Annotated in this window: 57 protein-coding genes (2 of these 57 cut by a window edge); 25 read left to right on the top strand and 32 right to left on the bottom strand. The window is 61.7% G+C overall.

Annotation, left to right across the window (positions count from 1 at the left end; translation table 11 throughout):
- The 6 genes in view from nuoI to nuoN are tightly spaced (at most 39 nt apart) and all read left to right on the top strand, a layout consistent with a single transcriptional unit that may run on beyond the window.
- Positions 1–408 carry the 3' portion of an NADH-quinone oxidoreductase subunit NuoI gene (nuoI, locus tag MJP36_RS13740; RefSeq protein WP_003174725.1) on the top strand. It extends 141 nt beyond the left edge of the window, so only the last 408 of its 549 coding nucleotides appear in the window; its start codon lies beyond the left edge, outside the window; its stop codon occupies positions 406–408.
- Positions 409–417: 9 nt separating this feature from the next.
- Positions 418–921, top strand: a complete 504-nt coding sequence (nuoJ, locus tag MJP36_RS13735) for an NADH-quinone oxidoreductase subunit J (RefSeq protein ID WP_060755670.1) — start codon at positions 418–420, stop codon at positions 919–921.
- A 2-nt stretch (positions 922–923) separates the two neighbouring features.
- On the top strand, positions 924–1,232 hold the full coding sequence (nuoK, locus tag MJP36_RS13730; protein WP_003174727.1) for an NADH-quinone oxidoreductase subunit NuoK: 309 nt from the start codon (positions 924–926) through the stop codon (positions 1,230–1,232).
- On the top strand, positions 1,229–3,082 hold the full coding sequence (nuoL, locus tag MJP36_RS13725) for an NADH-quinone oxidoreductase subunit L (protein WP_090370255.1): 1,854 nt from the start codon (positions 1,229–1,231) through the stop codon (positions 3,080–3,082). The genes nuoK and nuoL overlap by 4 nt, the downstream gene beginning before the upstream one ends.
- A gap of 39 nt (positions 3,083–3,121) precedes the next feature.
- Complete coding sequence (gene nuoM, locus MJP36_RS13720) at positions 3,122–4,654, top strand: NADH-quinone oxidoreductase subunit M (RefSeq protein WP_016974046.1); 1,533 nt, start codon at positions 3,122–3,124, stop codon at positions 4,652–4,654.
- 7 nt (positions 4,655–4,661) lie between these two features.
- Positions 4,662–6,125: an NADH-quinone oxidoreductase subunit NuoN gene (gene nuoN, locus MJP36_RS13715; protein ID WP_060755672.1), complete on the top strand. Its 1,464-nt coding sequence runs from the start codon at positions 4,662–4,664 to the stop codon at positions 6,123–6,125.
- A gap of 155 nt (positions 6,126–6,280) precedes the next feature.
- Here the strand turns inward: nuoN and MJP36_RS13710 are convergent, their stop codons facing one another.
- The 3 genes from MJP36_RS13710 to MJP36_RS13700 all read right to left on the bottom strand — a co-directional run bounded on the left by MJP36_RS13710 (position 6,281) and on the right by MJP36_RS13700 (position 8,239).
- Complete coding sequence (locus MJP36_RS13710) at positions 6,281–6,484, bottom strand: hypothetical protein (RefSeq protein WP_145977760.1); 204 nt, start codon at positions 6,482–6,484, stop codon at positions 6,281–6,283.
- A 27-nt stretch (positions 6,485–6,511) separates the two neighbouring features.
- Positions 6,512–7,264: an outer membrane beta-barrel protein gene (locus tag MJP36_RS13705; RefSeq protein WP_060755674.1), complete on the bottom strand. Its 753-nt coding sequence runs from the start codon at positions 7,262–7,264 to the stop codon at positions 6,512–6,514.
- Between the two features lie 123 nt (positions 7,265–7,387).
- Positions 7,388–8,239 (bottom strand): arylamine N-acetyltransferase family protein, encoded by an 852-nt coding sequence (locus tag MJP36_RS13700; RefSeq protein WP_244385566.1) that lies wholly within the window; start codon positions 8,237–8,239, stop codon positions 7,388–7,390.
- Between the two features lie 120 nt (positions 8,240–8,359).
- Here MJP36_RS13700 and MJP36_RS13695 point away from each other — a divergent pair, with 120 nt between their 5' ends.
- Positions 8,360–8,596, top strand: coding sequence for a DUF6555 family protein (locus MJP36_RS13695; RefSeq protein WP_060755676.1), 237 nt, complete (start codon positions 8,360–8,362; stop codon positions 8,594–8,596).
- A gap of 60 nt (positions 8,597–8,656) precedes the next feature.
- Here the strand turns inward: MJP36_RS13695 and MJP36_RS13690 are convergent, their stop codons facing one another.
- On the bottom strand, positions 8,657–9,220 hold the full coding sequence (locus tag MJP36_RS13690; protein ID WP_244385565.1) for a carboxymuconolactone decarboxylase family protein: 564 nt from the start codon (positions 9,218–9,220) through the stop codon (positions 8,657–8,659).
- A gap of 10 nt (positions 9,221–9,230) precedes the next feature.
- Positions 9,231–10,559 carry an aspartate aminotransferase family protein gene (locus tag MJP36_RS13685; protein ID WP_060755678.1) on the bottom strand — a complete coding sequence of 443 codons (1,329 nt, stop codon included), beginning with the start codon at positions 10,557–10,559 and terminating at the stop codon, positions 9,231–9,233.
- 356 nt (positions 10,560–10,915) lie between these two features.
- Between MJP36_RS13685 and glnH the strand changes: the two genes are divergently transcribed.
- The 5 genes from glnH to MJP36_RS13660 are packed head-to-tail and all read left to right on the top strand — an operon-like array spanning position 10,916 to position 15,045.
- Positions 10,916–11,659: a glutamine ABC transporter substrate-binding protein GlnH gene (gene glnH / locus MJP36_RS13680; RefSeq protein ID WP_060755679.1), complete on the top strand. Its 744-nt coding sequence runs from the start codon at positions 10,916–10,918 to the stop codon at positions 11,657–11,659.
- A gap of 30 nt (positions 11,660–11,689) precedes the next feature.
- Positions 11,690–12,346, top strand: coding sequence for a glutamine ABC transporter permease GlnP (gene glnP, locus MJP36_RS13675; RefSeq protein WP_060755680.1), 657 nt, complete (start codon positions 11,690–11,692; stop codon positions 12,344–12,346).
- Positions 12,343–13,065, top strand: coding sequence for a glutamine ABC transporter ATP-binding protein GlnQ (glnQ, locus tag MJP36_RS13670; RefSeq protein ID WP_060755681.1), 723 nt, complete (start codon positions 12,343–12,345; stop codon positions 13,063–13,065). The genes glnP and glnQ overlap by 4 nt, the downstream gene beginning before the upstream one ends.
- A 9-nt stretch (positions 13,066–13,074) precedes the next feature.
- Positions 13,075–14,115 carry a C45 family autoproteolytic acyltransferase/hydrolase gene (locus MJP36_RS13665; RefSeq protein WP_244385564.1) on the top strand — a complete coding sequence of 347 codons (1,041 nt, stop codon included), beginning with the start codon at positions 13,075–13,077 and terminating at the stop codon, positions 14,113–14,115.
- A 24-nt stretch (positions 14,116–14,139) separates the two neighbouring features.
- Positions 14,140–15,045 (top strand): MurR/RpiR family transcriptional regulator, encoded by a 906-nt coding sequence (locus MJP36_RS13660; RefSeq protein ID WP_161549665.1) that lies wholly within the window; start codon positions 14,140–14,142, stop codon positions 15,043–15,045.
- A 35-nt stretch (positions 15,046–15,080) separates the two neighbouring features.
- Here MJP36_RS13660 and MJP36_RS13655 read toward each other — a convergent pair whose 3' ends face one another.
- From MJP36_RS13655 to MJP36_RS13600, 12 genes are all read right to left on the bottom strand, one after another.
- A complete protein-coding gene (locus MJP36_RS13655) occupies positions 15,081–15,281 on the bottom strand; it encodes a DUF6021 family protein (protein ID WP_090370237.1) in 201 nt (66 codons plus the stop codon).
- Between the two features lie 14 nt (positions 15,282–15,295).
- Complete coding sequence (locus MJP36_RS13650; protein ID WP_244385563.1) at positions 15,296–15,472, bottom strand: hypothetical protein; 177 nt, start codon at positions 15,470–15,472, stop codon at positions 15,296–15,298.
- A 56-nt stretch (positions 15,473–15,528) separates the two neighbouring features.
- A complete protein-coding gene (locus tag MJP36_RS13645) occupies positions 15,529–16,650 on the bottom strand; it encodes an MFS transporter (RefSeq protein ID WP_244385561.1) in 1,122 nt (373 codons plus the stop codon).
- A 67-nt stretch (positions 16,651–16,717) separates the two neighbouring features.
- Complete coding sequence (locus MJP36_RS13640; protein ID WP_161549667.1) at positions 16,718–18,085, bottom strand: MFS transporter; 1,368 nt, start codon at positions 18,083–18,085, stop codon at positions 16,718–16,720.
- 86 nt (positions 18,086–18,171) lie between these two features.
- Positions 18,172–18,624, bottom strand: coding sequence for an alpha/beta fold hydrolase (locus MJP36_RS13635; RefSeq protein WP_104994149.1), 453 nt, complete (start codon positions 18,622–18,624; stop codon positions 18,172–18,174).
- The gene (locus MJP36_RS13630; protein ID WP_244385559.1) at positions 18,617–19,366 is read right to left on the bottom strand and encodes an HvfC/BufC N-terminal domain-containing protein; all 750 of its coding nucleotides are present in this window, start codon (positions 19,364–19,366) and stop codon (positions 18,617–18,619) included. The genes MJP36_RS13635 and MJP36_RS13630 overlap by 8 nt, the downstream gene beginning before the upstream one ends.
- On the bottom strand, positions 19,363–20,187 hold the full coding sequence (gene bufB, locus MJP36_RS13625) for an MNIO family bufferin maturase (protein WP_244385557.1): 825 nt from the start codon (positions 20,185–20,187) through the stop codon (positions 19,363–19,365). Before bufB ends, MJP36_RS13630 begins: the two co-directional genes overlap by 4 nt.
- A gap of 52 nt (positions 20,188–20,239) precedes the next feature.
- Positions 20,240–20,512 (bottom strand): BufA2 family periplasmic bufferin-type metallophore, encoded by a 273-nt coding sequence (gene bufA2, locus MJP36_RS13620; RefSeq protein ID WP_060755690.1) that lies wholly within the window; start codon positions 20,510–20,512, stop codon positions 20,240–20,242.
- A gap of 25 nt (positions 20,513–20,537) precedes the next feature.
- The gene (locus MJP36_RS13615) at positions 20,538–21,308 is read right to left on the bottom strand and encodes an alpha/beta fold hydrolase (protein ID WP_060755691.1); all 771 of its coding nucleotides are present in this window, start codon (positions 21,306–21,308) and stop codon (positions 20,538–20,540) included.
- Positions 21,309–21,336: 28 nt separating this feature from the next.
- On the bottom strand, positions 21,337–21,768 hold the full coding sequence (locus MJP36_RS13610) for a DoxX family protein (protein WP_060755692.1): 432 nt from the start codon (positions 21,766–21,768) through the stop codon (positions 21,337–21,339).
- Positions 21,765–22,037: a BufA1 family periplasmic bufferin-type metallophore gene (locus MJP36_RS13605; protein ID WP_060755693.1), complete on the bottom strand. Its 273-nt coding sequence runs from the start codon at positions 22,035–22,037 to the stop codon at positions 21,765–21,767. Before MJP36_RS13605 ends, MJP36_RS13610 begins: the two co-directional genes overlap by 4 nt.
- A gap of 239 nt (positions 22,038–22,276) precedes the next feature.
- Positions 22,277–23,140 (bottom strand): Dyp-type peroxidase, encoded by an 864-nt coding sequence (locus tag MJP36_RS13600; RefSeq protein ID WP_104994151.1) that lies wholly within the window; start codon positions 23,138–23,140, stop codon positions 22,277–22,279.
- Positions 23,141–23,289: 149 nt separating this feature from the next.
- On the opposite strand from MJP36_RS13600, the gene MJP36_RS13595 reads away from it, so the two are divergent.
- Together MJP36_RS13595 and MJP36_RS13590 are read left to right on the top strand one after the other, a co-directional pair.
- Entirely contained in the window at positions 23,290–24,906 is a 1,617-nt protein-coding gene (locus tag MJP36_RS13595; RefSeq protein WP_090370222.1) for an NADP-dependent glyceraldehyde-3-phosphate dehydrogenase, read from the top strand.
- Positions 24,907–25,057: 151 nt separating this feature from the next.
- On the top strand, positions 25,058–26,119 hold the full coding sequence (locus tag MJP36_RS13590) for an FUSC family protein (RefSeq protein ID WP_244385555.1): 1,062 nt from the start codon (positions 25,058–25,060) through the stop codon (positions 26,117–26,119).
- Positions 26,120–26,204: 85 nt separating this feature from the next.
- Here the strand turns inward: MJP36_RS13590 and MJP36_RS13585 are convergent, their stop codons facing one another.
- Both MJP36_RS13585 and MJP36_RS13580 read right to left on the bottom strand, forming a co-directional pair.
- Positions 26,205–30,065, bottom strand: a complete 3,861-nt coding sequence (locus MJP36_RS13585) for a hypothetical protein (protein WP_244385553.1) — start codon at positions 30,063–30,065, stop codon at positions 26,205–26,207.
- A gap of 241 nt (positions 30,066–30,306) precedes the next feature.
- Positions 30,307–31,059: a TetR/AcrR family transcriptional regulator gene (locus tag MJP36_RS13580; protein ID WP_104994154.1), complete on the bottom strand. Its 753-nt coding sequence runs from the start codon at positions 31,057–31,059 to the stop codon at positions 30,307–30,309.
- Positions 31,060–31,416: 357 nt separating this feature from the next.
- On the opposite strand from MJP36_RS13580, the gene MJP36_RS13575 reads away from it, so the two are divergent.
- Genes MJP36_RS13575 through MJP36_RS13560 form a run of 4 tightly spaced genes read left to right on the top strand, consistent with a single transcriptional unit; the run spans position 31,417 to position 36,043 of the window.
- Positions 31,417–32,124, top strand: a complete 708-nt coding sequence (locus tag MJP36_RS13575) for an ABC transporter ATP-binding protein (RefSeq protein WP_161549673.1) — start codon at positions 31,417–31,419, stop codon at positions 32,122–32,124.
- A complete protein-coding gene (locus MJP36_RS13570) occupies positions 32,121–33,320 on the top strand; it encodes an ABC transporter permease (RefSeq protein ID WP_244385552.1) in 1,200 nt (399 codons plus the stop codon). Before MJP36_RS13575 ends, MJP36_RS13570 begins: the two co-directional genes overlap by 4 nt.
- Positions 33,313–34,806 (top strand): TolC family protein, encoded by a 1,494-nt coding sequence (locus tag MJP36_RS13565; RefSeq protein WP_161549675.1) that lies wholly within the window; start codon positions 33,313–33,315, stop codon positions 34,804–34,806. Before MJP36_RS13570 ends, MJP36_RS13565 begins: the two co-directional genes overlap by 8 nt.
- Entirely contained in the window at positions 34,796–36,043 is a 1,248-nt protein-coding gene (locus tag MJP36_RS13560; RefSeq protein WP_244385551.1) for an efflux RND transporter periplasmic adaptor subunit, read from the top strand. Before MJP36_RS13565 ends, MJP36_RS13560 begins: the two co-directional genes overlap by 11 nt.
- A gap of 103 nt (positions 36,044–36,146) precedes the next feature.
- On the opposite strand, the gene MJP36_RS13555 is transcribed toward MJP36_RS13560, so the two are convergent.
- The 11 genes from MJP36_RS13555 to MJP36_RS13505 form a co-directional block, all read right to left on the bottom strand.
- A complete protein-coding gene (locus MJP36_RS13555; RefSeq protein WP_244385550.1) occupies positions 36,147–37,541 on the bottom strand; it encodes an FAD/NAD(P)-binding protein in 1,395 nt (464 codons plus the stop codon).
- 12 nt (positions 37,542–37,553) lie between these two features.
- Positions 37,554–38,321: an ABC transporter ATP-binding protein gene (locus MJP36_RS13550; RefSeq protein WP_244385549.1), complete on the bottom strand. Its 768-nt coding sequence runs from the start codon at positions 38,319–38,321 to the stop codon at positions 37,554–37,556.
- 3 nt (positions 38,322–38,324) lie between these two features.
- Entirely contained in the window at positions 38,325–39,665 is a 1,341-nt protein-coding gene (locus MJP36_RS13545; protein WP_244385548.1) for an ABC transporter substrate-binding protein, read from the bottom strand.
- Positions 39,666–39,683: 18 nt separating this feature from the next.
- Positions 39,684–40,733: a branched-chain amino acid ABC transporter permease gene (locus MJP36_RS13540; protein WP_161549678.1), complete on the bottom strand. Its 1,050-nt coding sequence runs from the start codon at positions 40,731–40,733 to the stop codon at positions 39,684–39,686.
- Between the two features lie 4 nt (positions 40,734–40,737).
- On the bottom strand, positions 40,738–41,619 hold the full coding sequence (locus MJP36_RS13535; RefSeq protein ID WP_060756692.1) for a branched-chain amino acid ABC transporter permease: 882 nt from the start codon (positions 41,617–41,619) through the stop codon (positions 40,738–40,740).
- Positions 41,619–42,389 carry an ABC transporter ATP-binding protein gene (locus MJP36_RS13530; RefSeq protein ID WP_198761778.1) on the bottom strand — a complete coding sequence of 257 codons (771 nt, stop codon included), beginning with the start codon at positions 42,387–42,389 and terminating at the stop codon, positions 41,619–41,621. The genes MJP36_RS13535 and MJP36_RS13530 overlap by 1 nt, the downstream gene beginning before the upstream one ends.
- The gene (locus MJP36_RS13525) at positions 42,386–43,288 is read right to left on the bottom strand and encodes an AMP-binding protein (RefSeq protein ID WP_244385547.1); all 903 of its coding nucleotides are present in this window, start codon (positions 43,286–43,288) and stop codon (positions 42,386–42,388) included. The genes MJP36_RS13530 and MJP36_RS13525 overlap by 4 nt, the downstream gene beginning before the upstream one ends.
- Before the next feature lie 66 nt (positions 43,289–43,354).
- The gene (locus MJP36_RS13520) at positions 43,355–44,791 is read right to left on the bottom strand and encodes an LLM class flavin-dependent oxidoreductase (protein ID WP_161549681.1); all 1,437 of its coding nucleotides are present in this window, start codon (positions 44,789–44,791) and stop codon (positions 43,355–43,357) included.
- Positions 44,791–45,129: an acyl-CoA dehydrogenase gene (locus MJP36_RS13515; RefSeq protein ID WP_090370192.1), complete on the bottom strand. Its 339-nt coding sequence runs from the start codon at positions 45,127–45,129 to the stop codon at positions 44,791–44,793. Before MJP36_RS13515 ends, MJP36_RS13520 begins: the two co-directional genes overlap by 1 nt.
- Positions 45,130–45,140: 11 nt before the next feature.
- A complete protein-coding gene (locus MJP36_RS13510; RefSeq protein WP_060756697.1) occupies positions 45,141–46,337 on the bottom strand; it encodes an SfnB family sulfur acquisition oxidoreductase in 1,197 nt (398 codons plus the stop codon).
- Between the two features lie 155 nt (positions 46,338–46,492).
- Positions 46,493–47,056 (bottom strand): helix-turn-helix domain-containing protein, encoded by a 564-nt coding sequence (locus tag MJP36_RS13505; protein ID WP_244385546.1) that lies wholly within the window; start codon positions 47,054–47,056, stop codon positions 46,493–46,495.
- Between the two features lie 92 nt (positions 47,057–47,148).
- Between MJP36_RS13505 and MJP36_RS13500 the strand changes: the two genes are divergently transcribed.
- The 7 genes from MJP36_RS13500 (at position 47,149) to MJP36_RS13470 (ending at position 54,242) form a co-directional block, all read left to right on the top strand.
- Positions 47,149–48,078: a DMT family transporter gene (locus MJP36_RS13500; RefSeq protein ID WP_104994165.1), complete on the top strand. Its 930-nt coding sequence runs from the start codon at positions 47,149–47,151 to the stop codon at positions 48,076–48,078.
- Positions 48,079–48,202: 124 nt separating this feature from the next.
- Positions 48,203–51,124 (top strand): monovalent cation/H+ antiporter subunit A, encoded by a 2,922-nt coding sequence (locus MJP36_RS13495; RefSeq protein ID WP_244385545.1) that lies wholly within the window; start codon positions 48,203–48,205, stop codon positions 51,122–51,124.
- Complete coding sequence (locus MJP36_RS13490) at positions 51,124–51,468, top strand: Na+/H+ antiporter subunit C (protein ID WP_060756701.1); 345 nt, start codon at positions 51,124–51,126, stop codon at positions 51,466–51,468. Before MJP36_RS13495 ends, MJP36_RS13490 begins: the two co-directional genes overlap by 1 nt.
- Positions 51,465–53,147: a monovalent cation/H+ antiporter subunit D gene (locus tag MJP36_RS13485; RefSeq protein ID WP_244385543.1), complete on the top strand. Its 1,683-nt coding sequence runs from the start codon at positions 51,465–51,467 to the stop codon at positions 53,145–53,147. The genes MJP36_RS13490 and MJP36_RS13485 overlap by 4 nt, the downstream gene beginning before the upstream one ends.
- Positions 53,144–53,632: a Na+/H+ antiporter subunit E gene (locus MJP36_RS13480; RefSeq protein ID WP_060756703.1), complete on the top strand. Its 489-nt coding sequence runs from the start codon at positions 53,144–53,146 to the stop codon at positions 53,630–53,632. Before MJP36_RS13485 ends, MJP36_RS13480 begins: the two co-directional genes overlap by 4 nt.
- On the top strand, positions 53,629–53,907 hold the full coding sequence (locus MJP36_RS13475) for a K+/H+ antiporter subunit F (protein WP_005789171.1): 279 nt from the start codon (positions 53,629–53,631) through the stop codon (positions 53,905–53,907). Before MJP36_RS13480 ends, MJP36_RS13475 begins: the two co-directional genes overlap by 4 nt.
- The gene (locus MJP36_RS13470) at positions 53,904–54,242 is read left to right on the top strand and encodes a Na+/H+ antiporter subunit G (RefSeq protein WP_060756704.1); all 339 of its coding nucleotides are present in this window, start codon (positions 53,904–53,906) and stop codon (positions 54,240–54,242) included. The genes MJP36_RS13475 and MJP36_RS13470 overlap by 4 nt, the downstream gene beginning before the upstream one ends.
- A gap of 125 nt (positions 54,243–54,367) precedes the next feature.
- Here MJP36_RS13470 and MJP36_RS13465 read toward each other — a convergent pair whose 3' ends face one another.
- Positions 54,368–54,826: an HIT family protein gene (locus MJP36_RS13465; protein ID WP_244385624.1), complete on the bottom strand. Its 459-nt coding sequence runs from the start codon at positions 54,824–54,826 to the stop codon at positions 54,368–54,370.
- Positions 54,827–54,876: 50 nt separating this feature from the next.
- Positions 54,877–55,176, bottom strand: the 3' end of a protein-coding gene (gene lepB, locus MJP36_RS13460) for a signal peptidase I (RefSeq protein ID WP_060756705.1). It continues 369 nt past the right edge of the window; only the last 300 of its 669 coding nucleotides appear in the window; its start codon lies beyond the right edge, outside the window — the gene reads right to left on this strand; the stop codon is at positions 54,877–54,879.

Here is a 55,176-nt window from a genome sequence, read left to right as displayed (position 1 = left end):
GGCCGCATCGTGCTGACCCGCGACCCCGATGGCGAAGAGCGTTGCGTAGCCTGCAACCTGTGCGCCGTGGCGTGCCCGGTGGGTTGCATCTCCCTGCAGAAAGCTGAAACCGAAGACGGTCGCTGGTACCCGGACTTCTTCCGCATCAACTTCTCGCGCTGCATTTTCTGCGGCCTCTGCGAGGAAGCTTGCCCGACCACCGCGATCCAGCTGACACCGGATTTCGAGATGGCCGAGTTCAAACGTCAGGACCTGGTGTACGAGAAAGAAGATCTTTTGATCTCTGGTCCCGGTAAAAACCCTGATTACAACTTCTATCGTGTTGCAGGTATGGCCGTTGCCGGTAAGCCAAAAGGCGCCGCACAAAACGAAGCCGAGCCGATCAACGTGAAGAGCTTGCTGCCTTAAGGAAGAAAGATGGAATTCGCTTTCTATTTCGCATCGGGTATCGCGGTTGTGTCCACGCTTCGCGTGATCACCAACACCAACCCCGTGCACGCCCTGCTCTACCTGATCATTTCGCTGATCGCCGTGGCCATGACCTTCTTCAGCCTCGGCGCACCGTTCGCCGGTGTCCTGGAAGTGATCGCCTACGCCGGCGCCATCATGGTGCTGTTCGTGTTTGTGGTGATGATGCTCAACCTGGGGCCGGCTTCGGTCGCCCAGGAGCGCGTCTGGCTCAAACCCGGCATCTGGCTCGGCCCTGTTGTCCTCGCCGCCCTGCTGCTAGGTGAACTGCTGTATGTGCTGTTCGCTCACCAGAGCGGCCAGGCCATCGGCCACACCACCGTGGATGCGAAAGCCGTGGGCGTCAGCCTGTTCGGCCCGTACCTGCTGGTGGTCGAACTGGCGTCGATGCTGCTGCTCGCCGCAGCCGTCACCGCCTTCCACTTGGGCCGCAACGAAGCCAAGGAGCAATGACGATGCCTGCTATCCCTTTGGAGCATGGTCTGGCGGTTGCCGGCATCCTGTTCTGCCTTGGCCTGGTCGGCCTGATGGTCCGCCGTAACATTCTGTTCGTGTTGATGAGCCTGGAAATCATGATGAACGCCGCAGCACTGGCCTTCATCGTCGCGGGTGCACGTTGGGGCCAGCCGGATGGACAAGTCATGTTCATCCTGGTGATCAGCCTGGCAGCCGCCGAGGCCAGTATCGGCCTGGCGATCCTGCTGCAACTGTATCGTCGCTTCCACACGCTTGATATCGACGCTGCCAGTGAGATGCGCGGATGAACATGATCTTTCTGACTTTCGTATTTCCCCTGATCGGTTTCCTGCTGCTGTCGTTCTCCCGTGGACGCTGGTCGGAAAACCTCTCGGCCCTGGTGGGCGTGGGCTCGATTGGCCTGTCGGCCATCGTTGCCGCCTACGTCATCTGGCAATTCAACGTGGCCCCGCCGGAAGGCGGCCACTACACCCTGGTGCTGTGGCAGTGGATGTCGGTGGAGGGTTTCAAGCCCAACTTCGCCCTCTACATCGACGGCCTGTCGATCACCATGCTCGGCGTGGTGGTGGGCGTGGGTTTCCTGATCCACCTGTTCGCGTCCTGGTACATGCGCGGTGAAGCCGGTTACTCGCGCTTCTTCTCGTACACCAACCTGTTTATCGCCAGCATGCTGTTCCTGGTACTGGGCGATAACCTGTTGTTCCTGTACTTCGGCTGGGAAGGCGTGGGCCTGTGCTCGTACCTGCTGATCGGTTTCTACTACAGCAACCGCAACAACGGTAACGCGGCACTCAAGGCCTTTATCGTCACCCGTATCGGCGACGTGTTCATGGCGATCGGCCTGTTCATCCTGTTCCAACAGGTGGGCACGCTGAACATCCAGGAACTGCTGGTACTGGCACCGCAGAAATTCCAGGTCGGCGACTTCTGGATCACCCTGGCGACCCTGATGCTGCTGGGCGGGGCCGTGGGTAAATCCGCGCAACTGCCGCTGCAAACCTGGCTGGCGGATGCGATGGCCGGTCCTACCCCGGTTTCGGCACTGATCCACGCCGCAACCATGGTAACCGCCGGTGTCTACCTGATTGCGCGTACCCATGGCCTGTTCACCCTGGCGCCGGAAATCCTGCACCTGGTCGGCCTGGTCGGCGGCGTGACCCTGGTACTGGCCGGCTTCGCCGCGCTGGTACAGACCGACATCAAGCGCATCCTCGCCTACTCGACCATGAGCCAGATCGGCTACATGTTCCTGGCCCTGGGCGTCGGTGCCTGGGACGCGGCGATCTTCCACCTGATGACCCACGCCTTCTTCAAGGCCCTGCTGTTCCTCGCTTCCGGTGCGGTGATCGTTGCCTGCCACCACGAGCAGAACATCTTCAAGATGGGTGGCCTGTGGAAAAAACTGCCGTTGGCCTACGCCAGCTTCATCGTCGGTGGTGCCGCCCTGGCTGCCCTGCCGTTGGTGACCGCCGGTTTCTACTCGAAAGACGAGATCCTCTGGGAAGCCTTTGCCAGCGGTAACCAGAACCTGCTGTACGCAGGCCTGGTGGGTGCGTTCATGACCTCGCTGTACACCTTCCGCCTGATCTTCATCACCTTCCACGGTGAAGCCAAGACCGAAGCACACGCAGGCCACGGCATCTCGCACTGGCTGCCATTGTCGGTACTGATCGTGCTGTCGACTTTCGTCGGTGCAATGATCACGCCGCCACTGCACGGCGTATTGCCACAAAGCGTCGGCCATGCCGGCGGCGAAGCCCAGCACAGCCTGGAAATCGTCTCGGGCGCCATCGCCATTGCCGGTATCCTGCTGGCGGCCCTGCTGTTCCTCGGCAAGCGTCGCTTCGTGACCGCCGTTGCCAACAGTGGCATTGGCCGCTTCCTTTCGGCCTGGTGGTTCGCTGCCTGGGGCTTCGATTGGATCTACGACAAACTGTTCGTCAAGCCATACCTGGCCATCAGTCATGTACTGCGTAAAGACCCGCTCGACCAGACCATCGGTTTGATCCCGCGTGCCGCCAAGGCCGGTCACACCGCCCTGAGCCGCAGCGAGACTGGCCAACTGCGCTGGTATGCAGCTTCCATGGCGGCCGGTGCCGTGCTAGTGATCGGCGCCATCGTAGTGGTAGCGGTCTGATATGAACTTTGCGAACTTGCGAAAGGAAACGAGCCCGTCATGATTCTGCCCTGGCTAATCCTGATCCCCTTTATCGGCGGCCTGCTCTGCTGGATGGGTGAACGCTTCGGCGCCACCCTCCCCCGCTGGATTGCGTTGCTGACCATGTCCCTGGAACTCGCACTCGGCCTCTGGCTGTGGGCCCATGGTGACTATTCATTCGCTCCGGCACCGGGTGTCGATCCAACCTTCGCGCTTGAATTCAAGCACGTGTGGATCCAGCGCTTCGGCATCAACGTGCACCTGGCCCTCGACGGCCTGTCGCTGTTGATGATCCTGCTGACCGGCCTGCTGGGTATCCTCTCGGTACTCTGCTCCTGGAAAGAAATCCAGCGTCACGTGGGCTTCTTCCACCTGAACCTGATGTGGATCCTGGGCGGCGTCGTCGGCGTGTTCCTCGCCCTCGACCTGTTCATGTTCTTCTTCTTCTGGGAAATGATGCTGGTGCCGATGTACTTCCTCATCGCGCTCTGGGGTCACAGTTCTTCGGACGGCAAGAAAACCCGGATCTACGCGGCGACCAAGTTCTTCATCTTCACCCAGGCTTCCGGCCTGATCATGTTGGTGGCGATCCTGGGCCTGGTACTGGTCAACTTCAACAACACCGGCGTGATTACCTTCAACTACGCCGACCTGTTGAAAACCAAGATGTCCCTGACCACCGAGTACATCCTGATGCTGGGCTTCTTCATCGCATTCGCGGTGAAGCTGCCGGTGGTGCCGTTCCACTCCTGGCTGCCTGACGCTCACGCCCAGGCGCCAACAGCAGGTTCGGTCGACCTGGCCGGTATCCTGTTGAAGACCGCGGCGTATGGTCTGCTGCGTTTCGCCCTGCCGCTGTTCCCGAATGCCTCGGCCGAGTTCGCGCCGATCGCCATGACCCTGGGTCTGATCGGGATCTTCTACGGCGCGTTCCTGGCCTTCGCGCAAACCGACATCAAGCGTCTGATCGCGTTCTCGTCCGTTTCGCATATGGGTTTCGTACTGATCGGCATCTACTCCGGCAGCCAGCTGGCGTTGCAAGGCGCAGTGATCCAGATGCTGGCCCACGGTGTCTCGGCCGCTGCCCTCTTTATCCTGAGTGGCCAGTTGTACGAACGCCTGCACACCCGTGACATGCGTGAGATGGGTGGCGTGTGGTCGCGCATCGCCTACCTGCCGGCGATCAGCCTGTTCTTTGCCGCAGCGTCCCTGGGCCTGCCGGGCACCGGTAACTTCATCGGCGAATTCCTGATCCTGATGGGCTCGTTCGTACAGACACCGTGGATCAGCGCCATCGCTACATCCGGCCTGGTATTCGGCTCGGTCTACTCGCTGATCATGATCCACCGCGCCTACTTCGGCCCGGCCAAGTCCGACACCGTCCTGCAAGGGATGGATGCTCGCGAACTGATCATGGTGCTCGGCCTTGCGGTACTGCTGATCTACATCGGCGTGTACCCGCAACCGTTCCTGGACACTTCTGCCGCAACGATGCATGGCGTGCAGCAGTGGTTCGGCACCGCCTTCTCTCAACTCGCTTCGGCCCGGTAAGAGCGCTATGGAATTCACGATCCAACACTTTATCGCGCTTGCGCCGCTGCTGATCACCAGCCTCACCATCGTGGTGGTGATGCTGGCGATCGCCTGGCGCCGCAATCACTCGCAAACGTTCCTGCTGTCCTGTGCCGGCCTGAACCTGGCCTTGCTGTCGATCATTCCGGCCCTCAAGGTCGCGCCACTGGCGGTGACCCCGCTGATGATGGTCGATGACTTCGCGCTGCTGTACATCGCGTTGATCCTCGTAGCCACCCTGGCGTGCGTCACCCTCGCCCATGCCTACATGGGCGAAGGCGGCACCGGCTACCCGGGCAACAAGGAAGAGCTGTACCTGCTGATCCTGCTGGCTGCTGCCGGTGGTATCGTGCTGGTCAGCGCACAGCACCTGGCCGGCTTGTTCATCGGCCTGGAACTGCTGTCGATCCCGACCTACGGCCTGGTGGCCTACGCCTTCTTCAACAAGCGCTCCCTGGAAGCCGGCATCAAGTACATGGTGCTGTCGGCCGCCGGTTCCGCGTTCCTGTTGTTCGGTATGGCCCTGCTCTACGCCGAAGCCGGCAACCTGAGCTTCACCGGCATCGGCCACGCCCTGGCCACCACCAGCATGCCTGCGCCGATTGCCCAACTGGGCCTGGCGATGATGCTGATCGGCCTGGCGTTCAAGCTGTCGCTGGTGCCCTTCCACCTGTGGACCCCGGACGTGTACGAAGGCGCCCCGGCGCCGGTGGCTGCGTTCCTGGCCACGGCGTCGAAGGTGGCCGTATTCGCGGTGATGGTGCGTCTGTTCCAGATCTCGCCTGCCGCCAACACCGGCGTGCTGAGCACCGTGCTGACCGTGATCGCCATCGCGTCGATCCTGTTCGGTAACCTGCTGGCCCTGACCCAGAACAACCTCAAGCGTCTGCTGGGTTACTCGTCCATCGCGCACTTCGGCTACCTGCTGATCGCCCTGGTGGCGAGCAAAGGCCTGGCCGTGGAAGCCATGGGTGTGTATCTGGTCACCTACGTGATCACCAGCCTCGGCGCGTTCGGCGTGATCACCCTGATGTCCTCGCCGTTCAAAGGCCGTGACGCTGATGCCCTGTACGAATACCGCGGCCTGTTCTGGCGCCGTCCGTACCTGACCGCCGTACTGACCGTGATGATGCTGTCCCTGGCGGGTATCCCGCTGACGGCCGGTTTCATCGGCAAGTTCTACATCGTGGCGACCGGTGTCGAGGCGCACGAGTGGTGGCTGGTGGCATCCCTGGTGCTGGGTAGCGCGATTGGCGTGTTCTACTACCTGCGCGTGATGGTCACCCTGTACCTGATCGAGCCAAACCTGCGTCGTGTGGATGCCGAGCTGCACTGGGAACAGAAAGCCGGTGGCGTAATGCTGCTGGCCATCGCCCTGCTCGCGTTCTTCCTGGGCGTGTACCCACAACCGTTGCTCACCCTGGTGCAGCACGCGGTGTTGGGCGTTTGATCGCTTAGGCACATGCAGTCAACAGAACGGCGCCTTCGGGCGCCGTTTTGCATTCTTGCCATTGATTACATTTCCTGTGGCGAGGGAGCTTGCTCCCGTTGGGGCGCGAAGCGACCCCAGCACAGACACCGCGTTACCCCAGAGAAATCTCAGTGTCAGGTTTCAGGGCCGCTACGCAGCCCAACGGGAGCAAGCTCCCTCGCCACGACAAACGCGCTCGCCAGAAATGCCAGCTCGCAGCGCTGGGTTGAACCCATACCTTTAACGTCTCCACCCTCCCCCATCACCACAAAACGCTCCACACAGATAAACGGCGCAAAAAAAACGCCCCGAATCACTTCGGGGCGTTTTTCATTCACGTCGACGTGTCTGGCTCAATCGCAGCCTTAAAACGCGATACCCACCTTGAAACCGTACTCATCACGCTTGAGCTTGGTGTTGTCGGCGGTAAAGGAGTCTTCGTCGAGCTTGTATTCGGTGCGGGTGTAGTACAAGCCCGCCATCACCGGCAGATTGCCATTTTGGTTCATCAGCAGGCTGACTTCGGCGTAGGGGTTGGTGCGATCCTTGAGGTCCACAGTGTCACTGCCCACGCCATCCACTTTGAGTTTGGCGCGGCCGTCGATGGTCTGACGGGCACCGGCTTCAACGCGCAGGGTCATATCATCGAACTGGTGGTTGTAGCCCAGTGCCAGCTTGGCGAATGGCGATTTGTTGGTGAGCTTGACGTCATAGCCGTTGGTGTCGGGCTCATAGCGGGTCCAGGTGTAGCCACCGCCCACAATCACGTCGACGAAGTTGCGCGCATCCAGCGCGGCGCGCCAGCCGAGGTCCAGGTCAGCCTGACCTTCCTTGAGCTTGTCGTCGCTTTTTTCGCCGTACTTGGCTTCGATACCGGCTTGATAGATGAAACCGGATTCGGCAGTCAGCTTGTTGCCGAAGTTGTAGAACAGCCCGGCTTCAGGCATGTGGCTCTTGTCGCTTGCGCTGCCGCCTTCGAATTTGAAATCGTTATAGCTACCCAGGATACCGAAGGTGGAAATAGGGCCGGTAGGCGGTGCCGCGAACACCACGGCAGGTGCAGCGACCAGCGCCAGCAGGGAGGAACCCTTGAAGATTTTTCCGAATAGCTTGGACATCGTTTTACATCTCCTTGTTAGTGAGCAAATTATTCAGGAACCGCTTCGAACCTCGGCCGTTGGCAAAGGTTCGAATTAATTTGCATCGTTTTGGAGGTAAAACGGTTCAGCGATGGCTCTAACTCAAGGCTCTGCGGTGCTGGCCATTATTAAGCCACTAAGCGCTTCGCGAAGCTTGGGATCGGTTGGCAGGTGAATACCAAAGGTCTCTTGCAGCAGTGCCAGCAGTTCATCCGCGCTGTCGATCACGCGCTTTTCGCTGGGCCCATCCAGGCTATGCACCGCATAGTGGGCATTGGCCAGGGTATAACGCTTACCCGGCGCCAACCGTGCCGCTTTCAACTGGCCGAGGAACACCGAGTCAGGGTGTGTAGAGACGTACCAGTTGCCGATTTCGTAGTCGATGGCGGCCTGCACTTGCAGGTCGAACACATACAAACCGCGCCACTCCCCGGCGACCAGCACCCACAGGGTGTAACTGCCCTGCCCGTCGAAGGTCAGCCGATAAGGTTCATGGGCCGTGGCCTGCTGCGCTTCGGTGTCCAGTTGCAACGGGCTGCTGGGCACCATGCCGCCAAAGCCGACATCCGTGATATAGCGCGCGCCCTCCAGGGTCACCAGGCTCAAGCGGTGGGTGCGCGCCGTGTGCGCATCCGCCGGACCACCCAGCACTACGCGGCCGGTGATGCCCCGTGCGTCGAAGCCGAGTTCCTGCAACAGCGCCAGGAACATCTGGTTCAGCTCATAGCAATACCCGCCGCGCCCATCCAACAGGATTTTTTGCTCGACACTGGGCAGGTCGATGGGTACCGGCCTGTGCAACAAGGTCGACACGCTCTCGAAGGCAAAGGTGCACACGTGGCGCAATTGCAGCGCTTGCAGGGTTTCAAGGGTCGGCGGTGGGGGCGAAGCATAGCCCAGGCGTTGCAGATAAAGCTGGCTGTGAGTCAGGCGGCTGTCAGTGGGGTGGGACATGGCGCGATCCTTGAGCGCGTGGCGAAGGCGTCACTATGCCGCGCCAGCCAACGGCTTGTCATTTTGAATGAACCTTTCTCGGCGCCAACCTATCCATCTATAACAAGACAGGGAGGCAACATGAGTACCGCGAAGATTTACACCATTCACTATCAACTGCACGGTCAACCGAAGTCGTTTGTAGTGCGTGCCGAAGTGATGAACAACGCCGAGGCCTGGCACTGGGCAGCGGTTGATGCCGACGTTGCGCACGTCAGTCGCGTGGGGCGCGTGGGGCATGAACAGGTGAAGAAAACCACCCGGCCCAAGGCGGAAAAATTCGGGATTACCGAGGTAACGTGGACAGCCCCCAAGTGAAAGAACAAGCCCCACCATAAAGGTGGGGCTTTTTTATAGATCAGACACAGGACAGACTGTTCAGCGCTCGACAAATGGCAGTGGTGCATCCGTATCACGGCGCACCGCGAACACATTCAGCGTCATCGCCACCAGCGCGTAGTAGCCAAAAACACCGACAAGCTCGACCACGGCCGGCTCTCCGAAAGCCGCTATCGCCTGTACATAGAGCGCGTCATCGATACGCCGGGTTTCATAAAGCGTCTTGCCGAGGCGATAGACCAAAGCCTCGTCCTCACGGGTAAAGGGCGGCGCTGCCTGCTGCTGTAACGCTTCGATGACGGCATCAGTGACACCGGCTGAGCGCGCAATGGGCTCATGAATCTGCCACTCGGCCTGGGACTGCCACCAGGCTGCCGTAAACAGGATCGCCAACTCGGTAAGGCGCAGTTCCAGTTGCGTGCCATAACGACAAAAGGCCCCCAGCCGCTGTGCATGGTTCGCCAGTTGCGGGCTGTGGATCCAGGCCAGGAAAGGCCCATCCAGATTGCCACGCGGCCCTGCCAGGATCTCCTTGAGCACAGCGCGCTGGGCATCGCTCATCGACGCTTCGGTCAACTCGCTTAGACGCGATTGAATAGCCATTGCGCTCCCCTCAGCGGTTTTTCAATGTGGTCGTCACCGCAACCAGCAGTTTGTCGGCGATCTCATCAAGGTGATGATCCTCAAGAATGAACGGCGGTGCCAGAAGGATATGATCGCCCCGCTGCCCGTCGATGGTTCCGCCCATGGGGTAGCACATCAAGCCTTCAGCCATGGCCGCCTGCTTGAGTTTGGCGTGCAGCTTGAGAGCCGGGTCGAAAGGCGCCTTGCTGTTGCGGTCGGCGACCAGTTCGATGCCCTGGAACAGCCCACGGCCGCGGATATCACCAATGTGCGGATGCTCGGCGAAACGATCCAGCAAACGCTCACGCAGGCCCTCCCCCAAGCGGTTGACTTGGGCGAGCAACCCACGCGACTCGATGGCTTTCTGTACCGCCAGCGCGGCGGCGCAGGCGGTGGCGTGGCCGATATAGGTATGGCCGTGCTGAAAGAACCCCGAGCCCGAGGCGATCGCATCGCGGATTTTCCGGCTCACCAGCGTTGCGCCGATGGGCTGGTAACCGGCGCCCAGCCCTTTGGCGATGGTGATCAGATCCGCCGTGATGCCTTCCTGCTCTGCAGCAAACAAACTGCCGGTACGGCCCATGCCGCACATGACTTCATCCAGAATCAACAAGACGCCATGGCGGTCGCACACGTCTCGGATACGTTTGAAATAGCCCGGAACCGCAGTCACCGCGCCCAGCGTCGCGCCGACCACAGGCTCGGCGACAAACGCCATGACGTTTTCAGCCCCCAGACGCAGGATTTCCGCTTCCAGTTCGCCAGCCAGGCGCACGCCCAGCGCTTCGGCGGATTCACCGTCCTGTTGCTGGCGATATGCATAGCATGGGCTGACATGACTGACGTCAATCAGCAGCGGTTCAAACTGCCTGCGCCGCCATTCATTACCACCGGTCGCCAGCGCACCCAGGGTATTGCCGTGATAGCTCTGGCGCCGTGCGATCAGGTGCTTGCGCTGGGGCTGGCCGATCTCGATGAAGTATTGGCGAGCGAGTTTCAGCGCCGCTTCTATCGCCTCCGAACCGCCTGAAACGAAGTACACCGAGTCGATGCCCGCCGGGGCCCGTGCCACCAGGAAATCAGCCAGCTCCTCCATCACCTGCGTGGTAAAGAAGGAGGTGTGGGCATAAGCCAACTGCCCCACCTGCCGACGCACCGCCTCGATCACGTCCGGGTCGCTGTGGCCCAGGCACGACACCGCAGCGCCACCACTGGCATCCAGGTAACGACGTTGATTGGCGTCGATCAGGTAAGGCCCTTCGCCCTTGACTGCAATGGGGTAGCTTTGTGTAAGGCTGCGATGAAAGACGTGGCTCATGGATGCCGCTCCGGTTTTTTGCAAATAATAGATGCAGATTTTTTAAATGCAATTATTTTTTGCATAACCATTCAGTGCCTCACCGTTCAAATAAACCCGTCAAACCCAGCCTTTTATGGCTTAAAACCATTTTTCGTGGCGCGCCAGCCATGCAAAATATAGTTGCACGCAAAATAAATGCATGTATATTTTGCTAAAAAGCAAATGTGTCGTGCGCCTCCTCTTTCGGGTGGCTAGCCGGGCCTATAACAAAAAAGTGGAGTGAATTCCTGTGGATCACTCAAAAAATTGACTGCCGCTATCCCCATCGCCCCAGGCTAGCCTCGGGCTTGTTTCCCCCTGAAGAGAAAATACCCATGAAGCACTTTCTGAAGGTCTCACTGGCGGCACTGGCACTGGTCACCACCTCAAGCAGCTTCGCTGCGAGCAAGGAACTGCTGGTCGCGACCGACACCGCGTTCGTACCGTTCGAGTTCAAGCAAGGCAACGAATACGTGGGCTTCGACATCGACCTGTGGGCCGCCATTGCCAAAGAAATGGGCGTCAGCTACCAGCTCAAGCCCATGGACTTCAACGGCATCATCCCTGCCCTGCAAACCCATAATGTCGACGTGGCGCTCGCCGGGATCACGATCAAGGAAGAGCGTAAGCAAGCCATCGACTTCTCCGATGGTTACTACAACAGCGGTTTCCTGTTGATGGTCAAAAGCGACAACAACACCATCAAAGGTGAAGCGGATATCGCCGGCAAGACCCTGGCGGTAAAAAGCGGCACCTCGGCAGCGGACTACGCCAAAGCCAACCTGAAAGCCAGCGAACTGCGCCAGTTCCCCAATATCGATAACGCCTACCTGGAACTGCGCACCGGCCGCGTCGATGCCGCCATGCACGACACGCCTAACGTCCTGTACTACATCAAGACGGCAGGCGAAGGCCAGGTGAAGGCCGTCGGCCAACAGATGCTCGCGCAGCAGTACGGCATCGGTTTCCCCAAAGGCAGCGAATTGCGCGAGCCGGTCAACGCGGCACTGAAGAAGATTCGCGAGAACGGCACCTACGCGCAGATCTATCGCAAGTGGTTCGGCACCGATCCGCAATAACCCCCGTCCTTCCTCAATAGAGAATTCAGCATGCATTTCCAATGGAGCGCCATTTGGGATGCGCTGCCGGTCCTGCTCGACGGCGCCAAGCTGACCTTGTGGATTTCGATCCTGGGTCTGATCGGTGGTGCCGTCATCGGCGTAGGTGCGGGTTTTGCCCGTGCCTACGGTGGTTTTATCAGCAGCCGTGTTGCGCTTGTTTTCATCGAACTGATCCGTGGCACACCGATCATGGTGCAGGTCATGTTCATCTACTTTGCGCTACCGATGATGATTCCGGTGCGCATCGATCCATTCTCGGCTGCCGTCGTGACCATCATGTTCAACTCCGGCGCCTACATCGCCGAGATCACCCGCGGCGCGGTGTTGTCGATCAATCGAGGTTTCCGCGAAGCCGGGTTGGCGCTGGGCCTGTCCAGGCGCGATACGCTGCGCTATGTGATCGCCCCGCTGGCGTTCCGCCGGATGATCCCGGCGCTGGGCAACCAATGGATCGTCAGCATCAAGGACACGTCGCTGTTCATCGTGATCGGTGTCGCCGAATTGACCCGCCAGGGCCAGGAAGTGATCGCCGGCAATTTCCGCGCGATGGAAATCTGGTCTGCGGTCGCCGTTATCTATCTGATCATTACGTTGGTGCTGAGCTATGTACTGCGACGTATGGAATCGAGGCTGAAAATCCTATGATCGAGTTCAAAGGTGTGTCCAAGCACTTCGGCAGCACTCAGGTGCTGCACGACATCAACCTCAAGATCGCCAGCGGTGAAGTGGTCGTCATCATCGGCCCGTCGGGCTCGGGTAAATCCACCCTGCTGCGCTGCATCAACAAACTCGAAGAGATCACCGACGGCCAACTGATCGTCGATGGCCTGGAGGTCAACGACCCCAAGGTCGATGAGCGTCTGATCCGCCAGGAAGCGGGCATGGTGTTCCAGCAGTTTCACCTGTTCCCTCAGATGACGGCGCTGCAGAACGTCGCCTTCGGCCCGGTACGGGTACGCGGCGCCAGCCGCACGGAGGCCGAGCAACTGGCCGCCGAGCTGCTGGCAAAAGTCGGCTTGGCCGAACGCGCCAATCACTTCCCCTCCGAGCTGTCCGGCGGCCAGCAGCAACGCGTCGCCATCGCACGGGCATTGGCGGTCAAGCCCAAGCTCATGCTGTTTGACGAACCGACATCCGCGCTGGACCCGGAATTGCGCCACGAAGTGCTGACCGTGATGAAATCGCTGGCCGATGAAGGCATGACCATGGTGATCGTCACCCACGAAGTGGATTTCGCACGCAAGGTTGCCACGCGCCTGATCTTCATCGACAAGGGCCGCATCGCTGAGGACGGCCCGCCCGCCGAACTCATCGCCAACCCGCCAAGCCCGCGCCTGCGCGAGTTTCTGCAACATGTATCGTGAGGAGATGCAATGACACTGCCCTCTATTCATCTTGATGGAAGTGCCTATTCGATCGGCCGCGGGCTGGGGGTTTTCGGCCGCGACGCGGTGGCTACGCACTTGCGTCCCCTTGCCCTCTGGCAATACCTGGCGGCGCAGGCACACACCCCGGCGGCCTGGCAGATGCGCCAGCGGGTGCAAGACGAGTTCCCGCGTTACTGGCAGGAACTCGAAGGGCTGGCCGACGGCTTGCAGTTGCCGGTGGATGAGGTGTTCATGTGGAATTGCCGAGGCGACTACGTGCACCCCCACAGCGTGGATGGCTGCACGACCGTATTCGGCCCCACCCAAGGCGGTACGCTGATCGCCCATAACGAAGACGGCTTCCCGCAACTCAGAGGCCATTGCGCACTGCTGCATGCCACGCCGGATGCCGGCCTGGCGTTCACCAGCTTTGTTTACCCCGGCTCACTGCCCGGGCACACACTGGCGGTGAATGAGCGCGGGCTGGTGGCGACCGTCAACAATATCCGGCCCTTGCATATCCCCTCCGGCATCCCACGCCAGATCCTGGGGCGCGCGACGCTGGACGCGAGTACCCTTGATGAGGCGATCTCGATCGTGACACGCACCGACCGCGCCGGCGCGTTTCACCACACGTTCGGCCAGGCGGGGAGCCTGCGGGTGGTCAGCGTGGAAGCGTGCGCCGGCGCGAGCCACGTGCGTGAAGTCCAGGCGCCGGTCGGGCATTCCAACCATCTGGTTGCGCCAGCATTGAGCCAGGTGGCACAGCGCATTACCGACAGCTCCGGCGCCAGGCAACGCTGTATCAATATGCAGCTGCTGCAATGGCCTGGCGCATTGCACGCGGAGGTTGCGCTGACGCTGCTGCGTGACACCTCCGGTGGGCATTTGCCGGTATACCGCAGTGCGGCGGATGATCCGGACGATGAGAACACCTTGGCAACCGGCGTTTTTCGGATCAGCGCCAACACTGTAGAGTGGCGCATTTATACGCAGCCTGACACCGACCAAGCCGCTGCCGAAGGCGTGGTTCACCTGGGTGCGTAGCCACTCATTGACATGGATCCTGTGATGAATAATGCCCTGACAGCCCTTCCCGACACGCTGGACGGCCTCAAGCAATTGCTCGCGGCTATCGAACGGCGCGATGTCGATATCGCGCTGGGCAGCAGTTCCAGGCGGGTGTTGATGGCGCTGATCGAGTCCCCGCAACGCACGGCGGTGTCTTCGATCAGTGAGCTGGCGGAGCAACTGGACGTCAATGCCTCGACACTTTCGAGGCTGGCGCAACGCCTGGGCTACGGTGGCTTCAGCAAATTGCAGGATGTGTTTCGGCGGGAAATTACCGAGGGCAAGCACTTCTACAGCGACCAGGCCTCACGGCTGGTGGTCAATCATGAAGACAAGGACATCCTCAACCAACTGACCCGCCTGGGCCGTCAGGAAAGCGCCAACATCGCCAGCATGATCGAACAGGTCGATCCCGAGGTGTTCGTACAGACCGTAGAACTGCTGGCCGAGGCGCGCCGAGTGCGGATTCATGGCATGCGGCAGTTCAATTCACTGGCGCTGTTCATGTCGTATGGCCTGGGTATGCTGCGCCCGGATGTGTCGGCCCTCGACTCCAGCCGCCAAGGCGTGGCGGATGCCCTGGCACAACTGGACATGGGGGACGTGTTGGTGGTCGCCAGTTGCTTCCCCTACACCCCCAGTGTGCTGGCCACCGCCGAGATTGCAGCGCGCCATGGGATCAAAGTCATTGCGCTGACCGACTCCGCCAGTTCGCCACTGGCCAAAGTGGCGCTGCACAGTTTCTATGTGCCCAATCACAGCCTGTTTTTCAGTAACAGCATGTGCGCCTTCATGTTGCTCGCCCAGGGCTTGTTGAGCGCGGTGGCGAGCAAGCTCGGCGATCGGTCTATCTCGGCGTTGAAGTACCGCGAGACACTGATCGATGAACTTAACGCCTCGCTGTGAGGACCGCGCTCAACTACCTGTTCAAGGCTTCCTGTTCAAGGCTTCAGGTCGCCCAACGGGTCATAGGGCGGCTTGTTTTCATCCTGGTCTTTCTTGTCCTTATCCAACGGGGCGATAGCCGGACCGACAGGGTCTACCTGCGGGTCCGCCACGTCCGGCGAATCCGGGTCAAACCCCAACTCATCCTTGCCGCTGGCGTGCTCGCTCGAACGCGGGCCTTTGGGCGTGTCATTCACGGCAACCTCCTTGCTCAGAGCGGGCGGGCTTTGTCGTGGAGGTTGTCGAGGTCGTGCTCGACCCGTTCCACATCGTTGTCCTGACGCTCCGCCGGGTCGTTGGGACGCAACGCATCGTTGTCGCGCTCCTCTTCACCGGGTGTGCGGTCAGGGTTCGGGGTGCCGGGCGGTGGCTGCTTGTATTCAGACATGATGGTTCACCTCAAAGGGTCTACACAGGGTTAGAGAAACCGCCGTGCGCCATCGTTCAACTTTTTGCCCGCCAGCAGAACACCGCGCTCAGCGCAATCGCCGCGCCGGCCAGGCCGAACACCCAGGGCGCCGCAGCCACCGGCAGCAACAGGCCCGCCAGCAACGGCCCCAGGCCCGCGCCGATATCCCGCCACACTGCGTTGGAGGCCAGTGCCGACACGCGCATCGAGCCCGGGTTGCGCTCCGCGACCAGGGTGGTCACCAACGGCAGTTGCAGTGCGCGCAGCACCAGCACCGCCGCCGCGCCGATGACCACCCAGTAGCTACCGAACGCCGCCAGGGCCAAGGCGCTCAGGAACGAAAACAGCAGCAACATCGAAGTGGCCCCGAAGCGTTGCGCCGCACGACCGCCGAGCGGGCTGAGGAGCATCTCCGAGGCATACCGCAGGGCCATCAGGCCACCGGCGATCAGTACTGCATCGCCCCCCAGCAGCTTCTGCGCCTGGATCGACAGGCCAAAGATAAAGAGTCCGTCCAGCGCCACGCCTTCGATAAACGACCAGGTCGCCACGCTGTCGGGCCATTTGAAACGGCGCCCCGCACTGTGCAAGTCATGGCCGACCCTGGGCAGGCCGTGCGCCGCCCACACCCCCAACAAGCAGCTGCCGGCCAGAATCAGAAAGATCGGCCGTGGCCCGGCCCATAAGGTCAGCCAGCCGCCCAGGGGCAAGGCCAGCATTGGCCCGAGCGCAATCATCGCCCGTGAGCGCCCGGCCCGGCGTGCCGCGCCGCCAGGCTCCGAAGTCGCCAGCACCTGGGTGGAGAGGTTCAACGCGGCAAAGCACAGGCCCCAGATCAGCCGCAACCCCAGCAACGCAGCGAAACCCGAGAGCATCGAGTTGCCCACGGCGCAGACGGTCGCCGCCCCCGCCGCGATCATGCAGGTCAACCGGTCACCATGGCGTGCGTAGAAATTCAGCACATGGCGATAGCCGAAAATCCGCACCAGCCGGTTAGCCGCCAGCAGCACGCCGGCCTGGGCCAGGGTGATGCCAAAGGCCTGGGACTCCATGGGCAGCAGCAGGTAGAGCAGCACATCGCTGGGCAGGCATAACGCGAGGGTCAGCGCGGCGCGGCGGGAGGACACATCAGCAGTGCGTTGAGCCTGGACCGACATAATGCTGAAACATTCCGAAATATTCAGGTCGCCACGGTAGCCTTCCCGACCGGCGTTTTACAACGATTTATCCGACCTTTTTGTCATAGGGCAACAGACGCAAGCCACTGGCCACGGCGCCGACCAAGGCAAACGCGCAACCCAGCCATAGCGCGTACTCAGGACCACTGCCCACAGACAGATGGAAACAGAACGCCACCAGCGACGCCCCCAGCGTCTGCCCTAATAAGCGCGAGATCGCCACGATGCCGCTGGCGCCGCCGCTGCGGGCCAAGGGGGCACTGGTCATGATTGCCTTGAGGTTGGGCGACTGGAAAAAGCCGAACCCGGCACCGCACAACGCCATGCGCCAGCCAATCTCAAAGGCCGATGCACCGCTGCCCAGCGTGGCCAACGTCGCCATGCCCACACTGAGCATCAACAGCCCGATGCCGCACAACACCGCCAGCGACACTCGATCCGCGAGGCGCCCCGCCACCAGCGCCATCACCGCGACGACCGCCGGCCACGGCGTCATCAAAAACCCGGTTTCCACCTGGCTATGCCCCAGCACCGCCTGCAACAGGAACGGCAGCGACACAAAGGCCAGCCCCTGGGCACTGAACGCACAGATGGCCGTGAGGGACGACAGCGCAAACACCGGGCGCTTGAACAGGTCCACCGCCAGCATCGGAGCCGGGTGACCGACCTCGCGGCGCAGCAGCCAGGCACCGCAACCCAGCGCCAAGGCCAACAGGCCCAGGGTCAATGCGCCCTGGGCGCCGTGTACGGCGGTGCCCAGTCCCAACACCAGCAAGGCGAACAGACCGGCACACAACAGCGCGGCAAGACGGTCGAAGGCATGCCCGGTCAACGGCAGTACCGGCAGCGCGCGCAACCCCAGGCCCAGTGCCAACAGCCCCAAGGGTACGTTGATCAGGTACAGCCAATGCCAGGTCGCCACCGACAGAATCGCCGACGCAGCGGTCGGCCCAAGGGTAAACGCCAGCCCCACCACCAGCGAGTTGTAGCCCAGCCCGCGCCCAAGCATTTTTGACGGGTAGATATGCCGCAGCAACGCGGTATTCACGCTCATCAGTGCCGCCGCGCCGAGTCCTTGCGCCACGCGTGCGGCGGTCAGGGTCAATAGCGAACCGGCCAGCCCACACAACAGCGACGAGACAATGAACAGCAACAAGCCGCCCAGATAGACCCGCCGGTGCCCGAGCACATCGCTCAATGATGCAAAGGGCAGCACCGTGGCGATGATCGCCAACTGGTAAGCGTTGACCACCCAGATCACCGAGGCCGAATCGGTGCCGATACCCTCGGCCAGCGTCGGCAACGCGGTGTTGACGATGGCCGTGTCGAGGGTTGCCATGCCGATCCCCAGAGACAGGGCAATCACCGCCGGCCAGCGTTTATGGGAGGGCAACCCATCGGCAACAGAAGACATGAACACTCCCCGCAGGTGACAAAGGCCTCTAGGTTACGGGCAGCGGGGATTTTTTTCAGTGGCCGATCGCCTGGCTGTCAATATTTTCATGTTCGCCAGTGTCCGGTCTTCGCCATCAGCCCCACCGCCTCGGCAAAACCGAGCTGGGGCGCGGTGTTCGAGGTGACCAGCCCGACGCAGCGACTCGGCTTCAATAGCGCAGCATGCGAAGCCACCCGCGCGCCCAATTCCACACCCGCCAGTACCGCCTCGGGGATATGCAGTACATTCATCAGTTCCAGCACATCCTGGCCAAGCGCTGCGTCGTGCGCATCGCGCAAGTACGGCACAATCACCCGAAACCCTTGGGCGGCCAGAGCGGGTATCACTGCGGCAAAGGCATTGGCATCGGCTGCCAGCAGGATGATCGCACGGCCCTCCTCCGGCCCGGCCTGTTCATAGCGAATGTCCTGCTCATCGGTGCTGACCTGTTGCACGGCAAACGCCGGCGCGGACAAGGTGACTGCCGCCAGCAGCAGAAAATCACGACGATCAAACATGGCCCACCTCCACAATCAACTCACTGCCCAGCCACCCGGCCAGGTACTCACCGGCCTGCATCACACCGGCCTCTTCCCCCAGGCGCTCGACCAGGCACTCACATAACCCGGCAAAACTGCCGTCGCCCTGCACCTGCAACAATGCGTGCAGTTCCAGCGCATCCACCTGGCGCAGGCGCGAGGTGAACTGCCGCCGCCACACCAGCACACCACCCGGGACATCAAGCATGACCGCTTCGGGGGCCGCGGCCTCTTGCCACAAGGCTGACCAGATCGCCTCGGCATTGGTGGTCAAGGCATGGCAACGCAGCGACGGCGTCAACCGCAGGTGGGCCGTGTCCCAGTCCACCCCGGCCAGCGCCTCCAACGGCACGGGTTGAGCATCGGCAGCCACAAAGGCTTCGCTCAGGGCCGACTCGATCCAGGCCAGTTCGTGCACATCGGGATTGTGTGCAAACGTGCTTTTCAAGCTGTGATAGAAGCCTTCGGGGTAGGCATCCAGGGTCCAGGCGTGGGGTGGCCGCTGGTCGATGTAAGTCATGCTGGCCGCCAGGAATGCCGTCTCACCGAGCCAACGGCGCAGGTTGGGAAACGCCTGCTCCAGGCACCCCACCAACTGGGCACGGTAGTTGTTCTGGTACACCGCAAGCCCGGCGTGGTGATTGCCCAGCCGTTGAGCGGACTCATCCGACGCGCTCACCAGCCAGGTCCGAAAGGTTTGCTGCCACTCGGCCAGGTTCATGGCTGCGCTCCCAGCGTGCGGGCCATCGACAATTCCCGCAGTAACTCGGCCAATGGCGGAATCTCATCGTCACGTTCGATCATGGTCGCCACCGGGCCCAGTTTGGCCATGGCCTTGGCATACAGCGCCCACACCCCGTCACACACCGGGCTGTCATGGCTGTCGATCAACAATTCGCGGCCCTGGCTATGCCCGGCCAAGTGCACCTGGCGTACCCGTTCGGCGGGGATGCCGTCGAGGAACGCGTCGGCATCGAAGCCGTGGTTGCTGGCGCTGACAAACACATTGTTGATGTCCAGCAGCAACTCGCAACCCGTGCGCTTGGTCATGGCGTCGATAAATGCCCACTCGCTCATGACGGCGCCATCAAAGGCCAGGTAACTCGATGGGTTTTCGAACAGCAGCGTGCGACCCAACGCCTCCTGGGCCTGATCGATATTGACGCACACCCGGTCCAGCGCCTCTTCGGTATAGGGCACCGGCAATAAATCGTGGGCATTGAAGTGACCGCTGCGTGACCAGCTCAGATGGTCGGAGACAAACAGCGGCTCGATCTCATCGACCAGCGACTTGAGGCGCCGCAGGTAGTGGGCATCGAGCCCTTCGGCGGTGCCGATCGACATCGACACCCCATGCAGCGCCACCGGGTGCCGCTCGCGGACCTGGCGCAAAATATGCCGGGGCTGGCCGCCCGCGACCATAAAGTTTTCGGAGATCACTTCGACAAAGTCCACGGGGACCGAGGTTTCCAGAAAGTCGCTGTAATGCTCCTTGCGCAGCCCCAGGCCGTAGCCGGAAAAGTGAGGATTAGGTGTCGGCATGGCGGATCCCCGCAAAAAAAGTGGCGAGCCCGCGCAGGGCTCGCCGAGTGGATTACTTCGGTTCAGTCAAGGTGCCGCCGGCCTTGAGGCATTCAGACGGCGTCTTGACGATCACGCCTTCGCCTTTGCAGCTGTTGAGGCCTTTGCAGTCGTTCTTGGCGGTTGCGCACAGGCTGGTGCCCTTGCAGGTGTTGACGCCGTAGCAGCGGCCGGGCTTTTCCTGCGCGTCGGCGGCGCTGGCGGCAGTGGCGAATGAAGCCGAGGCCATGGCGATCAGTGCGGCGGCGGCAGCCAGGCTCAAGCGGGATTTGAGTGCAGTGTTCATGGGTATTTCTCCAGGGTGTCGTGGGTTATTGGATAACGGATGCAGCGTCTTCGATGACCTTCGCCACAGCCTCGGGCTGGGAGATGTACACCGCGTGGCTGGCTTTGATTTCGGTGACCTTGGAACCGGCGCGCTGGTACATCCAACGTTGCAGGTCGGGGCTCAGGGCGCGGTCTTCGGTGGACACCACCGCGTAGGTCGGCTTCTTGTGCCAGGCCGCAGCCCACACGGTGCCGCCAAACAGTGCGGTGGTGGCCGGCACTTGGGAGGCGGCCATGAAGTCAGTGCGGTTGGTGCTCAGGTCGGCGGCAAAGTCCGCATTGAACTTGGCGCGGTCAAAGAACAGATGACCGTCGCGCTTCTGTTGGATGTCATCGCTGGGCGCCGGCATGGAGCCGATCAACTGGGCCATGTTCTCGCCCACCTCCGGCTGCAACGCCGAGACGTAGACCAGTGCCTTGACCTTGTCGCGGTCACCGGCAATCGAGATCACCCCACCCGCGGAACTGTGGCCCACCAGCACCACCGGGCCGACCTGCTGCTCCAGCACTTCGCGGGCTTCGGCCACATCGGCCGCGAGGTTTTCGTGGCCCTGATGCACCACCGTGACCTTGTAGCCCTTGTGAATCAGGATGTCGTGCACCACCCGCCAACCGGAACCGTCGACGAACGATCCGGGCACGATCACCACGTTCTTACCGGTGCCGGGCTGTGGAGGCTGTGGGGCCTGCGCCGCCTGGGCCAGCATGGGAACGGTCAAGGCCATGGCAATGGCCAGAGAAGAAAGCATACGCATGGGAAAGCTCCATTCAGGTTGTAGAAAGTCAGCCACGTCTAGCCGCCAGCAGGCGGTCCAGCGACCAGGCTCCACCGCCATACGCCAGCAGCGGCAGCAACAGGCCCGCCCAGGTCAGGTGCACCGGCCAGGCATCGGGGTACACAAACACCTCGATCACCAGGGTCATGCCCAACAGTGCGGCAGCAGCCGGACGGGTCAGCAGGCCCAGTACCAACAACAGCGGGAACAGGTGTTCGGCGTAGGTCGCCAGGTGCGCGGCCCAGTCCGGCGGGATCAGCGGCAAGGCGTATTCCGAGCGAAACAGCGTGTAGGTCGACGGCTTGAGTTCAAGCACACCGGTGACCTTGGTACGCCCCGACAGGAAGAACACCGCCGCGATGCCCACACGGGCCACCAGCAACAGCAGGGCCTGGGGCAGCAGGCGCTGGATCACCACCGCCGGGGCCGCTCGGCTCATGGTTGCTCCGTGAGGCTGCCGTAGCCTTTGGGGGTCTTGATCTGGGTGCAGGTGCCTTTGTCCACAAGCACCCAGGCGTTGCCCTGGTAGTCGGTGGTGGCGGTGCCGGCACATGAGGTGCCTTTGCCTGCGGCGCAATCGTTGGCACCCGCGAGGGCCACGCCGAAGCATTTCTCTTGGGGCTTGGGCTCATCGGCATGGGCCACGGCCGCGAAGGCACTGAGGGACAGGGCGAGAGTTGCCGCAAGGGCTGCGTAAGAACGCTTCATGGGTGAATCTCCTGGCTTGACTGAGTGTGGCCAGGGCGCCTTGGGGTCGATGACCGCCTGCGCCAGCTGGTGAGCAGAGTTAAAGCCAGGCGTGTATCCGCTCTGTGTCGCGAACGCGATAGAACGTCATGCCGGTGTATCAGGAGGGTGCTCAGATACAGCGTGATACACAGCCACAAAAAAAAGCGCCCTGACCGTTCGGGTCAGGGCGCTTTTCAGGCAGCGGTTCGCGCAGTCGATCAGCGTGCCAGCGCGCTCAGGTCCAGACGCCCCTCCTGGATCGGCGGGCACCAGTAGTAACCGCCGGTCAACGGCGTGCTGATGCGGTACAGCCCATCGACAATTCCATCTTCCAGGCCGCTCATGCGCCGCAGTTGCGCCTCGAACGCGTCGAAGGAGTGGCCAAACGCGAGGAACATCAACCCGGCCTGGCCGTTCTCGGCCCATGGCATCGAGCGGCGTACCACGAAGGCTTCCGGGGTGAAGCTTTCCTGCGCGGTGCGCTTGGTGTGGGCGGACGCGGGGGCATCGTCCAGCTCTTCGTTGTCGCCATGCCGGCGACCGATGATGTGGTCGCGCTCCAGGGCCGGCAAGGCGGCGAAGCCGTCGAGGTCGTGTTGCCATTGCTGGAGGGCGGCGAAGCTGGCGCCGCTGTCGGTCAGTGCGGCTTCGACCGCAGCGTCATCGTGGGGGTTTTCGGTGCCGTCTTCATAATCGGTGAGGTCGAAGCCGGTCTTGTAGCGGAACCCTTCGGTCATCTGCACCAGGCGAAAGGCCGGGGCCAGGGCTTTTTCGAAGGCGCGGCTGCGTAACAGCAACTCCCCCCGATCCACGCCATGCAACCATACCCACAGCGCCTGTTGAGTCGAGGGGTTGTGTGCGCCCGGGCCGCTGACGGCGGGGAATGCACGCAGCCCGTCGATATGCGCGCCCAATGCCGCGACCAGCGGTTCACCCAAGCCGACCACCGCCGCCGAATCGGCCAATTGCACCAGTGCGTCCAGTGCGGCCGGTACGGCGCCCAGGGAGTCCACGGCAAAAAACAGATGGCGTGCCTGCAATGGCACCGGTGCGGCAAGAATGCCCGGCTGGTACTGACTCATGTGAACTCCTTCCAGAAAGTCGCGCAGTTTAACCGCCGCGCACTGCCATGCGTACAAGAAAGCGCGCAAGCCTTGCCATAGAGCCCTGTGTTGGGTGACTCTCTAGTCATGTCCCAGTCATGTTTTGTAACTTTTCCAGGGGTAGCGATATGACCACCAGCAACCTGCTCACCGAGCTGTTTCCCGCCTCCGCCACCGAGATTCCCGAACCCTTCCGCCTGGGCGCGCCCATTGAACAGCGTGACTACCTGGTGGACGGCCAGTTGCACGTGTGGAACGGCCCGCTCGCCAAGGTGCAGAGCCCGGTACAGTTCGGCGAAGAACGCGTGCACATCGGCAGCACCCCGCTGCTCGACGCCGACACCGCCCTCACCGCCCTCGACGCCGCCGTGCGCGCCTACGACCGTGGCCAGGGCGAATGGCCGACGATGCGCGTGGTTGATCGCATCAGGCACGTCGAAGCCTTCTTACGCCGTATGCGCGAACAGCGCGACGCGGTGGTCAAGCTGCTGATGTGGGAGATCGGCAAGAACCTCAAGGACTCGCAGAAAGAGTTCGACCGCACCTGCGACTACATCACCGACACCATCAATGCGCTCAAGGAACTCGACCGCCGCTCCAGCCGCTTCGAACTGGAGCAGGACACGCTCGGCCAGATCCGCCGCGTACCGCTGGGCGTAGCGCTGTGCATGGGGCCGTATAACTACCCGCTGAACGAAACCTTCACCACGCTGATCCCGGCGTTGATCATGGGCAACACCGTGGTGTTCAAGCCGGCCAAGCTCGGCGTGCTGTTGATCCGCCCATTGCTGGAAGCCTTCCGCGACAGCTTCCCGGCCGGGGTGATCAACGTGATCTACGGCAGTGGCCGCGAAACCGTCAGCGCGCTCATGGCCAGCGGCAAGATCGATATCTTTGCATTTATCGGCACCAACAAGGCCGCCAGCGACCTGAAAAAGCTGCACCCCAAGCCCCACCGTCTGCGCGCAGCGCTGGGCCTGGATGCGAAAAACCCCGGTATCGTGCTGCCCGAGGTCGACCTGGACAATGCGGTGAGCGAAGCCGTCACCGGTTCGCTGTCGTTCAACGGCCAGCGCTGCACCGCACTGAAAATCCTGTTTGTGCATGAGGATGTGGTCGAGCGCTTTATCGAGAAATTCAACCAGAAACTCGCCACCCTCAAGCCCGGCATGCCCTGGGAAGACGGGGTTGCGCTGACACCCTTGCCCGAAGTGGGCAAGGTGGATTACCTCAACGGCCTGGTGGCCGATGCCGCAGCGCACGGCGCCCACGTGGTGAACCCCAACGGCGGTGTCAGTCGCGGCTCGTTCTTCTACCCCGCAGTGCTCTACCCGGTGAACCCGCAGATGCGCGTGTACCACGAGGAACAGTTCGGCCCCGTGGTGCCGATCGTGCCTTACCGTGACCTGGAAACCGTGATCGACTATGTGCTGGATTCGGATTTCGGCCAGCAACTGAGCCTCTTCGGCACCAACCCCGAGGCCGTCGGCACGCTGGTGGACACCTTCGCCAACCAGGTTGGGCGCATCAACATCAATGCCCAATGCCAGCGTGGGCCGGACACCTTCCCGTTCAACGGGCGCAAGAACTCGGCCGAGGGCACGCTGTCGGTGCATGACGCGTTACGCGTGTTCTCGATCCGTACCCTGGTGGCGACCAAGTTCCAGGAAAGCAACAAGGCGCTGGTCAGTGACATCTTGCGTAATCGTGACTCAAGCTTCCTGACAACCGACTACATCTTCTAAGAAGCATGCTGATTTAAATGTGGGAGGGGGCTTGCTCCCGATAGCGGTGGGTCAGTCAGCCTATCTGTTACTGAGAGACTGCTATCGGGGGCAAGCCCCCTCCCACACTTGAACCGCGTACGCCCTGACTTTTGAGGCCACTTTAGTACCGATGAACCTGCCCCTGTTCGCCCGGCGCCTGCTGCGCCCGTTGCTCGACCCGTATCGGCGCTATCGCCATGCCAAGCTGATCCACGCCGTGCGCGTGTCCATCGGTTTGCTGGCAACCATCCTCCTCACCACGGGCATCAACCTGCCCCACGGTGAGTGGGCGTCGGTGACCATGCTGATCGTGATCGGCGGGTTGCAGCACCACGGCAATATCGGCAAAAAAGCCGTGGAGCGGGCCTATGGCACCTTGATCGGCGCGAGTGTCGGCCTGGCCTTGGTGGTGCAACAGGCTTGGCTGGGCCAGCCGCTGCTGACCTACCTGCTGATGTCGGTGGTGTGCGGGTTCTTTTCTTATCACGCCATCGGCAAGGGCGGTTATATCGCGCTGCTGTCGGCGATCACGGTATTCATCGTCGCCGGCCACGGCGACAACCCGATCTCCGATGGTTTGTGGCGCACCGTGGATATCCTGATCGGCATCGTACTGGCGCTGGCGTTCTCCTTCGCCCTGCCGCTGTATGCCGTGTATTCCTGGCGCTACAACCTGGCCAGTGCGTTGCGCGACTGCGCGGCTATTTACAGCCGGATCATCAATGGCCAATCGGTCACCGATGATGAACACCTCAAACTGCTCAATCGCTTGAACGCCGCGATGGTGCAACTGCGCTCGCTGATGCCGTCGGTGTCCAAGGAGGTGCGGATCTCCATGACCGAGTTGGACGCGATCCAGCGGCATCTGCGCATGTGCATCAGCACATTGGAGATCTTGGGCAATACGCGGCCGGACCCACGGGATGAACAGGCGATGGCGCGGATGCAAATAATGTTGAAGGCCGAACACCGGCAGATCCGCGTGCAACTGGTGGGGATGGCGCGAGCATTGAAATCCGGGGTGACGGAGCGGTTGGAGCGGGAGGGGAATAGCGCGGTCGCGGAGCCTACTCTGGTTACACCGATTTACACTGAGTTGGATGGGTATCGGTTGTTGACGATGCAGTTGGCAGCGAATGTAGACACGATGCGTTTACGTTTAGGGCAGTGCGCAAAGCGCTGGAAAATCTGACAACTTTGCGCATCTCCAAGCAAAAAAGAGAGGTTCCCGACTTGTCGTGAACCTCTCTCCTCTGTGCCTTTAACGCCCTATCCCGCTACCTGAGCCCGACACCAAGGAAATGATCTCCAATGACATGGTCCTTGCCTGCCAATATTTCTCCCGTATTGATATTCAAGCCGTAGTAGTAGTTGGTGAAGAAAAAACTGTGGGAGAAGGTCGATGTCCAATAGAGCCCATTGCCCATCGGCCACAAATAGCCGAAGACCTGATGCAACTCACGGGCTTCATCAAGGCTCGGCAACCGTGCCCCGGCGTTATTCGCGGAGGATCGGATGTTGCCAAGCGTACTGCGACCCAAACCGACACAACGTACTGCCTGGCTTGCATACACGGTGTAACTACGGACTTGTGCAGGCACCGACGAGTCTCGCACACTGATTACCGCACTGCCGTTGCCGCGCATGGTGGCATAGCCCGTATTGGCGTCAACGTGCACGACGCCAGCATTGGAGGTTGAGTACAAATATGGCCTCGTCCCCCCGCTTGCCACGCGCTGAATCGAATTCCCGGGGCCGAAAATGGGCAAGACGTTAGGGTAACCGTCCAAAAAGTAGGTCTTCCTATTGAAGTAAACAGCCGAGGAATCAAAGACCAGGGCCGTGGTGTGAGCAATCCTGTACTGAGTCGGCGGGAAGACGACCGCCATTCCCTTATCATTCTGCCGATTAAAGTTAACGAGGGGGTTGATCGTCACCGTGCCATTGTTCGGCACAGTCATCAGCCAACTGCGCAGCACCGTGATATTGGCAAAACCGTTGGTGGCTTCATTCTCGGAAACCCGATGTTCCACCAGTAGATTCTGCGTCACCGCGCCTGGCGCCGCCAAGGTCAGCCAGGCAACTTGATCTTTGGCGCTGTAAGGCCACTTGATCATCCTCAGCATGGCATCGCCCGTTAAACTGGCCGGGTTTATGGATCCCCCATTCGCCACATTGTTGATCAAAGCCCTAGGCAAACTGGCCTGTGGAATTGCCTGAACATGCACCATCTGCACTTCCGACGAACCTTCCCCGCCTCGACCCAATATCACTTCATACTGCAACTGGATCGTGGTGTGGATACTCACGCCGACCAACTCATTACTGACGTTGAACGTCACCGTGCCACCGTCCAGGCCTGGCTGCGTGCCGACTTCAACCGGAACACCATCAGCACCGATCCAGTACAGCGTAATCATGTCGGTCCCACCCTGGTTCATATTGGGGTAGGTCACCAGCACCTGGCATTTGTTCTCGACGGTGATCGGGCTGATAACGACTTCCGGCCCACTGGGCGGCGTCGAATACTTGATTTCCGCATGGGGGAATTCGTTAGGCTGCGTCTGGACCATATGGTGGCGGGTTTCAAACCACACGATATCGGCAGGGTTGTTGGTGTGATTGAAGGTTACCCCGAAGTCAATGGTGAATGGCGTCCACTCTTTCAAACGGCGCAGCCGGCTTACCGGTGTAAACGGAGCAGGCCCATTGTTGACATCCGCTACCGAGACCTCGCGGCCGACATAAGTTTCTTCCAAATAGGCAGCGTCGGTATCCAGGGTGCCTTCATTACGCAACCACATACGCTGATTAATCTCAATATATGGCCAGGGAGCAACTCGGGTCTGGTCAAGGTCATCCAACTTCGGTATCTCGAGAATCGCACTTTCACCGATGCTGTCGATTGTCGCTCCAGGCAAATGACTCAGCGTGAGCAGGTTCAACGTAAGTACCGGCGAGTCGGTGGGAACGCCATTGCGGATAACTTTGAAAGACACGTCAATATCTCGTCCCTGGGGGTGGATATTGAAACCAATTGCAGAGGGCGGAACGATGACCTCGACAAACGTGTCCCCCCGGTTGGCGTCCTTGCTTTCAAAGTGCGTCCCGGCACCCGACAGACCACGCCAGCAGACCTCGACCTGATCGCCGTCCTTGGGGTGCTCGTAGCGACACCGAACGGTAGCCCCCGAAATCGCAACCAAACGGGGGTCGAGTTCATCCGGCCCTGTTGTAGCCTCCACCACTTCAGGTGGAAACAACTCGCCCAACGCCCGGCCTATGGTGTAGGCCTTTTCTTCGGACAACTCATCAACACCATATCGCCGGCGCACATAGCTGACACGGAGTGTGCCATCCAGGTTGTCGTCAGTCAGCTTTTTGGGGACATCCGCCAGGAAAGGGTTGGAACCAACCGCCAGCACATACTCAATCGTGGTGCTTCCCGTCACCGAGCCCACATACTTGATGATGACTTCATCTCCCGCCCTGAATTCCGCGCGAGCCTCAAAGGTGGCGACACTGCCCACTGTGGCGGGATCAATATTGTTCGTGACATCCGCCTCTTGGATACTCGGCGCAACCAGCGTACGCGCCGGCCGGCCGATCTGGATATATCGACGTTCGGATTCACGTACAGTGACCGGGCCAGTAACCAGGTAATAGACGCGAGTACGGAGCAGGCCTTCAAATCGCGCATATTGCGCGTTTAAAAAATCGCGGAAGCGGGGATGGACACCCGCCGCCCGGTGACTGAACACACGCTCCACGCTACCATCCAGGTGTTCACCCAGAATATTGACTTGCAGATCGTCGCCCGAATTGCCTGGTGCATAGTCAGGCATTGCTACGGTGATAAGACGCAAATCCGGTTCGACAAATGGCCCATGTCGTTGAAGCACGTCAGGCTCGGGCAACGTGTGGCGAACGCCCGCGACCGCATAGACAGTTGGCCGTGAAGGCAACATTTCTCTTTCCCTGACGTAGGAAATTCTCAGCGTACTCTGGATCAATGACCGGACAATTGCATTGGGAATTGAGATATCGTTGTAACTGGCCAGCGTCACGGGCAGGCGAAAACTGTAGCTGACCTCTTCCCCCTCTGGAGTGTTGCCCATCACCGTCCAGATAAGGTGATCCCCCGCGACGAAGGCCGGATGATTTCTGCGAATGAATACAGACCCGGTAGCCGGCAACCCATGCAATGAGTCGGCGTCCAGAATCAGTAAATCAGGGTCCGCCTCGATAATCTCTGGTTCCTCCAGAAGGGTAGTACTAAGGACGACCTCGACCGGGACTGGCTTGCTCCAGCGATGGCATGGTCCGGATTCATCGAGCACTTCGTCATACAAGTAGAATTGCACGACAAGACGGCCGTCCCCGACGGCGCGCAGAAAATCGGGGGTGATGAGAAAGCTCAGGTCACGCCCGACTTCGCTTGGCTGGAGGGGTGGGAGTTCAAAACGGTGGGGGCCCCAGTAAAACATCACCAGATCATTGACACGCATATTGGCCCACGCGCGAATAGTGACATCCACACCCCGTGAGGCAACGACGCTGTCAATAATCGTGTGGGAAAGCGTAAAGGTGAGGCCCGTGTGATAAGTGCCATCACAATTCCCTTCCCCACCTGGCAGGGTATCCAGTATCAGGATTCGTTGGCGCTCTGAAGTACTGACCGTACCGGCGCCGACCCGCCGCACCTCTCCATAGACGTCGTCGACAAAATGCAGTAACAAGCTCGACCTGGGAATGACCAGAAAGAATCGTGGGTCGCTTTGATTGGCCAGGGTGACTTTGTCACTGGCCATCAGAATGCCGTTCATCCAAATTATAAATTCGTCACCCGCACGGCATTGAGTCCAGCGCTCGAACGCGTAAGTCAAGCCACGCATGATATGGCGACGGCCAATACCGTAAGCCACTCCCACCACAGGGATGACCGACATAGGGATCGTGTAGGGAGATTCCAGGTCCTCAACGACCCTGGGTGGATTCGGCGGAGTACGTGGGACGCGCTTTTTTTTTGCCGAGGCGAGCGGTTTTTCCGCCGCTTTCTTGATGGTATCAGTGCCGGCTGGTTCTTCCGTTGATTGTGTTACAACGGTTTTTTTAACGCGGGTGGGTTTGGTCGCCATCGTCAGTCTCCTGGGCAGGGAATCGCCAGGAGAAATCAAACACCTTGGGACGACCCTCGGTAACCTGTGAGAAATGACAGTCCCGACAAGTGGTCGTAAGTCATGCACAAACTTCACACTTTTTCTTACATATTTTTCACGCTTTATTCACATCTGCGGCCGTAGTGTGAAGCCTCATCCGTTACAAACGTTGCACATCAAGCCCGCCGCCCCAGCGGGCTTTTTTTGCCTTGGATTTGACCTAGCCCGATGCCTTGGCGGCGGGGGTTGCCGCTTGTTCGCGGATGGCCCGCTGGGTATCCAGCACCTTGGCCAGCGCGGTTTCCGCTTCCGGGCTCTGCTGCGGCACCCGAATCGCCGCCGACACCAGCGTGATCAACTTAGCCATCACTTCCGCATCCGTGGCCGGGCGACCCAGGCTCATGGAGTTCATCAACAGGCGCAGTTCAGTGCCGGCCATCACCCCGGAAATCGCCTTGAGCGCAAATTGCAGGCGCACCCCCAGTTCGTTGCGCGGCAGGTCCGGCAAGGCCAGGGCGAAGGCTTCGAAGAAGCGCTGGAACACTGGCTGGTAATGTACCTTGAGGTATTCCTGGATAAACGGCGAAGTATCGCTGTAGACCCGGCCCAGGAAACGAATGAACGAGCGCCCTTCCCCACTGGCCGGATCGCTGCGCTCCAGGCCCATGGCCGGCGCGAACAGCACGCCGAGCAAGGTGTCGCAGTCCAGCGGCCCGTCGGCTTCAGCCTCACAGCGCGCCAGCAATTCCAGGCGCTGCTCGTTGAGCGGCTCCAGGCGTTGCTTGAGCAGGGTCTGCATCAGGGAATCCTTGTCCCCGAAGTGGTAGTTAACGGCAGCCAGGTTGACCTGGGCGCGCTCGGTAATCTGCCGCAACAAGACCGCGTCATAACCGTATTTGATGAAGAGAGCCTCTGTCGCATCCAGCAGTCGAGTCTTGGTAACGTTTGGAGCGCTGAGTTTCTTCGCGACCATAAGAGTTCCACGGGGGAAATATTGTTTTAAAAAATAATTTGATTTTTTATACCGGGGCGGCCAATCGAATGCAAGCAGCGACACTGCGTAATGCTATCAAAAGCCTGTATAAATGGGGCTATCGGGGCGAGTCCAAGGCATTTTCAAAAGGCTGGACCAGCCCACCAACAAGTCATTTCAAAGCGTTAAACCGCTCTACATCCATGGCTGGCGGAGCCGCTGGAAGGCGGTTACTATTCAAACAATATTTTAAAAACAAGAAATAAAACCAGTCCGTGACGCGTACCAGACAGCTCCCGAACTTGTTACAAAGATTTACGGGCGCATAGCGGCACCGTCGAGACTGCAGGCGTAGTCATGATGACACAGACCCCCGCGCACCCAGGCTTGATTTCCCTGCAAGGCATCGGCAAACGCTATCAGCTCGCCGGGCAGGAACTGTCCATTCTCAATAATGTGTGCCTGTCCATCGCCAGCGGTGACAGCTGCGGCATCCTGGGTGCGTCCGGTTCCGGCAAAAGTACCCTGCTCAATATCCTGGGCCTGCTCGACTTGCCCAACGGCGGCCAATACCACTTTGCCGGCCACGATATTTTCAGCGCCACGCCCGATGAGCTCGCCGCCCTGCGCAACCAGCAAATCGGTTTCGTGTTCCAGAGCTTCAACCTGCTGCCGCGCCTCAGCGCCGTCGACAACGTCGCCCTGCCCCTGAGCTACCGGGGCATATCACGTCATGAGTCGCTGGAACGCGCCCTGCACATGCTCGAACAAGTCGGCCTGGCCGAACGCGCTCACCATCGCCCCGCCGACCTCTCCGGCGGCCAGCGCCAACGGGTGGCGATTGCGCGGGCGCTGGTCGGCAAACCCTCAGTGATTCTTGCGGACGAACCCACCGGCAACCTCGACAGCACCACGGCCCAGGAGATCATGGACCTGCTCCTGGCGCTCAACCGCCAACAACAGGTGACGCTGATCATCGTCACCCACGACGCCCACATCGCCGAACGCCTGGAGCGCAAGATCCTGGTGCGCAACGGTACGGTGCATGAGGCCGGGCGCCTATGAGCCTGCGGGTCGAACAGAGCGTGAGCCAACTGCTGCATGAAGCCTTCGTCAGCCTGCGCACCTTGGGCAAACGCTCGATCCTGGCCTTGCTGGGCATCGTTATCGGCAGCTCGTCGGTGGTGGCGCTGATCAATATCGGCCATAACGCCGCCACCGACGCGGCGATGATCTTCAAGGACATGGGCACCGACACCCTGGTCGCCCAGTTCCCGCCCAAAGGCAACAGCAACGCAGCCATGCGCGCCAGCCTCGACCTTGAGGCCGTGCGCCAGGCAGTGCCAGGCATTGCCCATATCGGCGCGCTCACCTTGTTCAGCGGGCTGCTTGTGTTCCAGGGGCATGCCGTGAACGCCAACTTCGTCGGCATTACCCCGGACATCCAGGACGCCATGCGCCTGGCCGTGCGCGACGGGCGCTTCCTGTCGAGTTTCGACACCAATGAAACCTACGCCGTGATCGGCGACTCGTTGGCCCAGGCCCTCAGCCAACCCGGCAGCCCGTTGAAACTGGGCGACCGCGTACGCATAAACGACTACCTGTTCCTGATCGTCGGCATTTTGCACAGCCAGCCTCGCGCCATGCTGATCCCGGTTCAGGCCAATGAATCGCTGTTCATCCCCGCCGAAGGCATGCGCCGCATCTATGCCACCCCGCAAATCGGCAGCGTGATCATCCGCGCCGCCGCCGGCCAGGATATGGAACGCATTGCGCGCGACGCCGCCACCGCCTTGCAACGCCAACTGGTGGACCACGACGTCGACATCCAGGTGCCCCAGCAAATGATCGATGGCATGACCCGGCAAAGCCGCACCTTTGCTTATCTGTTGCTGGCGTTGGGGGCTATCTCCCTGGTCGGCGGCGGCGTGGGCGTGATGAACGTGATGCTGATGAATGTGTCGGAGCGCCGCCGCGAGATCGGCATCCGCATGGCCTTGGGCGCGCGGCAGCGGGATATCCGCAACCTGTTCCTGCTGGAAGCCGTGACTCTGACGGCCGTCGGCGCACTCTGCGGTGCGGTGCTGGGCATGACTGCCGCCTGGCTCTACGCCTGGCTGTCGGGCTGGGCATTTTCCCTGGCGGTCGCCGCCCTGCCCCTGGGCGTCGGCAGCACCTTGCTGGTGGGGTTATTCTTTGGCATCTACCCGGCGGTCTCGGCCTCAAGGCTGCAGCCAGTGGAGGCCTTGCGCGATGAGTAAACGGCTATGTCAATGGCTCGGGCTACTGACACTGGTGAGCTTGCCGGTGATGGCCACCGACGTGGTGATCAACCCTTCGGCCCCCAGCACCACCCGCAGCGGTTACGATCGCGGTGTGTCACTCAAGGCCCAGGTCACCGCCATCACCCTCGGCGATGCGGTGTACCTGGGCCTGCGCAATAACCCGGCGATCCGCAGCGCCTACCTGCAACGGGTGGCGCAGAAGTTCGACTTGCGCGTGGCCGAAGACACCTTCAACCCCAAGCTCACGCTCAACAGCTATTACCGCGCCACCCGGGGTTCGGCGGACAACGCCCGCAACGCCAACCTGGCACCCAATGCAACCTTGCTCGGTGAGTACGGCACCCGGTTGAGCATGAACTGGACCCAACAACTGAACAACGCCGATCGCGCCGGCCGCTACCGCCGTGACGGCCTGGACCTGTCGATCATCCAGCCGCTGATGCGCGGCGCCGGCTGGGACGCCACCACCGCACCGTTGCGCCTGTCGCGCCTGGCGGAACAGGCCAACCGCCTGAACCTCAAGGCCACCGTGGCGCAGACCATCAGCCAGATCATCGCCACTTACCGCGACCTGCTGCGCGCCCAGGAGCAATTGAGCATCGTGCAGGACGCGCTCAAGCGTTCCGGTACGCTGCTGGAGGTGAACAAGGCGTTGATCAGCGCCGGGCGCATGGCCGAATTCGAAATCGTGCAGACCGAAGCCGATATCGCCACCCAACAACTGGGCGTGGAAGAGGCGCAAAACCAGCTCGACACCAGCCGCCTCGCCTTGCTGCGCTTGCTGGCCCTGGACCTGTCCACGCCGATCCGTGCCAGTGAAGCCCTGGAAGCCAAACCGATGAGCATCGACCGGCGCCAGGCGTTCAACCTGGCGCAAACCCAGCAACCGGAATACCTCGCCGCCTTGCTGGGCAGCCAGCAGGCGGACTTGAACCTGGTCATCGCCAAGGACTCCGGGCGCTGGCAGGTCGACCTGGTCGCCGGGGCCAACCAGATACGCGACGCCTACAATAATAGTGACAACGGCAATACCAACCAGCGTACCTGGGACAGCTACGCCGGAGTGCAGGTGCAGATCCCCATCGGCGATATCAGCACGCGCCAGGCCGAAGTGCGGGCGCGGGTGAACGTGGAAGACCAGGAGATTCGTATCGCCGACGCCCGCCAGGAACTGGAGCGCAGCGTCAACGATGTGGTGCGCGACCTCGGTACCCGCTGGCGCCAATATGAAATCTCCCAGCGCGCCGTGGAACTGTCACGACGCAAAATCGAGATCGAACGGGAAAAACTCAGCGCCGGGCGCTCCACCAACTTCCAGGTGCTGAGTTTCGAGACCGACCTGCGCAACGCCGAAAATGCGCAGCTCAACGCCCTGATCGCTTATTTGAACGCCCAGACCCAGCTCGACTTGACCCTGGGCATGACGCTGGAAAGTTGGGAAATCGCCCTCAATGACTACTAACAAGAAGTACCTGATCGGCGCCGTACTGGTGCTGCTCCTGGCCGGTGCCGGGGTGGCGCTGCGCAGCCCGGGCGCCGACGCGCCCGCGCCCACCGAGCAGTGGCTGGCGGTAAAGCCGGACCCGCTGGTGCACCAGATCGGCCTGGTGGGCAAGATCGAGCCTGACACTACCGTCACCCTGACGGCGCCCTTCGACGGCAATGTCCTGGCCAACCTGGTTGAGCAAGGCCAGCGCGTCGAAGCCGGCCAGGTGCTGCTGCGCATGGACCCGGCCACCCTCGAAGTGCAACTGCGCGATGCCCTCTCCCTCCAACTCAAGGCGCGGCGCACCGTGCAGGAAATGCAGGACTGGGACAGCAGCCCCACCGTCAGCCGTGCCCGTCGCAGCCTGCGCACCGCCGAAATGACGGCCGGCAACACCCAGCGCAAACTCACGGAAAGCGAGAACCTGTTCAAGCGCGGCATCATCCCGCGCAACGAGCTCGATGACCTCAAGCAACAGGCTCAACAGCAGCAGTTGGACCTGGTCGCCGCGCGCAGCGAATTGCAACAAGCGCTGGACCAGGGCAAAGGCGCCTACCGCCAGATCGCGGACATGGAGTTGACCAACGCCACGGTGAAATACGAGGCCCTGCACACGCTGCTCGACGGCCAGGAGGTCAAGGCACCGTTCTCCGGCATCGTGGTGCCGGCGCCGGGCAACAACAGTTCACCCCAGGGCGGCAACACCAACAATACCCCGGTGCAGGCGGGCAGTAAGGTCAGCCAGGGCCAGGTGCTGTTCGGCCTGGCCAATATCGAGCGACTGAAAATCGTCGCCAAGGTCTCCGAGCTGGACATCAACCAACTGCACCAGGGCCAGGCGGTGGAAGTGATGGGAGACGGCTTCGATGGCGAGCGGTTGACGGGGTCCGTCAGCGTGGTCAGCGGGTTGGCGATTGCCAGTGATAACCAGGGCAGCGCGCAGTTTCCGGTGACCTTGTCGATTCCCAAGCTGACGCCGCAGCAACTGCAGCGTGTGCGCTTGGGGATGAGCGCGCGGTTGACCATCGTGACTTACAACAATGACCAGGCGATGGTGATTCCAAGCCAGGCGATCGAGCCGGACATGACCGTGGCGTATCGAGCGGCGATGGATAAGCCGGTGGAGCGGGTGACGGTGACCACCGGGCAATCGACTCCGCAAGGTGTGGAGGTGTTCGGCCTCAAGCCTGGATTCGTGAAGATCTCAAAATAAATGAGGATCTACTGTGGGAGGGGGCTTGCTCCCGATAGCGGTGTGTCAGTCACAGAGTTTAATCTGAACCACCGCTATCGGGAGCAAGCCCCCTCCCACACTTTTAGAGCTTTGCCAATTTATAAGCCAAGGCTTTAGCCTGAATCGCCACATCCGTCACCGCCGTGCTTTCCCACCACATGCCGCGTAACGGTGGCCCCATGGCGAACAAGCGCCGGCTGACGTGGCCCTGGGCATCCAGCACCGCGCCCGACGCATCCGCCGCAATCCCCAAGGCCAGCGGCCCGGGGCGAATCAATCCGCGTTTGAGCAACTGCTGGGGCAACGGCCGGGCCACGCGGCGCCAGTCGTATTCGATGCCGCTGGAGTTGATCAACGCAGCGCCCGAGACCTGGATTATCCCCTGTTCACCCCGGCGGCGCACCGCAATGGTCACGCGCTCATCCACAGTCACCAAGCCCTTGAACGACGCAGCCTGAATGCGCAACCGCCCCTCGCCTTGCAAGCGCGCCACCAACTGCGCGCTCAATGGCGGCGAGCGGTGGTGATGGCTTTCCCACCAAGGCCGCACGTGCCGCACGAACTGCCGTTTCTCGCGCTCGCTGGCCTGGCTCCACAACCGACCGATATGCGCTCGCACCGTGTCCAACGGGGCTTGCCAATCGATGCCCTCGTGCAGTGCGATCCGGCATTGGCGACGCACCTCGCGCAGCAACTGCCGAGGGCTGCGCAGACCGGGGTCGGCCGCCAGGAAGTCGACCCAACTCGGCGGCTGCCGGCGCACATGGGGCAGCAGCCCATGGCGCGAGAAAATCTCGATCGGCCCAAGGTGGCCGGCCTGTTCCAGAGACACCACAGCATCCACCATGGTCAGCCCGGAACCGATGATCAGCACCGTCGCTTGTGGGTCGATGTGGGTCATGGCCTGCACGTCCCAAGGGTCCACCGCCGCCGCGTTCAAGCCGCTGGACTCGGTCTGCGGTGTGCGCGCCGCCGGGAACATGCCGGTGGCGAGGACCGCGAACGCACCGCGCAGTTGCCGGCCGTCATCCAGAGTGACGACGGTGGAGGCGTCCTCGACTTGCAGGTCGACCACTTCGGCGCGCACATGCTCCACCGTGGACGCGGACCGCGCCTTGGCTTCGGCCAACCGCTGCTGCGCGTACACGCCGAAAATACCCCGTGGCGGAAATAGCTCGCTGATCGGCACCGCTTGCTCGGCCGACTCCGGCCAGCCACCGGCGCCGATATAGTCAGTGAGCCACTCGGTCAGGTCATCGGGGTTGTCCGGGTCGACGCTCATGCGTGCGGCGTTGCCGTTCAGGGTATGGCCCAGCTCGACCGCGCTGTAGGCCTCACCCCGGCCCAGTTCGGCACGCGGCTCGATCACCCGTATCTGTCGCTGCCCAGGCAGGCGCAACAGTTGCACCGCCAGCATCGTACCGCTCAAGCCGCCGCCGACGATCAGTACATCGGCGTCGCGCAAGGATTCACTCATGCCCATAGGCCCTTATTGTTTGCCCAGATAAATATCCTGCAGGTCACCCCGCGCCAGCAACTCGGCGGCGCTGCCACTCAAGGCTACCCGCCCAGTCTCCAGTACGTAACCCTGGGACGCATAGTTGAGCGCGACATTGATGTTCTGCTCGGCGATCAAGAAACTCACCTGCTGCTCGCGATTGAGCTGCGCGATGATCTCGAAGATCTCTTGTACGATCATAGGCGCCAAACCCATCGACGGCTCGTCAAGCAGTACCAAAGTAGGACGGGTCATCAACGCCCGGCCGATGGCGACCATCTGCTGCTCGCCGCCCGAAGTGAGGCCGGCGCGGGTGTAGCGCTTGGTCTTGAGGCGTGGGAACCAGGTGTAGATGCGCTCCAGGTCGTGCTCCAGGTCCCGCCGGCTCAGGCGCCGCACGAAACCGCCGCTGCGCAGGTTGTCTTCCACCGTCAGTTGGCCGAACACATGGCGACCTTCCAGCACATGCACCATGCCCTGGCGCACACGCCGGCTGGGGTCGATGTCGGCCAGGTCAAGCCCGGCATACTCGATGGCCCCACGGCTGACCTCGGCGCGCTCGGCCCGCACCAGGCCCGAGATGGCCTTGAGCGTGGTGCTCTTGCCCGCGCCATTGGCGCCGAGCAAGGCCACGATGGCGCCTCGGGGCACCTGCAGCGACACCCCGGCCACCGCCAGGATCGCGCCGTCGTAGATCACCTCGATGTCCTTGACGCTTAACAGTGACGGGCTCGCGGGTGCAGCGGCGGGCTGGCTCATGGTTTATTCATCCCCGGTGCAGGTGCGTGGTGTCAGGCCTTTTTCCTTGGCGAACGCGGCGGACTTTTCATCGATCAGCGGGCGCAGCAACGCACGGTCGGCGGCGATCCAGTCGCTGATCAGCGTCCAATGCGCGCCGTCCCATTGCTGCACCCGCGCCGAGCCGCCGCCTTCGTGGTCGCGGCACGACAGCTTGAGGTTCTGCATCAGGCCCAGGTAGCCCATGTCTTTCAAGCGGGCATCGTCGATGTTCAGGTGCTCCAGCCCCCAACGGCCTTCTTCGCCATTGAGCGGGCGCTTGCCGAACCTGGCCTGGGCGGTGCGGATCGCTTCCACGGCCACGGCGGCGTTCACCAGGCCGGAGTTGTAGTAGACGCTGCCGAAGTTGTTCAGGTCCTTGAGGTCGCTGTGGCCCTTGTCGAGGATGAACTGCTTGAGGCGTTTGTGGATGTCGAAATCCGCCCCGGCCGGATACGGCGTGAGGGCCAGGTAACCCTTGGCGGCAGCGCCTGCGGGCAGCACATCTTCGCTGGAACTGGCCCAGATATCGCCGATGATATGGTCGACAGGAAAGCCGAACCGCGCCGCCGTCTTGACCGCCACCGGCGTGGACACGCCCCAGGTGCGCAGGAACACCCAGTCCGGGTTGGCCTGGCGCACCTGGCGCCATTGCGCCGATTGTTCATTGCCCGGGTCGGCGACCGGGATCTGGATGTTTTCAAAGCCATACTTGTCGGCGAGCAGCTTCAACGGGCCGAGCGTTTCGCGCCCATAGGCCGAATCGTGATAGACCGTGGCAATCTTCTTGCCCTTGAGTTTGTCGAAACCGCCTTCGCGCTGGGCAATGTAGTTCACCAGGGTCGACGCCTCGCTGTAGAAGGTCAGCATCACCGGGAAGTTGTAGGGGAACACCGTGCCGTCAGTGGCTTCGGTGCGGCCGTAGCCGAGGGTGATCAGCGGGATCTTGTCCACCTCGGCGCGCTCGCTCAGGGCATACGCCGCGGGTGCGCCGTTGGGCTGGTACACCGCGACCGGCGCACCGTCCAGGCCATGCTTGAAGCGCTCGTAGCACTCGATGCCCTTCTCCGCCGTCCATTCGGTCTCGCACTCCTGCCACACCAGTTTCACCCCGTTGATACCGCCTTCGACCTCGTTGATATAGCGCAGGTAATCGATCATCCCCGCCCATACCTGCACGCCGCTGGAGGCATAGGCACCGACGCGATAGGTCGCCAGGGGAATGAATTGCTGGTCCGCCGAGGCCACGGCCTGGGGGATGGCGCCAGTCAATGTGGCAAGCGCAAAGGCAGCGCCGGCCAGGGAACGTTTGAAGGTTGCACGCATGGGGATTCTCTTATCGGTTCAGAAACGTAAAGGCCACTGACGCAGCCGGTCGCGCAGGTTGCCCAGCAGGCGAATCAAGCCCTCGGGTTCCTTGATCAGGAACACGATGATCAACACGCCAAAGATGATTTTCTGCAGGTTCTGCAACTGCCCCGCATCCACCGCCCCACCGAACAGCGCCTGCCCGGCATGGCTGAGGAAAATCGGCAGCAGGCTGATAAAGGCCGCCCCGACGAAATTGCCGGCGATGCTGCCCATGCCACCGATAATGATGATGAACAGGATCTGGAACGAACGGTTGATATCGAAGCTGCCGGCACTGGCCGTGCCCAGGTAGGCAAAGGCCCACAATGCCCCGGCGATGCCCAGGTAGAACGAGCTGACGGCGAACGCCAGGCGCTTGTAGCGCGCCACCGCAATGCCGACCACGGCAGCGGCGGTGTCCATGTCGCGGATCGCCATCCAGTTGCGGCCAATTTGGCTACGCACCAGGTTGACGGCGGCCCAGGTCAACAGCAGCACCGTCACCAGCGTCAGCAGGTAGCGGCCCAGCGGCGTATTGAGGTCGTGGCCGAACAGCGCCAGCCTGGGCGCGGAAATAGTCCCGGAGGAGCCGTAGTTGTAGAACCAGGGGAATTTGACGAACAGCCACTCCAGGAAAAACTGCGCGGCCAAGGTGGTGACCATCAGGTAGAAGCCCTTGATTCGCGAGCTGGGCAGACCGAACAGCAGGCCGACCAACGCGCTGATAATCCCACCGCCGAACAGTGCCACCGGCAAGCCCAACTCGGGCAGGCGCAGCAGAAAACCGTAGGTGGCAAATGCACCGACGGCCATGAACCCGGCGGCGCCGACCGAGGTTTGCCCGGTGTAGCCGGTCAACAGGTTCAGGCCCAACCCGGCCAGCGACAGCACCAGAAAGGGAATCAGGATCGCATTGAGCCAATAGTCATTGCCCCACAGCGGCACCACCACAAAGGCCAGTACCAACAGGCCGATCCAGCCCCACGGGAGGCGCCGCTCAGTCAGCAACAGCGGCGCGGTTTCTTGAACAACCGGTATCGACATGGGTTCAGACTCGCTCGATGGCGCGCTCGCCGAACAGGCCGGCGGGGCGGATATACAGGAAGGCCAAGGCCAGTACGTAGGCAAACCACGGCGTGATACCGCCACCGATCCAGGGGCCGATGTACACCTCAGCCAGGTTCTCCGCCGCGCCGACAATCAACCCGCCGACAATTGCCCCACCGATCGAGGTGAAGCCGCCGATAATCAGTACCGGCAGCGCCTTGAGCACCACCAGCGACAAGGAAAACTGCACGCCCTGCCGGGCACCCCAGAGCAACCCGGCGACCAGCCCGACAATGCCCGCCACCGCCCAGACAATCTGCCAGATCCGGTTGAGGTTGATGCCGATGGACAGCGCCGCCGTGGTGTCATCCGCCACCGCGCGCAGCGACACGCCCATGCGGGTTTTGTTGAACAGCAGCGCCAGCACCGTCACCAGCACGACGGCAGCGGCCGCCGCGACCAGGTCGAACTGGCTGAGCATCAGCGGCCCGACGAACAGCGGCACGTCGTCGATACCCAGGTCGAGGGCGCGCACCTGCGAGCCCATCAAGCCCTGGGCCAGGCCCTCGATAATGAACGACAGGCCCAAGGTGGCCATGAACAGGGTGATCTGCGAACGGTTCACCAGCGGTCGCAGCACCAGGCGCTCGATCAGCCAGGCGCCGACGACCATCACCAGCACCGTCAACAGCAATGCCAGGGCAAACGGCACGCCCTGATCGTGCAGGCTGACGAAGGTCAGCGCGGCAAACAGCAGCATCGCGCCCTGGGCGAAGTTGAACACGCCGCTGGCCTTGTAGATCAGCACAAAGCCAATGGCGACCAGCGAGTACATCGTGCCGGCGAGCAGGCCGCCGAGCAGGGTTTCGAAGAAGAACGTCATCAGTGTGCAACTCCCAGGTAGGCCGCGATCACGTCAGGGTCAGCCTGCACCTGGGCCGGTGTGCCGTCGCCGACCTTGCGGCCGTAGTCGAGCACCACCACATGGTCAGACAGGCCCATGACCACGCCGATGTCATGTTCGATCAACACCACGGTGGTGCCGAGGTCGCGGTTCACATCGGCAACGAAGCGCGCCATCTCGCGTTTTTCCTCGGCATTCATACCGGCCATGGGTTCGTCGAGCAGCAGCAGGCTAGGCCCGGCGATCAACGCCCGGCCCAGCTCCACGCGCTTTTGCAGGCCGTAGGAGAGGTTGCCCACCAGCACCTCGCGATGGGCTTGCAGGTCAAGGAACTCGAGGATGCCCTGGGCGCGCAGCCGGAACGCCTCGGCCTCACGTCGTGCGCGGGGCAGGCCCAGGGCTTGTTCGATAAAGGTACTGCGCATGTGCCGCGACAGGCCGGTGAGCAGGTTGTCGAGCACGCTCATCTTCTTGAACAGCGCATTGTTCTGGAAGGTGCGGCCAATGCCCCGGCGGGCTGCATCCAGGGGATCGATACGGTGAAAGGCGTGTTGCTCAAAGACGATTTCACCGGCATCGAAGCGATATACGCCGTTGAGCACATTGAGCAGCGAGCTTTTACCGGCACCGTTGGGCCCGATCAGCGCACAGATCTCGCCGCGTTGCACAGCAAAGGACAAGGCGTTGATGGCCTTGACGCCTTTGAACGACAGCGAGACATCGCGTACCTGCAATATGGCCTGGCTCATGCAATCTCCCGCTTGAATTCAGCCAGCCATGTCGGCTCGACGCTGGTTTTGAGGGGTTGCCAGATATAGGCCAGGCGCTGGAAACCAAGCAGCCTGCGCACGCGGTTTTTCAACAGACGGCGCAGGCCGCTGTGCGGATGCGCGATAGCCCACTCGCACAGGCGCCGACGCCAGGTGCCGAGGGGAGCCAGACGGCTTTCGATCTCCTCGGCCAGGTGTTGCAAACGTGCAGGCGACAGCAGCAAACCGGTGGGCGCCACTTCGCGGCGGTCACGGCGGGCCGAAGCCGGGCTTTCCGGGAAGGCCAGGCCATGGCCGCTGCTTAGCCAGTGTTCCAGCACCACGGCGAGCCCCCCTGGCCAGTCGGTGCCCTCCTCGCTCCACAGCACGGTTTCACTCGTCGGTTGCCACCAGCGCTGCACGTGTTGCGCCGGGTCGACCGGGCCGAGCAATTGGGCGAAGTCCAAGCGTTGGGTGGATGACCAATGTCGTGCTTGCCGGCGACTTTGCACATAGGCATGGGTAGGACGGATGCGCCACAGTTGTTGCTGCAACACCTCGGGAGCCAGGTCATCGGCGATGGACAGCACCGACGCGCCGACAGACTGGGCCGCCAACGCCAGCAGCAACAGGTTGGGCTCAAAAGCACCGCTGAGAGCCAGTCGCGACTGCTCATCGAACCCCTGTTGGCGCAAGCCGTCGGCCAGGCGCTCGACATCGCGCAAGGCATCGATCCAGCGCCAGGCATACCACTGGCCCTGACGCTTGTGACGCAGGGCGGTTTGCAGCGGAGTGACCTGCGCCCAGTGCTGCAGTTGTTCCAGGGCGTGGGGCAGATGACCGAGCCATTCGGCAGGCCATTCCAGGGCCAGCGGGCGTTTGAGTTCGTGCACGCTCATAGGGACTACTCCTATTAGTGGTTAAGCGTGCGGTGGTCCGCTGGCTGAAGGTCAAGGTGGGTGGTGTCAGGTAACTATCTGTTGCTGACCCACCGCTATCGGGAGCAAGCCCCCTCCCACCCTGGGTTTGTATAAGCCCGATAAATCGCGATAGCCGGCGCCGGGATGGTTCGGCGCCAACCGCGCGCCTTCGCCAAACAATTTCTCGCGCAAGGTGCCTTGGGCATATTCGGTCTTGTACACGCCGCGCTTCTGCAACTCCGGCACCAGCAGGTCGACGGCGTCGATAAAGGTTTCGTGGGTCAGCGCATAGGCCAGGTTGAAACCGTCCACGTCGGTCTCTTCGACCCATTCCTGCAGCAGGTCGGCGACGGTTTGCGGGCCGCCGACGAACAGCGGGCCAAACCCCCCGATGCCGACCCAGTCCGCCAGTTCATGGGGCGTCCAGACCTTGTCCGGATCGGCCGTGGAGAACGCTTCCACCGCCGATTGAATCGCGTTGGTGTGCACATGCTTGAGCGGCTCATCCGGTTTGAATTGGCTGAAATCGATACCGGTCCAACCGGAGATCAGCGCCATCGCGCCTTCGTAGCTGACATAGGTTTTGTATTCATCGAACTTGGCTTTGGCCTTCGCATCGGTCTCGCCGACGATCACCGTCTGCAGATTGAAAATCAGGATTTTCTTCGGATCACGCCCCGCTTCGGCGGCGCGGCGGCGGATGTCGGCGACGGTCTTTTTCAGCAGCACCTTGGACGGCGCGGCCACGAACACGCATTCGGCCTGCTCGGCGGCGAACTGCTTGCCACGGCTGGATGCACCGGCCTGGTAGAGCACAGGCGTGCGCTGTGGCGAGGGTTCGCACAGGTGAATACCGGGCACCTGGAAGTGCTTGCCGACATGGCGGATCTCGTGGATTTTGCTCGGGTCGCTGAAAATCCGCCGCTCGCGGTCACGCAGTACGGCGCCCTCCTCCCAACTGCCTTCCCAGAGTTTGTAGCAAACCTGCAGGTATTCTTCGGCGTAGTCGTAGCGTGCATCGTGTTCGGTCTGGGCTTTCTGGCCGAGGTTCTTGGCACCGCTTTCCAGATAGGAGGTGACGATGTTCCAGCCGATACGGCCCTTGGTCAGATGATCGAGGGTCGAAAGCCGGCGAGCAAACGGATACGGGTGCTCGAACGACAGCGAGGCGGTCAGGCCAAAACCCAGGTGCTCGGTGACCAGCGCCATCGGCGCGATCAGCGACAACGGGTCGTTGACCGGCACCTGCGCCGCCTGGCGGATCGCCGCGTCGCCGTTGCCGTTGTAAACATCGTAGATACCCAGCACGTCGGCGATAAACAGGCCGTCGAACTTGCCACGCTCGAGGATTTTCGCAAGGTCGGTCCAGTACTCCAGGTCCTTGTACTGCCACGAGCGGTCCCGAGGGTGCGCCCACAGGCCGGGGGATTGGTGACCCACACAGTTCATGTCGAAGGCATTCAAGCGAATTTCCCGGGCCATCAATGCACTCCGTTGAGGTGGAAATTGCCGACCACCTGATATTTCCAGCGCAGCGGGTCATCGAGGGTCGATGGCAAGGCGGTGCGCTGGCCGGTCAGTTCGAATTCAGCGTTGCTGGCGGCAATCAGGGCTTCGGCGGCGGCGATTTGCGCTTCGGTCAACGCGACCGGGCTGGGATGGGTTTCGGCGCGTTCAAGCAAGGCCGCGGCGACATCGACGCGGATCTGCAAATCACCGAAGCGGCTGATCACGTAAGGGTCATCGCTTTTCTCGACATGGCGTCGGGTGCTTTCGAGCAATTGCCGCGCTTGATTCAGAACGGGGTTCGGTGCAGTCATGGGTAGGCTCCTCAGTTCCAGGCGTGGCGGGCAGGCTTCACGCCGTTAAGCACAAAATTGCCGATCAGGTGGTATTTCCAGCGGGCCGGGTCGTGCAGGGTATGGGTGCGTGCATTGCGCCAGAAGCGGTCGAGGTTGTGCTTGGCGGTGACCGAGCGGGTGCCGGCCAGTTCGAAGAGTTTGCTGCTGGCGAGCAATGCGGTTTCGGCGGACAGGACCTTGGCCTGGGCAACCACCAGCGAGGCATTGGCTACGGTGTCTTCATTCGGTTCGGCCAGGGCCAGGTCGACCGCGATACCGGCCTTGGCGAGGATCGCTTCGGTACCATGCACACGCCACTGCAGGTCGCCGATGGCGGCGATGGTGAACGGGTCTTGCCAGCCGTGGTCCTGCTGGCTGTCGATCCATGGGCGCGCCTGGCGTGCGTAGATTTTGGCTTGTTCAAGGGCGCCCAGGGCAATGCCGGTGTCGACGGCGGCCTGGATGATCTGCGAGATCGGGCCGCTGGCGGTGGGTTGGTCGAACGCCTGGTGTGCGGGGATCACCGCGCTCAAGGGCACACTCACGCCATCCAGGGTCACGCCGCCGCTGGCGGTGGTGCGCTGGCCAAAGCCGTCCCAATTGTCGATGACGCTCAGGCCCGGTGCATCACGTTCGATAAGCGCAATAAACGCCTGGCCGTTTTCGTCATTGCCGACGGTGGGCACCAGGTGCGCAAACAGTGCGCCGGTGCAATAGAACTTCTCGCCATTGATTTGCGCGCGGTCGCCGTGGAAACGGATCTGGGTATCGAAAGTGCCGGCATTTTTGCTCTTGGCTTCGGAGAAAGCATTGCCGAAGCGGTAGCCCGCCAGGACCTTGCCGAAGTAATGCCGCTTTTGCTCCTCTGTCGCCGTTTGCACCAGGATATCCACCACGCCCAGGTGGTTCTGCGGGATCTGCCCCAGTGACGGGTCGGCGGCGGAGATCAACTTGATCACTTCGGCCACGGTCACATAGGACACTTCGGCGCCACCGTAGGCTTTAGGCACGGTGATGCCCCACAGGCCGCTGGCGGAGAACTCGTCGAGTTCGGCCACCGGCAAGCGACGCTCACGGTCGCGCGCGCTGGCGTCAACGGCGAAACGTGCGGCCAGGCGCGTCGCCACTTCAATGGCTTCGGCGTCCGAACGAATGATATGGGCAGGGTATTGAGGGTGGGCTGACATGGGCCGACTCCAGGCTCCGATGGGATGACCTGTGCAATTGCAGGAGTCGTGCCTGAATTTAATCGTCAACAAAATCAGCGGCTTGCTGGTAAGTCAGCGCTGTGGGGCGTGTTTCAAACCAGCAAAGTGCCCAGGCGCTGTTGCCTGGCGAACAGTTAGATCACCACGGTCCGAACGAAGCACACGGCCACATCACCCTCATTGCGATAGTGGTGGGACTGGCGGCTGGCGAACATGTAGAACTCGCCTGCGGCAACGTGCTTTTCTTCGTCGTCCAGAATCAGGGTCAGGGCTCCTTCATACACAAACAATTGCACGCTCCAGCCTTCCGGGTCCGGTTCGGGGCTGTAGCGATCACCGGACTCCAGGCGCATCTCCCACAACTCGACTTCGCGCCGGGCGTTGGCCCTGGCCAGCAGCACGGCCTTGCTGCCGGGGATATCGCCGGCCCAGGCCAACTCGTTGATGCGGCTGTGGTCGCCCGCATCCGGCGCCTGGATCAGGTCGCTGAACGCCACCTCCAGCGCTTCGGCGACACGGTCCAGGGTCGACAGGCTGACATTCTTCTCCCCCGCCTCGATGGCCACCAGCATGCGCCGGCTGACTCCGGACTTTTCCGCAAGCGCGGTCTGGCTGAGGTCGGCGGCGTGGCGCAGGCGACGAACGTTTTGGCTGACGTGTTGCAGGACCGAAGCCCGTTGCGGATTTTCTTTGTGCACTATATTGCTCAATTGGTAGGTGTGCGCAGTATACTGCCCAGCGTGCGGCGCATTGTGCGGTCCGTGCCTTTCCCTTGCAAGACCGAGCCGCCATGACTTCCTCGAACGTTTCCCCACGTTTCAACCGTTTCAGCAAAGCCGAATGCATCCTGGTGCTGATCACCATGATCTGGGGCGGCACCTTTTTGCTGGTGCAGCATGCCATGACCGTCAGCGGCCCGATGTTTTTCGTGGGGTTGCGATTTGCGGCGGCGGCGCTCGTGGTCGGTTTCTTCTCATTGCGTACGCTGAGCGAGCTGACCCTGTTTGAATTGAAGGCCGGCGCCTTCATCGGCACCTCGATCATGTTCGGCTATGGCATGCAGACCATCGGTTTGCAGACAATCCCCAGCAGCCAGTCGGCCTTTATCACGGCGCTGTATGTGCCCTGCGTGCCATTGTTGCAGTGGCTGGTGCTCGGTCGGCGTCCAGGGCTGATGCCGAGCATCGGCATCATGCTGGCGTTTACCGGGTTGATGCTGCTGACAGGCCCCAGCGGCGCCTCGCTCAACTTCAGCCCCGGTGAGATCGCCACGCTGATCTGTGCAATCGCGGTGGCAGCGGAAATCATCCTCATCGGCGCCTATGCCGGGCAGGTGGATGTGCGTCGCGTCACCGTGGTGCAACTGGCCACGGCGTCGCTGTTGTCGTTTCTGATGGTGGTGCCGATGGGTGAAGCGCTGCCCGAGTTCTCGTGGCTGCTGCTGTTCAGTGCCGTCGGCCTGGGCTTGACCAGTGCGATCATCCAGGTGGCGATGAACTGGGCGCAACAGAGTGTTTCGCCAACCCGCGCCACCTTGATCTATGCCGGTGAGCCGGTGTGGGCCGGCGTGATCGGGCGCATCGCCGGGGAGCGCTTTCCGCCGATTGCCATGTTGGGCGCGGCGTTGATTGTGGTGGCGGTGATCGTCAGTGAGTTGAAGACCAAGGGGCAAAAGGCCATCGACCTGGCGGATGAAAGGGAACAGGAGCAGCAGAGCTAGGGTCCGACACAATGCCAAATGGGAGTTTTCGGCCTACCTTGTAGGATCCTGCCACATGTTGCCGTTTGGTGATCACGAAAGCGGCACGTATGATGCATCTCAAACTCCCGCAGATTAGAAGCCTATGTCCCTGATAGTTCTACTGCTTCTGCCGTTCCTTGGCAGCTGTCTGGCGGCCTTGCTGCCGCACAATGCACGTAACACCGAATCCCTGCTGGCCGGCCTGGTGGCGCTGGTCGGCACTGTTCAAGTAGCCCTGCTCTACCCCCTGATCGCCCATGGTGGCGTGATTCACGAAGAATTCATGTGGTTGCCCAGCCTCGGGCTGAATTTCGTCTTGCGCATGGACGGGTTTGCCTGGCTGTTCTCGATGCTGGTGCTGGGCATCGGCACGCTGGTGTCGCTGTATGCGCGCTATTACATGTCGCCGGATGACCCGGTACCGCGCTTCTTCGCGTTTTTCCTGGCGTTCATGGGCGCCATGCTCGGGCTGGTGATTTCCGGCAACCTGATCCAGATCGTGTTCTTTTGGGAACTGACCAGCCTGTTCTCGTTCCTGCTGATCGGCTACTGGCACCATCGGGCGGATGCGCGCCGTGGCGCCTATATGGCCTTGATGGTCACCGGCGCCGGTGGCCTGTGCCTGTTGGCGGGTGTGATGCTGCTGGGGCATATCGTCGGCAGCTATGACCTGGACCAGGTATTGGCGGCGGGCGATCAGATCCGTGCGCATTCGCTCTACCCGGTCATGCTGGCGCTGGTGCTGGTCGGCGCGCTGAGCAAAAGCGCGCAATTCCCCTTCCATTTCTGGCTGCCCCACGCAATGGCGGCCCCCACGCCGGTATCGGCCTACCTGCACTCGGCGACGATGGTGAAGGCCGGCGTGTTCCTGCTGGCCCGCCTGTGGCCGTCGCTGTCCGGCAGCGAAGAATGGTTCTGGATCGTCGGCGGTGCCGGCGCTCTCACCCTCCTCCTCGGCGCGTACTGCGCCATGTTTCAGAATGACCTCAAGGGCCTGCTGGCCTACTCCACCATCAGCCACCTCGGGCTGATCACCCTGCTGCTGGGCCTCAACAGCCCGTTGGCGGCCGTCGCCGCGGTCTTCCATATCCTCAACCATGCGACGTTCAAGGCTTCGTTGTTCATGGCGGCGGGGATCATCGACCACGAAAGCGGCACTCGTGACATTCGCAAGCTCAGTGGCCTGGTCCGTCTGATCCCGTTTACCGCGACCCTGGCCATGGTGGCCAGCGCCTCCATGGCCGGCGTACCGTTGCTTAACGGCTTCCTGTCCAAAGAGATGTTCTTCGCCGAAACGGTGTTTATCTCGGCGACCCGGTGGGTGGAGATCGCCCTGCCGGCGATCGCGACCATTGCCGGCACCTTCAGCGTGGCCTACGCCCTGCGTTTTACCGTCGACGTGTTCTTTGGCCCGCCCGCGACGGACCTGCCCCACACGCCCCACGAGCCACCGCGCTGGATGCGTGCACCGGTGGAGTTGCTGGTGTTTACCTGCCTGCTGGTGGGGATTTTCCCGGCTCAAGTGGTCGGTTCGATCCTGGCCGCGGCCGCCTTGCCGGTGGTCGGCGGCGTGCTGCCGCAATACAGCCTGGCCATCTGGCACGGCTGGAACGCACCGATGATCATGAGCCTGGTGGCCATGACCGGCGGCGTGGTGCTGTACCTGCTGCTGCGCAAGCAGCTCAAGCGCGGCCGCTTCGCGTACCCGCCGATCATCAGCTACTTCAATGGCAAGCGCATGTTCGAACGCAGCCTGGTGGTGATGATGCGCGGCGTGCGCAAGATCGAGAAACGCATCAGCACCAAGCGCCTGCAGACCCAGCTGTTCCTGTTGGTACTGGTGGCGGTGATCGGCGGCATGATCCCGATGCTCAACAGCGGCCTCAGCTGGGGTGACCGGCCGAAGATCCCGGGCTCCATCGTGTTCGTCACCCTGTGGTTGCTGGCGATCGCCTGTGCCCTGGGCGCCGCCTGGCAAGCCAAGTACCACCGGCTGGCAGCCCTGACCATGGTCAGCGTGTGCGGCATGGTGACCTGCGTCACGTTCGTGTGGTTCTCGGCGCCGGACCTGGCGCTGACGCAACTGGCGGTCGAGGTGGTCACCACGGTGCTGATCCTGCTGGGCCTGCGCTGGCTGCCACGGCGGATCGAAGAGGTCTCGCCACTGCCCAGCTCGTTGCGCAAGGCCCGCATCCGCCGCGTGCGGGACTTCCTGCTCTCCAGCGTGGTCGGTGGCGGCATGGCGCTGTTGTCGTATGCGATGCTGACACGCCAGACGCCCAACGATATTTCCTCGTTCTACCTCAGTCGTGCCTTGCCCGAAGGCGGCGGCAGCAATGTGGTGAACGTGATGCTCGTCGACTTCCGCGGCTTCGACACCCTCGGTGAAATCACCGTGCTCGGCGCCGTGGCGTTGACCGTGTATGCCCTGCTGCGCCGCTTCCGGCCGTCGAAAGAAAGCATGGAGTTGCCACCGCAACAGCGCCAACTGGCACCGGACGTGGCCACCGACCTGGTCAACCCGCGCCAAGCCAGCGATACCGCCCTGGGCTTCATGATGGTGCCCGCAGTACTGGTACGCCTGCTGCTGCCGATTGCGCTGGTGGTTTCGTTCTACCTGTTCATGCGCGGCCACAACCAGCCCGGCGGTGGTTTTGTCGCCGGCCTGGTGATGTCGGTGGCGTTCATTCTGCAATACATGGTGGCCGGCACCCAGTGGGTCGAGGCGCAGATGAGCCTGCGGCCGATGCGCTGGATGGGCTTTGGCCTGCTCTCGGCGACACTGACCGGGCTCGGTGCGCTGTTTGTCGGTTACCCGTTCCTGACCACGCATACCTGGCATTTCAGCCTGCCGTTGCTGGGCGACATTCACATAGCCAGTGCGCTGTTCTTCGACGTCGGCGTTTACGCCATGGTCGTTGGCTCCACGCTGCTGATGCTCACCGCCCTCGGCCACCAGTCGGTACGCGCGCATAAACCGAGCAACCAGGCCAAAGTGGTTGCCGCAACAGAAGGAGCCGCCTGATGGAAGAAGTCATCGCAATCGCCATTGGGGTCCTGGCGGCCTCCGGTGTGTGGTTGATCCTGCGGCCACGGACGTTCCAGGTCGTGATGGGCCTGTGCCTGCTGTCCTACGGGGTGAACCTGTTCATTTTCAGCATGGGCAGCCTGTTTATCGGCAAGGAGCCGATCATCAAGGACGGCGTACCGCAAGACCTGCTCCACTATACCGACCCCCTGCCCCAGGCCTTGGTGCTGACGGCAATCGTGATCAGCTTCGCCATGACCGCGTTGTTTCTGGTGGTGTTGCTGGCGTCCCGGGGCTTGACCGGAACCGACCATGTGGACGGCCGGGAGCCCAAGCAATGATGTGGATGAACCAACTGATCATCGCACCGATCCTGCTGCCGTTGCTGACCGCCGCACTGATGCTGATGCTCGGTGAAAAACGCCGCCCGCTGAAAGCCAGGATCAATCTGGTCTCCAGCATGATCGGCCTGGGCATTGCGATCCTGCTGCTGTACTGGACACAAAAAGGCGGCCCCGGCTCGATTGGCGTGTACCTGCCGGGCAACTGGCAGGTGCCGTTCGGTATCGTGCTGGTGGTGGATCAACTGTCGGCCTTGATGCTGGTGCTCACCGGCATCATCGGCGTCAGTGCGCTGTTGTTCGCGATGGCGCGTTGGGATCGCGCGGGCACCAGTTTCCACGCGCTGTTCCAGATCCAGATGATGGGCCTCTACGGCGCCTTCCTCACCGCCGACCTGTTTAACCTGTTCGTGTTTTTCGAGGTGCTGCTGGCGGCCTCCTATGGCTTGATGCTGCACGGCTCGGGCCGGGCGCGGGTGTCGGCGGGGCTGCATTACATCTCGATCAACCTGGTGGCGTCGTCACTGTTCCTGATCGGCGCGGCGATGATCTACGGCGTCACCGGCACTCTGAATTTTGCCGACCTGGCGTTGAAAATCCCGCTGGTGCCCGAAGCCGATCGCGGCCTGTTGCACGCCGGTGCGGCGATTCTCGCCACGGCGTTCCTGGCCAAGGCCGGCATGTGGCCGCTGAATTTCTGGCTGGCGCCCGCCTACTCCTCGGCCAGTGCGCCGGTGGCGGCGATGTTTGCGATCATGACCAAGGTCGGCGTGTACACCGTGCTGCGCCTGTGGACGCTGCTGTTTTCCGGCCAGGCCGGTGCCTCGGCCTTGTTTGGCGGAGATTGGCTGGTGTACGGCGGCATGGCGACCATCATTGGCGCGGCACTGGCGATGCTGGCGGCGCAGCGGCTGGAGCGCATGGCGAGCTTGAGCATCCTGGTGTCGGCGGGGATTTTGCTGTCGGCGGTCGGTTTTGCCCAGCCGAGCCTGATTGCGGGTGCGCTGTTCTACCTGGTCAGCTCGACGCTGGCGTTGAGCGCGCTGTTCCTGCTGGCTGAATTGATCGAGCGTTCGCGTTCGGCCAACGACCTGCCGCTGGATGAAGAAATCGATGCGCTGCCCAAAGCCATGGAATCCCTGCATCCACGCCCAGGCGTCAACCTGGACGACGAGCAGAAAGCCGTGGTCGGCCAGGTGATTCCCTGGACCATGGCGTTCCTAGGTCTCAGCTTTATTGCCTGTGCGCTGCTGATCATCGGCATGCCGCCGCTGTCCGGGTTTATCGGCAAGCTGAGCCTGCTCAGTGCGCTGGTCAATCCGCTCGGGTTGGGTGTCAGCGTTGACCAACCGATCCGCCCGGCGGCCTGGGGCCTTGTAGCGCTGCTGATCCTCTCGGGCCTGGCTTCGTTGATCGCCTTCGCACGCCTGGGCATCCAACGTTTCTGGACCCCGGAAGAGCGCCCTTCGCCGCTCCTGCGTCGCTACGAGTGCGTGCCGATCTTCCTGCTGCTCGGCTTGAGCATCCTGCTGACATTCAAGGCCGAACCCTTGCTGCACTACACCCAGGACACGGCCGTCAGCCTGAACAACCCGGAACATTACGTGATGGCGGTGATGGCCACACGCCCGGTACCAAGCCCTGAAGCCAAGGCTGCCGCGCTGGAGGTGCAACCATGAAGCGCCTGTTCCCCGCCCCGTGGCTGTCGCTGGCACTGTGGCTGTTGTGGCTGGTGCTGAACCTGTCGGTCAGCCCCGGCAATCTGCTGCTGGGCGCACTGCTGGGCTTCCTTGCGCCGCTGATGATGGCGCCGTTGCGCCCGCTGCCGGTGCGGATCCGCCGCCCCGGGGTGATCATTCGCCTGTTCTTCCTGGTCGGCCGCGATGTGGTCATCTCCAACCTGCAAGTGGCCTGGGGCGTGCTGACCTGCGGCTCACGCCCACCACGTTCGCGCTTTATCAAGATCCCCCTGGACCTGCGCGACCCGAACGGCCTGGCCGCGCTGTCGATGATCACCACTGTGGTGCCCGGCACGATCTGGTCGGAACTGGCGCTGGACCGCAGCATCCTGCTGCTGCATGTATTCGACCTGGAGGATGAAGCGCCGTTTATCGAGCACTTCAAGACCACTTACGAACGGCCCCTGATGGAGATCTTCGAATGAGCGCCCTGCTCTCCAATGCGATCCTGTTCAGCCTGTTCCTGTTCTCGCTGGCCATGGTGCTGACGCTGATCCGCCTGTTCAAAGGCCCGTCGGCCCAGGACCGGGTACTGGCGCTGGACTACCTGTACATCCTGGCGATGCTGATGATGCTGGTGCTGGGTATTCGATATGCCAGTGACACCTACTTTGAAGCCGCGCTGCTGATCGCGCTGTTCGGCTTTGTCGGTTCGTTTGCCCTGGCAAAATTCCTGCTGCGTGGGGAGGTGATTGAATGATGCCGTTATGGGTTGAAGTGATAGTCGCGGGGCTGCTGGTGCTCAGCAGTCTGTTTGCGTTGATCGGTGCAGTCGGCTTGTTGCGGCTGAAGGACTTTTTCCAACGCATGCACCCGCCGGCACTGGCTTCGACGCTGGGCGCGTGGTGTGTGGCGCTGGCATCGATTATCTACTTTTCGGTGCTCAAGTCCGGGCCGGTACTGCATGGCTGGTTGATCCCGATCCTGCTGTCGATCACGGTGCCCGTGACCACGCTGTTACTGGCCCGCACCGCACTGTTCCGCAAGCGCATGGCCGGTGACGACGTACCGGCCGAAGTCAGCAGCCGCCGCTGATTTCTCAGGCGAACACAGTAAAACATGTGGGAGCGGGCTTGCTCGCGAATGCGGTACATCAGTCACACATGTATTGACTGATGCTGCGCATTCGCGAGCAAGCCCGCTCCCACATTGGTTTTGCGCTAGGCGAAGGATCGGATTCTGGTCGCCAGCTCTGCCAACTTAGCATCATTCGCCCGCACATGATCGTGGGACGAGATATAGCCTTCATAGACGTCGAAGAACTTATCCACCTTCGAACTCAACGGCTTGAACGCACTGTCCGACCCCGTCCCATGCATGGGGAACAGCTTCGCATGCAGATGATCCACACCATACCCTTCCAGCATCATCCCCGTACGTGCTACGTCGGGAAACGCGCGATCAATCTGCAGCGCGGTTTTCTTCGCCGCTACCGCAAGCCCGGCCAGCACTTCATCGGACTGAGCAAATGCGTAGCTGCCGTAATGCCGCTTGGGGATGACTACGCTGAAACCCGGCGTGTTGGGGAAAATCGAAAGAAACGCCATATGTTGATCGTCTTCCCACAGAATGTGCGCCGGGGAAGTCTTTCGAACGATGCTACAGAAAATGCAATCCATGTGAATCACCGACAGTTGATCGAGATGGTCTTCCAATAGCATGAATCCGATTACAAAATCGCTGCGCCAAACCGGCTAACGCGTGGCATCCAGTGATCCAGGATCTCGGCTGAGGCAACGATATGATGCGCTCGCCCGATCAGCAGCCGGCGTGGCACAAAGCCGATATACCGGGAGTCATCGCTGTTATCGCGGTTGTCGCCGAGCATGAAATAGCTGTCGGCAGGCACCACCACCGGGCCGAAATTGCGCAACGCCCGCACGGTCGGCATGAACTGGACAGTGCGCTGACGGTTGGCCGCCAGCTCGTTCAGCTTGATCCCCGGCACCGTATGGCCGGCAACGATGGG

The organism is Pseudomonas palleroniana (genome assembly GCF_022836895.1).
Lineage (GTDB): Bacteria > Pseudomonadota > Gammaproteobacteria > Pseudomonadales > Pseudomonadaceae > Aquipseudomonas > Aquipseudomonas palleroniana.
Note: the sequence above shows the minus strand (reverse complement) of the source record. Positions and strands in the feature narration are given on the sequence as shown.

Excerpts from the sequence above, each read along its gene's own strand:
- nuoJ (WP_060755670.1), top strand. The coding sequence starts at position 418 with ATGGAATTCGCTTTCTATTTCGCATCGGGTATCGCGGTTGTGTCCACG.
- nuoK (WP_003174727.1), top strand. The coding sequence starts at position 924 with ATGCCTGCTATCCCTTTGGAGCATGGTCTGGCGGTTGCCGGCATCCTG.
- nuoL (WP_090370255.1), top strand. The coding sequence starts at position 1,229 with ATGAACATGATCTTTCTGACTTTCGTATTTCCCCTGATCGGTTTCCTG.
- nuoM (WP_016974046.1), top strand. The coding sequence starts at position 3,122 with ATGATTCTGCCCTGGCTAATCCTGATCCCCTTTATCGGCGGCCTGCTC.
- nuoN (WP_060755672.1), top strand. The coding sequence starts at position 4,662 with ATGGAATTCACGATCCAACACTTTATCGCGCTTGCGCCGCTGCTGATC.
- MJP36_RS13705 (WP_060755674.1), bottom strand. The coding sequence starts at position 7,264 with ATGTCCAAGCTATTCGGAAAAATCTTCAAGGGTTCCTCCCTGCTGGCG.
- MJP36_RS13700 (WP_244385566.1), bottom strand. The coding sequence starts at position 8,239 with ATGTCCCACCCCACTGACAGCCGCCTGACTCACAGCCAGCTTTATCTG.
- MJP36_RS13695 (WP_060755676.1), top strand. The coding sequence starts at position 8,360 with ATGAGTACCGCGAAGATTTACACCATTCACTATCAACTGCACGGTCAA.
- MJP36_RS13690 (WP_244385565.1), bottom strand. The coding sequence starts at position 9,220 with ATGGCTATTCAATCGCGTCTAAGCGAGTTGACCGAAGCGTCGATGAGC.
- MJP36_RS13685 (WP_060755678.1), bottom strand. The coding sequence starts at position 10,559 with ATGAGCCACGTCTTTCATCGCAGCCTTACACAAAGCTACCCCATTGCA.
- glnH (WP_060755679.1), top strand. The coding sequence starts at position 10,916 with ATGAAGCACTTTCTGAAGGTCTCACTGGCGGCACTGGCACTGGTCACC.
- glnP (WP_060755680.1), top strand. The coding sequence starts at position 11,690 with ATGCATTTCCAATGGAGCGCCATTTGGGATGCGCTGCCGGTCCTGCTC.
- glnQ (WP_060755681.1), top strand. The coding sequence starts at position 12,343 with ATGATCGAGTTCAAAGGTGTGTCCAAGCACTTCGGCAGCACTCAGGTG.
- MJP36_RS13665 (WP_244385564.1), top strand. The coding sequence starts at position 13,075 with ATGACACTGCCCTCTATTCATCTTGATGGAAGTGCCTATTCGATCGGC.
- MJP36_RS13660 (WP_161549665.1), top strand. The coding sequence starts at position 14,140 with ATGAATAATGCCCTGACAGCCCTTCCCGACACGCTGGACGGCCTCAAG.
- MJP36_RS13650 (WP_244385563.1), bottom strand. The coding sequence starts at position 15,472 with ATGTCTGAATACAAGCAGCCACCGCCCGGCACCCCGAACCCTGACCGC.
- MJP36_RS13645 (WP_244385561.1), bottom strand. The coding sequence starts at position 16,650 with ATGTCGGTCCAGGCTCAACGCACTGCTGATGTGTCCTCCCGCCGCGCC.
- MJP36_RS13640 (WP_161549667.1), bottom strand. The coding sequence starts at position 18,085 with ATGTCTTCTGTTGCCGATGGGTTGCCCTCCCATAAACGCTGGCCGGCG.
- MJP36_RS13635 (WP_104994149.1), bottom strand. The coding sequence starts at position 18,624 with ATGTTTGATCGTCGTGATTTTCTGCTGCTGGCGGCAGTCACCTTGTCC.
- MJP36_RS13630 (WP_244385559.1), bottom strand. The coding sequence starts at position 19,366 with ATGAACCTGGCCGAGTGGCAGCAAACCTTTCGGACCTGGCTGGTGAGC.
- bufB (WP_244385557.1), bottom strand. The coding sequence starts at position 20,187 with ATGCCGACACCTAATCCTCACTTTTCCGGCTACGGCCTGGGGCTGCGC.
- bufA2 (WP_060755690.1), bottom strand. The coding sequence starts at position 20,512 with ATGAACACTGCACTCAAATCCCGCTTGAGCCTGGCTGCCGCCGCCGCA.
- MJP36_RS13615 (WP_060755691.1), bottom strand. The coding sequence starts at position 21,308 with ATGCGTATGCTTTCTTCTCTGGCCATTGCCATGGCCTTGACCGTTCCC.
- MJP36_RS13610 (WP_060755692.1), bottom strand. The coding sequence starts at position 21,768 with ATGAGCCGAGCGGCCCCGGCGGTGGTGATCCAGCGCCTGCTGCCCCAG.
- MJP36_RS13605 (WP_060755693.1), bottom strand. The coding sequence starts at position 22,037 with ATGAAGCGTTCTTACGCAGCCCTTGCGGCAACTCTCGCCCTGTCCCTC.
- MJP36_RS13600 (WP_104994151.1), bottom strand. The coding sequence starts at position 23,140 with ATGAGTCAGTACCAGCCGGGCATTCTTGCCGCACCGGTGCCATTGCAG.
- MJP36_RS13595 (WP_090370222.1), top strand. The coding sequence starts at position 23,290 with ATGACCACCAGCAACCTGCTCACCGAGCTGTTTCCCGCCTCCGCCACC.
- MJP36_RS13590 (WP_244385555.1), top strand. The coding sequence starts at position 25,058 with ATGAACCTGCCCCTGTTCGCCCGGCGCCTGCTGCGCCCGTTGCTCGAC.
- MJP36_RS13585 (WP_244385553.1), bottom strand. The coding sequence starts at position 30,065 with ATGGCGACCAAACCCACCCGCGTTAAAAAAACCGTTGTAACACAATCA.
- MJP36_RS13580 (WP_104994154.1), bottom strand. The coding sequence starts at position 31,059 with ATGGTCGCGAAGAAACTCAGCGCTCCAAACGTTACCAAGACTCGACTG.
- MJP36_RS13575 (WP_161549673.1), top strand. The coding sequence starts at position 31,417 with ATGATGACACAGACCCCCGCGCACCCAGGCTTGATTTCCCTGCAAGGC.
- MJP36_RS13570 (WP_244385552.1), top strand. The coding sequence starts at position 32,121 with ATGAGCCTGCGGGTCGAACAGAGCGTGAGCCAACTGCTGCATGAAGCC.
- MJP36_RS13565 (WP_161549675.1), top strand. The coding sequence starts at position 33,313 with ATGAGTAAACGGCTATGTCAATGGCTCGGGCTACTGACACTGGTGAGC.
- MJP36_RS13560 (WP_244385551.1), top strand. The coding sequence starts at position 34,796 with ATGACTACTAACAAGAAGTACCTGATCGGCGCCGTACTGGTGCTGCTC.
- MJP36_RS13555 (WP_244385550.1), bottom strand. The coding sequence starts at position 37,541 with ATGAGTGAATCCTTGCGCGACGCCGATGTACTGATCGTCGGCGGCGGC.
- MJP36_RS13550 (WP_244385549.1), bottom strand. The coding sequence starts at position 38,321 with ATGAGCCAGCCCGCCGCTGCACCCGCGAGCCCGTCACTGTTAAGCGTC.
- MJP36_RS13545 (WP_244385548.1), bottom strand. The coding sequence starts at position 39,665 with ATGCGTGCAACCTTCAAACGTTCCCTGGCCGGCGCTGCCTTTGCGCTT.
- MJP36_RS13540 (WP_161549678.1), bottom strand. The coding sequence starts at position 40,733 with ATGTCGATACCGGTTGTTCAAGAAACCGCGCCGCTGTTGCTGACTGAG.
- MJP36_RS13535 (WP_060756692.1), bottom strand. The coding sequence starts at position 41,619 with ATGACGTTCTTCTTCGAAACCCTGCTCGGCGGCCTGCTCGCCGGCACG.
- MJP36_RS13530 (WP_198761778.1), bottom strand. The coding sequence starts at position 42,389 with ATGAGCCAGGCCATATTGCAGGTACGCGATGTCTCGCTGTCGTTCAAA.
- MJP36_RS13525 (WP_244385547.1), bottom strand. The coding sequence starts at position 43,288 with ATGAGCGTGCACGAACTCAAACGCCCGCTGGCCCTGGAATGGCCTGCC.
- MJP36_RS13520 (WP_161549681.1), bottom strand. The coding sequence starts at position 44,791 with ATGGCCCGGGAAATTCGCTTGAATGCCTTCGACATGAACTGTGTGGGT.
- MJP36_RS13515 (WP_090370192.1), bottom strand. The coding sequence starts at position 45,129 with ATGACTGCACCGAACCCCGTTCTGAATCAAGCGCGGCAATTGCTCGAA.
- MJP36_RS13510 (WP_060756697.1), bottom strand. The coding sequence starts at position 46,337 with ATGTCAGCCCACCCTCAATACCCTGCCCATATCATTCGTTCGGACGCC.
- MJP36_RS13500 (WP_104994165.1), top strand. The coding sequence starts at position 47,149 with ATGACTTCCTCGAACGTTTCCCCACGTTTCAACCGTTTCAGCAAAGCC.
- MJP36_RS13495 (WP_244385545.1), top strand. The coding sequence starts at position 48,203 with ATGTCCCTGATAGTTCTACTGCTTCTGCCGTTCCTTGGCAGCTGTCTG.
- MJP36_RS13490 (WP_060756701.1), top strand. The coding sequence starts at position 51,124 with ATGGAAGAAGTCATCGCAATCGCCATTGGGGTCCTGGCGGCCTCCGGT.
- MJP36_RS13485 (WP_244385543.1), top strand. The coding sequence starts at position 51,465 with ATGATGTGGATGAACCAACTGATCATCGCACCGATCCTGCTGCCGTTG.
- MJP36_RS13480 (WP_060756703.1), top strand. The coding sequence starts at position 53,144 with ATGAAGCGCCTGTTCCCCGCCCCGTGGCTGTCGCTGGCACTGTGGCTG.
- MJP36_RS13475 (WP_005789171.1), top strand. The coding sequence starts at position 53,629 with ATGAGCGCCCTGCTCTCCAATGCGATCCTGTTCAGCCTGTTCCTGTTC.
- MJP36_RS13470 (WP_060756704.1), top strand. The coding sequence starts at position 53,904 with ATGATGCCGTTATGGGTTGAAGTGATAGTCGCGGGGCTGCTGGTGCTC.
- MJP36_RS13465 (WP_244385624.1), bottom strand. The coding sequence starts at position 54,826 with ATGGATTGCATTTTCTGTAGCATCGTTCGAAAGACTTCCCCGGCGCAC.